The sequence below is a fragment of the Halosimplex litoreum genome (assembly GCF_016065055.1).
In the GTDB taxonomy this organism is placed as follows: domain Archaea; phylum Halobacteriota; class Halobacteria; order Halobacteriales; family Haloarculaceae; genus Halosimplex; species Halosimplex litoreum.
On sequence record NZ_CP065856.1, the window covers coordinates 2,629,774 to 2,683,392 of the forward strand.

60 protein-coding genes, 2 tRNA genes and 1 other RNA gene (1 of these 63 only partly in view) are annotated in these 53,619 nt (G+C 69.3%); 27 read left to right on the forward strand and 36 right to left on the reverse strand.

Annotated elements, in window-relative coordinates; translation table 11 throughout:
* Nucleotides 1–2 precede the first annotated feature (2 nt).
* Nucleotides 3–1,055 (reverse strand): hypothetical protein, encoded by a 1,053-nt coding sequence (locus I7X12_RS12920; protein ID WP_198060484.1) that lies wholly within the window; start codon nt 1,053–1,055, stop codon nt 3–5.
* Nucleotides 1,056–1,152: 97 nt separating this feature from the next.
* Entirely contained in the window at nt 1,153–1,851 is a 699-nt protein-coding gene (locus tag I7X12_RS12925) for an RNA 2'-phosphotransferase (protein ID WP_198060485.1), read from the reverse strand.
* A 158-nt stretch (nt 1,852–2,009) separates the two neighbouring features.
* Here I7X12_RS12925 and I7X12_RS12930 point away from each other — a divergent pair, with 158 nt between their 5' ends.
* Nucleotides 2,010–2,180, forward strand: coding sequence for a DUF5786 family protein (locus tag I7X12_RS12930; protein WP_006883006.1), 171 nt, complete (start codon nt 2,010–2,012; stop codon nt 2,178–2,180).
* A gap of 60 nt (nt 2,181–2,240) precedes the next feature.
* Here I7X12_RS12930 and I7X12_RS12935 read toward each other — a convergent pair whose 3' ends face one another.
* Complete coding sequence (locus I7X12_RS12935; protein WP_198060486.1) at nt 2,241–2,579, reverse strand: DMT family transporter; 339 nt, start codon at nt 2,577–2,579, stop codon at nt 2,241–2,243.
* A gap of 101 nt (nt 2,580–2,680) precedes the next feature.
* Here I7X12_RS12935 and I7X12_RS12940 point away from each other — a divergent pair, with 101 nt between their 5' ends.
* Nucleotides 2,681–3,499 carry a TrmB family transcriptional regulator gene (locus I7X12_RS12940; RefSeq protein ID WP_198060487.1) on the forward strand — a complete coding sequence of 273 codons (819 nt, stop codon included), beginning with the start codon at nt 2,681–2,683 and terminating at the stop codon, nt 3,497–3,499.
* Between the two features lie 26 nt (nt 3,500–3,525).
* On the opposite strand, the gene I7X12_RS12945 is transcribed toward I7X12_RS12940, so the two are convergent.
* From I7X12_RS12945 to I7X12_RS12965, 5 genes are all read right to left on the reverse strand, one after another.
* Complete coding sequence (locus tag I7X12_RS12945) at nt 3,526–3,978, reverse strand: hypothetical protein (RefSeq protein ID WP_198060488.1); 453 nt, start codon at nt 3,976–3,978, stop codon at nt 3,526–3,528.
* Nucleotides 3,979–4,062: 84 nt separating this feature from the next.
* The gene (gene nadC, locus I7X12_RS12950) at nt 4,063–4,899 is read right to left on the reverse strand and encodes a carboxylating nicotinate-nucleotide diphosphorylase (protein WP_198060489.1); all 837 of its coding nucleotides are present in this window, start codon (nt 4,897–4,899) and stop codon (nt 4,063–4,065) included.
* Between the two features lie 20 nt (nt 4,900–4,919).
* On the reverse strand, nt 4,920–6,482 hold the full coding sequence (locus I7X12_RS12955) for an L-aspartate oxidase (RefSeq protein WP_198060490.1): 1,563 nt from the start codon (nt 6,480–6,482) through the stop codon (nt 4,920–4,922).
* Between the two features lie 3 nt (nt 6,483–6,485).
* Nucleotides 6,486–7,610 (reverse strand): quinolinate synthase NadA, encoded by a 1,125-nt coding sequence (gene nadA / locus I7X12_RS12960; protein WP_198060491.1) that lies wholly within the window; start codon nt 7,608–7,610, stop codon nt 6,486–6,488.
* A gap of 223 nt (nt 7,611–7,833) precedes the next feature.
* Nucleotides 7,834–8,076, reverse strand: coding sequence for a ferredoxin (locus tag I7X12_RS12965; RefSeq protein ID WP_198060492.1), 243 nt, complete (start codon nt 8,074–8,076; stop codon nt 7,834–7,836).
* Between the two features lie 108 nt (nt 8,077–8,184).
* Here I7X12_RS12965 and I7X12_RS12970 point away from each other — a divergent pair, with 108 nt between their 5' ends.
* Nucleotides 8,185–9,114, forward strand: a complete 930-nt coding sequence (locus I7X12_RS12970; protein ID WP_198060493.1) for a phosphotransferase family protein — start codon at nt 8,185–8,187, stop codon at nt 9,112–9,114.
* A 207-nt stretch (nt 9,115–9,321) separates the two neighbouring features.
* Nucleotides 9,322–10,389, forward strand: coding sequence for an ArsA family ATPase (locus tag I7X12_RS12975; protein WP_198060494.1), 1,068 nt, complete (start codon nt 9,322–9,324; stop codon nt 10,387–10,389).
* 10 nt (nt 10,390–10,399) lie between these two features.
* Here the strand turns inward: I7X12_RS12975 and I7X12_RS12980 are convergent, their stop codons facing one another.
* Both I7X12_RS12980 and I7X12_RS12985 read right to left on the reverse strand, forming a co-directional pair.
* Nucleotides 10,400–11,017, reverse strand: a complete 618-nt coding sequence (locus I7X12_RS12980) for a DJ-1/PfpI family protein (protein ID WP_198060495.1) — start codon at nt 11,015–11,017, stop codon at nt 10,400–10,402.
* A gap of 90 nt (nt 11,018–11,107) precedes the next feature.
* Nucleotides 11,108–11,932 (reverse strand): SDR family oxidoreductase, encoded by an 825-nt coding sequence (locus I7X12_RS12985; RefSeq protein ID WP_198060496.1) that lies wholly within the window; start codon nt 11,930–11,932, stop codon nt 11,108–11,110.
* 660 nt (nt 11,933–12,592) lie between these two features.
* On the opposite strand from I7X12_RS12985, the gene I7X12_RS20605 reads away from it, so the two are divergent.
* Nucleotides 12,593–13,201, forward strand: a complete 609-nt coding sequence (locus I7X12_RS20605) for a Rieske (2Fe-2S) protein (protein ID WP_232342838.1) — start codon at nt 12,593–12,595, stop codon at nt 13,199–13,201.
* A gap of 34 nt (nt 13,202–13,235) precedes the next feature.
* On the opposite strand, the gene I7X12_RS12995 is transcribed toward I7X12_RS20605, so the two are convergent.
* Complete coding sequence (locus I7X12_RS12995) at nt 13,236–13,526, reverse strand: transcriptional regulator (protein WP_198060497.1); 291 nt, start codon at nt 13,524–13,526, stop codon at nt 13,236–13,238.
* Nucleotides 13,527–13,661: 135 nt separating this feature from the next.
* On the opposite strand from I7X12_RS12995, the gene I7X12_RS13000 reads away from it, so the two are divergent.
* Nucleotides 13,662–14,630, forward strand: coding sequence for a sugar phosphate nucleotidyltransferase (locus tag I7X12_RS13000; protein ID WP_198060498.1), 969 nt, complete (start codon nt 13,662–13,664; stop codon nt 14,628–14,630).
* 58 nt (nt 14,631–14,688) lie between these two features.
* On the opposite strand, the gene rnpB is transcribed toward I7X12_RS13000, so the two are convergent.
* Nucleotides 14,689–15,047, reverse strand: an RNA gene (gene rnpB / locus I7X12_RS13005) — RNase P RNA component.
* A 105-nt stretch (nt 15,048–15,152) separates the two neighbouring features.
* On the opposite strand from rnpB, the gene I7X12_RS13010 reads away from it, so the two are divergent.
* The 3 genes from I7X12_RS13010 to I7X12_RS13020 all read left to right on the forward strand — a co-directional run bounded on the left by I7X12_RS13010 (nt 15,153) and on the right by I7X12_RS13020 (nt 19,611).
* Nucleotides 15,153–16,982: an Hvo_1808 family surface protein gene (locus tag I7X12_RS13010; protein ID WP_198060499.1), complete on the forward strand. Its 1,830-nt coding sequence runs from the start codon at nt 15,153–15,155 to the stop codon at nt 16,980–16,982.
* 9 nt (nt 16,983–16,991) lie between these two features.
* Nucleotides 16,992–18,341: an Hvo_1808 family surface protein gene (locus I7X12_RS13015; RefSeq protein ID WP_198060500.1), complete on the forward strand. Its 1,350-nt coding sequence runs from the start codon at nt 16,992–16,994 to the stop codon at nt 18,339–18,341.
* A gap of 76 nt (nt 18,342–18,417) precedes the next feature.
* On the forward strand, nt 18,418–19,611 hold the full coding sequence (locus tag I7X12_RS13020) for a nicotinate phosphoribosyltransferase (RefSeq protein ID WP_198060501.1): 1,194 nt from the start codon (nt 18,418–18,420) through the stop codon (nt 19,609–19,611).
* Between the two features lie 75 nt (nt 19,612–19,686).
* Here the strand turns inward: I7X12_RS13020 and I7X12_RS13025 are convergent, their stop codons facing one another.
* Complete coding sequence (locus tag I7X12_RS13025) at nt 19,687–20,295, reverse strand: hypothetical protein (protein ID WP_198060502.1); 609 nt, start codon at nt 20,293–20,295, stop codon at nt 19,687–19,689.
* A gap of 58 nt (nt 20,296–20,353) precedes the next feature.
* The gene (locus I7X12_RS13030; RefSeq protein ID WP_198060503.1) at nt 20,354–20,959 is read right to left on the reverse strand and encodes a DUF7504 family protein; all 606 of its coding nucleotides are present in this window, start codon (nt 20,957–20,959) and stop codon (nt 20,354–20,356) included.
* A gap of 248 nt (nt 20,960–21,207) precedes the next feature.
* On the opposite strand from I7X12_RS13030, the gene I7X12_RS13035 reads away from it, so the two are divergent.
* Nucleotides 21,208–21,348 (forward strand): DUF7503 family protein, encoded by a 141-nt coding sequence (locus I7X12_RS13035; protein WP_198060504.1) that lies wholly within the window; start codon nt 21,208–21,210, stop codon nt 21,346–21,348.
* 2 nt (nt 21,349–21,350) lie between these two features.
* Here the strand turns inward: I7X12_RS13035 and I7X12_RS13040 are convergent, their stop codons facing one another.
* The 4 genes from I7X12_RS13040 to I7X12_RS13055 all read right to left on the reverse strand — a co-directional run bounded on the left by I7X12_RS13040 (nt 21,351) and on the right by I7X12_RS13055 (nt 27,136).
* Entirely contained in the window at nt 21,351–23,471 is a 2,121-nt protein-coding gene (locus tag I7X12_RS13040) for a hypothetical protein (protein WP_198060505.1), read from the reverse strand.
* Between the two features lie 120 nt (nt 23,472–23,591).
* Entirely contained in the window at nt 23,592–24,803 is a 1,212-nt protein-coding gene (gene metX, locus I7X12_RS13045) for a homoserine O-acetyltransferase MetX (protein WP_198060506.1), read from the reverse strand.
* Nucleotides 24,804–26,129 (reverse strand): O-acetylhomoserine aminocarboxypropyltransferase/cysteine synthase family protein, encoded by a 1,326-nt coding sequence (locus I7X12_RS13050; RefSeq protein WP_198060507.1) that lies wholly within the window; start codon nt 26,127–26,129, stop codon nt 24,804–24,806. It abuts the gene before it with no gap.
* Nucleotides 26,130–26,236: 107 nt separating this feature from the next.
* Nucleotides 26,237–27,136 (reverse strand): helix-turn-helix transcriptional regulator, encoded by a 900-nt coding sequence (locus tag I7X12_RS13055; protein ID WP_198060508.1) that lies wholly within the window; start codon nt 27,134–27,136, stop codon nt 26,237–26,239.
* A gap of 126 nt (nt 27,137–27,262) precedes the next feature.
* Here I7X12_RS13055 and I7X12_RS13060 point away from each other — a divergent pair, with 126 nt between their 5' ends.
* Complete coding sequence (locus I7X12_RS13060) at nt 27,263–27,460, forward strand: hypothetical protein (protein WP_198060509.1); 198 nt, start codon at nt 27,263–27,265, stop codon at nt 27,458–27,460.
* Between the two features lie 59 nt (nt 27,461–27,519).
* On the opposite strand, the gene I7X12_RS13065 is transcribed toward I7X12_RS13060, so the two are convergent.
* Nucleotides 27,520–27,622 (reverse strand) — tRNA-Asn (locus tag I7X12_RS13065).
* A gap of 136 nt (nt 27,623–27,758) precedes the next feature.
* Between I7X12_RS13065 and I7X12_RS13070 the strand changes: the two genes are divergently transcribed.
* Complete coding sequence (locus I7X12_RS13070; RefSeq protein ID WP_198060510.1) at nt 27,759–28,379, forward strand: alpha/beta hydrolase; 621 nt, start codon at nt 27,759–27,761, stop codon at nt 28,377–28,379.
* 62 nt (nt 28,380–28,441) lie between these two features.
* Nucleotides 28,442–29,821: a CCA tRNA nucleotidyltransferase gene (gene cca / locus I7X12_RS13075; protein ID WP_198060511.1), complete on the forward strand. Its 1,380-nt coding sequence runs from the start codon at nt 28,442–28,444 to the stop codon at nt 29,819–29,821.
* A gap of 70 nt (nt 29,822–29,891) precedes the next feature.
* On the opposite strand, the gene I7X12_RS13080 is transcribed toward cca, so the two are convergent.
* The 5 genes from I7X12_RS13080 to I7X12_RS13100 all read right to left on the reverse strand — a co-directional run bounded on the left by I7X12_RS13080 (nt 29,892) and on the right by I7X12_RS13100 (nt 34,370).
* On the reverse strand, nt 29,892–30,071 hold the full coding sequence (locus tag I7X12_RS13080; RefSeq protein WP_006883039.1) for a MarR family transcriptional regulator: 180 nt from the start codon (nt 30,069–30,071) through the stop codon (nt 29,892–29,894).
* A 279-nt stretch (nt 30,072–30,350) separates the two neighbouring features.
* Nucleotides 30,351–31,367: a histone deacetylase family protein gene (locus I7X12_RS13085; RefSeq protein WP_198060512.1), complete on the reverse strand. Its 1,017-nt coding sequence runs from the start codon at nt 31,365–31,367 to the stop codon at nt 30,351–30,353.
* 4 nt (nt 31,368–31,371) lie between these two features.
* Entirely contained in the window at nt 31,372–31,809 is a 438-nt protein-coding gene (locus I7X12_RS13090) for a histone (RefSeq protein ID WP_198060513.1), read from the reverse strand.
* Between the two features lie 152 nt (nt 31,810–31,961).
* Complete coding sequence (locus I7X12_RS13095; RefSeq protein WP_198060514.1) at nt 31,962–33,449, reverse strand: single-stranded DNA binding protein; 1,488 nt, start codon at nt 33,447–33,449, stop codon at nt 31,962–31,964.
* A gap of 264 nt (nt 33,450–33,713) precedes the next feature.
* The gene (locus tag I7X12_RS13100; RefSeq protein ID WP_198060515.1) at nt 33,714–34,370 is read right to left on the reverse strand and encodes a RodZ family helix-turn-helix domain-containing protein; all 657 of its coding nucleotides are present in this window, start codon (nt 34,368–34,370) and stop codon (nt 33,714–33,716) included.
* Nucleotides 34,371–34,483: 113 nt separating this feature from the next.
* Between I7X12_RS13100 and I7X12_RS13105 the strand changes: the two genes are divergently transcribed.
* A tRNA-Arg gene (locus tag I7X12_RS13105) sits at nt 34,484–34,556 on the forward strand.
* Between the two features lie 524 nt (nt 34,557–35,080).
* On the opposite strand, the gene I7X12_RS13110 is transcribed toward I7X12_RS13105, so the two are convergent.
* From I7X12_RS13110 to I7X12_RS13120, 3 genes are all read right to left on the reverse strand, one after another.
* Entirely contained in the window at nt 35,081–35,800 is a 720-nt protein-coding gene (locus I7X12_RS13110; protein ID WP_198060516.1) for a DUF5518 domain-containing protein, read from the reverse strand.
* A gap of 114 nt (nt 35,801–35,914) precedes the next feature.
* The gene (locus I7X12_RS13115; protein WP_198060517.1) at nt 35,915–36,748 is read right to left on the reverse strand and encodes an ABC transporter permease; all 834 of its coding nucleotides are present in this window, start codon (nt 36,746–36,748) and stop codon (nt 35,915–35,917) included.
* Nucleotides 36,745–37,830, reverse strand: a complete 1,086-nt coding sequence (locus I7X12_RS13120; RefSeq protein ID WP_198060518.1) for an ABC transporter ATP-binding protein — start codon at nt 37,828–37,830, stop codon at nt 36,745–36,747. The genes I7X12_RS13115 and I7X12_RS13120 overlap by 4 nt, the downstream gene beginning before the upstream one ends.
* A gap of 107 nt (nt 37,831–37,937) precedes the next feature.
* On the opposite strand from I7X12_RS13120, the gene I7X12_RS13125 reads away from it, so the two are divergent.
* Nucleotides 37,938–38,285 carry a cupin domain-containing protein gene (locus tag I7X12_RS13125; RefSeq protein WP_198060519.1) on the forward strand — a complete coding sequence of 116 codons (348 nt, stop codon included), beginning with the start codon at nt 37,938–37,940 and terminating at the stop codon, nt 38,283–38,285.
* Nucleotides 38,286–38,312: 27 nt separating this feature from the next.
* Here the strand turns inward: I7X12_RS13125 and I7X12_RS13130 are convergent, their stop codons facing one another.
* Both I7X12_RS13130 and I7X12_RS13135 read right to left on the reverse strand, forming a co-directional pair.
* Complete coding sequence (locus tag I7X12_RS13130; protein ID WP_232342840.1) at nt 38,313–39,728, reverse strand: FAD-dependent oxidoreductase; 1,416 nt, start codon at nt 39,726–39,728, stop codon at nt 38,313–38,315.
* A 243-nt stretch (nt 39,729–39,971) separates the two neighbouring features.
* Nucleotides 39,972–40,907 (reverse strand): winged helix-turn-helix domain-containing protein, encoded by a 936-nt coding sequence (locus I7X12_RS13135; protein WP_198060520.1) that lies wholly within the window; start codon nt 40,905–40,907, stop codon nt 39,972–39,974.
* A gap of 97 nt (nt 40,908–41,004) precedes the next feature.
* Here I7X12_RS13135 and I7X12_RS13140 point away from each other — a divergent pair, with 97 nt between their 5' ends.
* From I7X12_RS13140 to I7X12_RS13155, 4 genes are all read left to right on the forward strand, one after another.
* The gene (locus I7X12_RS13140; protein ID WP_198060521.1) at nt 41,005–41,379 is read left to right on the forward strand and encodes a VOC family protein; all 375 of its coding nucleotides are present in this window, start codon (nt 41,005–41,007) and stop codon (nt 41,377–41,379) included.
* Between the two features lie 32 nt (nt 41,380–41,411).
* A complete protein-coding gene (locus I7X12_RS13145) occupies nt 41,412–41,882 on the forward strand; it encodes a DUF6653 family protein (protein ID WP_198060522.1) in 471 nt (156 codons plus the stop codon).
* A gap of 112 nt (nt 41,883–41,994) precedes the next feature.
* The gene (locus tag I7X12_RS13150; RefSeq protein ID WP_198060523.1) at nt 41,995–42,504 is read left to right on the forward strand and encodes a DUF6653 family protein; all 510 of its coding nucleotides are present in this window, start codon (nt 41,995–41,997) and stop codon (nt 42,502–42,504) included.
* A gap of 32 nt (nt 42,505–42,536) precedes the next feature.
* Nucleotides 42,537–43,157, forward strand: coding sequence for a DUF309 domain-containing protein (locus I7X12_RS13155; RefSeq protein WP_198060524.1), 621 nt, complete (start codon nt 42,537–42,539; stop codon nt 43,155–43,157).
* 36 nt (nt 43,158–43,193) lie between these two features.
* Here the strand turns inward: I7X12_RS13155 and I7X12_RS13160 are convergent, their stop codons facing one another.
* On the reverse strand, nt 43,194–43,697 hold the full coding sequence (locus I7X12_RS13160) for a LabA-like NYN domain-containing protein (RefSeq protein WP_198060525.1): 504 nt from the start codon (nt 43,695–43,697) through the stop codon (nt 43,194–43,196).
* A gap of 87 nt (nt 43,698–43,784) precedes the next feature.
* On the opposite strand from I7X12_RS13160, the gene I7X12_RS13165 reads away from it, so the two are divergent.
* Together I7X12_RS13165 and I7X12_RS13170 are read left to right on the forward strand one after the other, a co-directional pair.
* Nucleotides 43,785–43,988, forward strand: coding sequence for a YgaP-like transmembrane domain (locus I7X12_RS13165; protein WP_198060526.1), 204 nt, complete (start codon nt 43,785–43,787; stop codon nt 43,986–43,988).
* A 41-nt stretch (nt 43,989–44,029) separates the two neighbouring features.
* Nucleotides 44,030–44,176, forward strand: a complete 147-nt coding sequence (locus tag I7X12_RS13170; RefSeq protein ID WP_167837492.1) for a DUF7563 family protein — start codon at nt 44,030–44,032, stop codon at nt 44,174–44,176.
* A 97-nt stretch (nt 44,177–44,273) separates the two neighbouring features.
* Here the strand turns inward: I7X12_RS13170 and azf are convergent, their stop codons facing one another.
* Together azf and I7X12_RS13180 are read right to left on the reverse strand one after the other, a co-directional pair.
* The gene (gene azf / locus I7X12_RS13175; RefSeq protein ID WP_198060527.1) at nt 44,274–45,053 is read right to left on the reverse strand and encodes an NAD-dependent glucose-6-phosphate dehydrogenase Azf; all 780 of its coding nucleotides are present in this window, start codon (nt 45,051–45,053) and stop codon (nt 44,274–44,276) included.
* A 316-nt stretch (nt 45,054–45,369) separates the two neighbouring features.
* Complete coding sequence (locus I7X12_RS13180; RefSeq protein WP_198060528.1) at nt 45,370–46,017, reverse strand: hypothetical protein; 648 nt, start codon at nt 46,015–46,017, stop codon at nt 45,370–45,372.
* Between the two features lie 164 nt (nt 46,018–46,181).
* On the opposite strand from I7X12_RS13180, the gene I7X12_RS13185 reads away from it, so the two are divergent.
* The 3 genes from I7X12_RS13185 (at nt 46,182) to I7X12_RS13195 (ending at nt 48,452) form a co-directional block, all read left to right on the forward strand.
* Entirely contained in the window at nt 46,182–46,535 is a 354-nt protein-coding gene (locus I7X12_RS13185) for a dihydroneopterin aldolase family protein (RefSeq protein ID WP_198060529.1), read from the forward strand.
* 91 nt (nt 46,536–46,626) lie between these two features.
* On the forward strand, nt 46,627–47,838 hold the full coding sequence (locus I7X12_RS13190; protein ID WP_198060530.1) for a DUF7544 domain-containing protein: 1,212 nt from the start codon (nt 46,627–46,629) through the stop codon (nt 47,836–47,838).
* Between the two features lie 146 nt (nt 47,839–47,984).
* Nucleotides 47,985–48,452 carry a DUF5790 family protein gene (locus tag I7X12_RS13195; protein ID WP_198060531.1) on the forward strand — a complete coding sequence of 156 codons (468 nt, stop codon included), beginning with the start codon at nt 47,985–47,987 and terminating at the stop codon, nt 48,450–48,452.
* 33 nt (nt 48,453–48,485) lie between these two features.
* Here the strand turns inward: I7X12_RS13195 and I7X12_RS13200 are convergent, their stop codons facing one another.
* Complete coding sequence (locus tag I7X12_RS13200) at nt 48,486–49,268, reverse strand: creatininase family protein (RefSeq protein ID WP_198060532.1); 783 nt, start codon at nt 49,266–49,268, stop codon at nt 48,486–48,488.
* Between the two features lie 123 nt (nt 49,269–49,391).
* Here I7X12_RS13200 and I7X12_RS13205 point away from each other — a divergent pair, with 123 nt between their 5' ends.
* On the forward strand, nt 49,392–50,561 hold the full coding sequence (locus tag I7X12_RS13205) for an MBL fold metallo-hydrolase (RefSeq protein WP_198060533.1): 1,170 nt from the start codon (nt 49,392–49,394) through the stop codon (nt 50,559–50,561).
* A 36-nt stretch (nt 50,562–50,597) separates the two neighbouring features.
* On the opposite strand, the gene I7X12_RS13210 is transcribed toward I7X12_RS13205, so the two are convergent.
* Nucleotides 50,598–50,888, reverse strand: coding sequence for a DUF6432 family protein (locus I7X12_RS13210; RefSeq protein ID WP_198060534.1), 291 nt, complete (start codon nt 50,886–50,888; stop codon nt 50,598–50,600).
* A gap of 145 nt (nt 50,889–51,033) precedes the next feature.
* On the opposite strand from I7X12_RS13210, the gene I7X12_RS13215 reads away from it, so the two are divergent.
* Both I7X12_RS13215 and I7X12_RS13220 read left to right on the forward strand, forming a co-directional pair.
* Nucleotides 51,034–52,197 (forward strand): DUF7093 family protein, encoded by a 1,164-nt coding sequence (locus I7X12_RS13215; protein ID WP_198060535.1) that lies wholly within the window; start codon nt 51,034–51,036, stop codon nt 52,195–52,197.
* A gap of 60 nt (nt 52,198–52,257) precedes the next feature.
* Nucleotides 52,258–52,650, forward strand: a complete 393-nt coding sequence (locus I7X12_RS13220; protein WP_179919993.1) for a DUF5611 family protein — start codon at nt 52,258–52,260, stop codon at nt 52,648–52,650.
* A gap of 248 nt (nt 52,651–52,898) precedes the next feature.
* Here the strand turns inward: I7X12_RS13220 and I7X12_RS13225 are convergent, their stop codons facing one another.
* Both I7X12_RS13225 and I7X12_RS13230 read right to left on the reverse strand, forming a co-directional pair.
* A complete protein-coding gene (locus tag I7X12_RS13225) occupies nt 52,899–53,258 on the reverse strand; it encodes a cell division protein SepF (RefSeq protein WP_179909775.1) in 360 nt (119 codons plus the stop codon).
* A gap of 90 nt (nt 53,259–53,348) precedes the next feature.
* Nucleotides 53,349–53,619, reverse strand: the 3' portion of a protein-coding gene (locus I7X12_RS13230) for an ATP-binding protein (RefSeq protein ID WP_198060536.1). It continues 821 nt past the right edge of the window; only the last 271 of its 1,092 coding nucleotides appear in the window; its start codon lies beyond the right edge, outside the window; the stop codon is at nt 53,349–53,351.

The window sequence follows — 53,619 nt, forward strand, 5'->3', positions numbered from 1 at the left end:
CCTCAGGAGCCGTCAGTCGGTGGCGCGTCCGCCGGTCCGGTGACGCCGTCCAGATACGCGAAGAAGGCCTTCTTGCGGGCGGTGTTTTCGTCCCAGCGGACGGGCGGCGACTGGTAGCCGTGCCAGTAGTCGTTCTCGCCGGGGTCGAAGTAGCCCCACGAGGCGCCTGCCTCGATCGCCGCGTCGAGATTCGATTCCGAGCCGAACGCGAAGTGGTCGTCCTCGTTGAAGACGATCGGCATCGGCTCGTAAGAGGAGCGCTCGCGTACCTGGGCGACCATCTCGCGGATCCGGTCGGGATCGTCGACGCCGTTGCCGTGCAACAGCGCGAAGTCGGAAGCGGCGACCACGTCGTCGGGCGGGACGACGCCGCCGCTGCAGCTCACGCCGACGGGGTAGCCGAAGCCGTCGCGCTCGATCCCCCGCACGCGCTCGATCAGCTCCGTCACCCTGTCAGCGCCGATGATATCGTGGTCGTAGTTGATGTCGCACTCGTTGGCCACCTCGACGAGGACGTTCGTGTACTCCCGATCGAGCAGCCACTCGACGGCCTCGTCGACGGCGCGTTTCACCGCGGCCTCGTCTTCGAGGACCGCGTCCTGGCCGAAGTAGAACAGGCCGAGGATCACGACCAGCCCCAGCTCGTCGGCCCGGTCGAGGACACGCTCGACGCGTCCCATCCAGTCGGGTTTGAGCGAGCCGTCCGGGCGAAAGGCCGAGACGGTCCAGGGCTGCGTTTCGGAGTACCCTTCGGGGCTGCCACACTGGAGGTTCGCGGCGATCGCGCGCAGACCGGACTCGCGATAGGCGGGCAGCGCCGCGCAGAACTCGGCGACGTTGCGCTCGGCGTCCCACGCTCCGGTGTCTGGGTAGGCCCAGTTGTCCCGGGTCTCGGGGTTGTCGTCGTCGAACCACGCGTGGACGAGACGGGCGTTGAACAGTCGCCCCTCGATCGAGGTCCCCTCGTGGCTCCGTCCCTCGTAGGTCGGGCGGCCGTCGATCGTGAACCGCTCGCCGTCGATGCCGACACGGGTCGACCGGTCGCTACCGAACATGTCCTCAGTGGCACGACCCGCCGCAAAACCGTTTCTGATGGGGGCCGATTCCGCCCCGACCGCGGCGAACCGTCCGGGCGAGCCGGCCCCGTCCGATTCACTCGCCGTCGAGCGTCGAGAGGAACCGAGGCGGAACCCGCTCGGTGGTGTACGTCGCCCGGCCGCGGCGGGTGATCGCGTGGCCATCGGCGGTCATCCGGGCGGCGTCGACTTCGAACACGACCGGCTCGGTCGCGTGGCGGGCGCCGACGCGCCGGGCCTCCCCGACGGTGCCCGAGAGGTGCACCAACTGGCGCGCCATCGGTCGGAGCCCGTCCTCGCGGATCGCGTCGGCGTTCCCGGGCGCAGTGCCGTGGTAGAGGGTGTCCGGCACCGGACCGTCGCCCGAGTCGAGGTCCACGGCGACGGAGTGGCCGTAGGCCGCGCGGACACGGTCCTCGGAGGCGGCCGCGTCCGGATCGTCCGCTCGGTCACCACTCGGTGCGGCGCCCGTCCGGGAGCCCCCGGTGCGCTCGAAGCGACCGTTCGGGTCGGTCGCGACGACGGCGGCGACGGTCTCGCGGTCCGCCCAGCCGTACTGCCGTTCGGCCGCGGCGACCAGGCCGTCGAAGGCGGTCCAGCCCGCGTCGTCCAGCGTCAGCCCAGCGTCCGCCGGGAAGTGCCGAAGCGCGCCCGACAGGAACTTCGAGAGCCGGCGGCGGCGCTCGCCGTCGAGGACCGACCGGCCGCCGCCGCAGACGGGACAGCGGCCGCTCTCGAAGTAGCCGTGATCGTCACAGACGAGAACGTCGCTCATCGGACACCGGTTCGTCGCCGGGGCGGAAAACGCGTTCGGGACCGTGAGCCGGAGCCGGCGAGCGGGTGGTCTCGCATACGCGTGACGAGCGGTGACACGCCCCGGAGCGGGTCGCGACCGCACCGTTTTTCACTCCGATCCCGTTAGGTAGCGTCGCTATGGGCTTCGGGAGCTACGACGAATCCGAACAGGAGAACCAGAGCGGGGACGCCGACTACGACGAGGACGACGCCGTCAACGTCCACGAACACGACCACGAGGGGGAGGTCTCCGTCGAGGGCGCCGACGAAGCCGACGAGCTCGTCGACCGGCTGCAAGACATGAAGTGAGGCGGCGGGTCACCCCCGTCCGCACGGAGCCGCGGACCGACCGCGCCTCAACCGCGCCGGTCAGTGTGCGGGCGCGTAGGCGTCCGAAAAGTGGTTCAACACGACGACGCCGGCGAAGACGAGGGCCATTCCGGCGACCCCGGCCACATCGAGATTTTCTTCGAAGGCGACGACACCGACCAGCGCCGTCGCCACGATACCGGCGCCGGCCCACGTCGCGTACACCAGCCCGACGGGCAGTTCTTCGAGCGTCAGTCCCAGCAAGTAGAACGACCCCACGTAGCCGACGACGACGACGGCGGTCGGGAGGGGGTTCGAGAACCCCTCGCTGGCTTTCAGCGCGGTCGTCCCCGTTACTTCGGCGGCGATAGCGAGCGCGAGCGTCAGGTACGGATACATAGGTGAGGCGACCGCCGCGGCCGACAAGTGGCTTGTCGAACCCGCCACCACTTCCTGTACGTTTCCGAGTACTTTAGTCGCGCCCGGGTCCACCGCCGGGTATGTCGGATCTGGGAGAGCTGGGGCTGTCGAGCTACGAGGAGAAGGGCTACCGGACGCTGCTATCGCTCGGGTCGGCGACCGCTCAGGAGGTCTCCGAGGCCAGCGGCGTCCCGATGGGCCGGATCTACGACGTGTTGAACGGGCTCGACGCCCGCGACATCGTCCGCAGCCAGTCGACCGAGCCGACGCGCTACGCGGCGGTCGACCCGGAGACGGCCGTCGACCGGCTGCTGGCCGAGCGTCGGCGGGAACTGGACGCCCGCGAGGCGCGCTACGAGGAGATCGCCGGGGGGATCGGACCGGAACTCGCGGCGACGACGCCGGCCGAGAGCCGGTTCTGGACGGCGCCGCTGGGCAGCGACGCCGCCGTCTCGCTGGAGCGGGACCTGTTCGCGACGGCGGGGGAGACGGTGCGGTCGGCGATGAGCTACCCGTACGCCGCGGCGCCGTGGGGCCGATACGCAGCGGAGGTCGACCCGTTCTACGAGACGGTCGACGGCGGGGTCGACGTGCGACTGCTCGGCCACGTCGCGATGCTCGACGACGCCCCGCCGGAAGCCGCCGAGCGGGTGGCCGACGCGCCGGCGAACGTCTCCGTGCGCGTCACGACCGACCTGGAGACGACCTTCGATATCGTCGACGGGAACGAACTGACGCTCCACGTCCCCCACCCGACCGAGAGTGGCGAACGCCTCGGCGTGATCCACGTCCGCGACGAGTCGATGGCCGGCCGGCTGGTCGCGGTGTTCGACCGCGCGTGGGAGGCGGCGACGCCGCTGTCGACCGTCGTCGAGGGCGAGTCACCGGTCGGTGAGTGAGCGCCCGGGGCGCGGTCGACCGCCGCTCACTCGTCCCACTCGTCGCTCGACCACGCGTCCGCGCCGTCCTCGACGGCGGACTGGCCCGCTCGCGGGAGGACGCGCGAGAGGACCACGTACTCCGCCATCGCCAGCGCGAGCGCGGCCGCGACCGGGAGGAGCACGCTCTCGAAGACGAACAGCAGCGCCAGCACGACGATCCCGCTCCCCGACAGCGCGTAACCCGCGGCGCCGGGGTGGAAGCTCCGCGCGAGGTTCTGGTGGGCGTCGCGGACGTAGCCCTCGTCGGCCCGGCGGATCGTGTAGGGAACGGTGTAGAAGATACCGACGCCCGAGAGCGCGCCGACGAGGACGCCCACGGCGATCCGGTCGAACAGGAGGACGGTTACGGAGGCGAGCACGCCGAAGGTGACGACGCCGGCGGCGCCGCCGACCAGCCCGGGCGATACCGGGATCTCGTCCATCGTCGCGTCTGACATGTGCGGCTCGTCGTGGCCCTCGGCGATAAACGGTGGGGACGCGAACGGAGAGGGACGGTCGACGACCGAGCGGTCGGCTCCCTCTCACCCCGTCCGGAAGGAGTAATCGAGCGTCGGCGCCGAGTGGGTCAGACTTCCCATCGAGATCACGTCGACGCCGGTCGCGGCGTAGCCCGGCACCGTCTCGACGGTGATCCCCCCGGAGGCTTCGGCGAGCACCTCGCGGCCGATTTCGGCGGTCGTCTCTCGGAGCCGCTCGACTGCCTCCGCCGTCGTCTCGGGGTCCATGTTGTCCAGCAGGACGATGTCGGCGCCGGCCGCGGCGGCCCGTGGGGCTTGCTCGACCGTCTCGACTTCGACCTCGATCTTCGTCGCGAACGAGGCGCGGTCGCGGAACTGTTCGACCGCGGCTTCGAGGCCCATCTCGGCGACGTGGTTGTCCTTGACCATCACCATGTGCGACAGATCGAGGCGGTGGGTGTCGCCGCCGCCGGCCACCACGGCGCGCTTCTCGACGCCGCGCAGCCCGGGCGTGGTCTTTCGGGTCCCGGCGACGCGCACGTCGTGGCCGTCCGGGGCGCCCTCGGCTGCAGCATCGACGGCCCGCCGCGTCTTCGTCGCGATGCCCGAGGCGTGGCCCGCGACGTTGACCGCGACGCGCTCGCCGCGCAACACGTCGCGAGCGGAGCCCTCGACTTCGAGAGCGGCGTCGCCGGGGTCGATGCGGTCGCCGGCCGCGGCGCTGTCGAGGACCTCGACGCCGAGGTAGTCGAAGACGGCCCGAGCCGCCGCCAGGCCGGCGACGACGCCGGATTCCTTGGCGACGAGTCGGCCGGCCGTCTCGCCGGGGACCTGGTTGGTCACGTCGTGGTGGCCCACGTCCTCGCGGAGCCACGTCTCGATCTTCGAATCGGGGATCATGTCGGGTCGAACGCCCCCGCTCAGTCGGCCTGCGTGGTCGCAGGCTCCTCGACGAGGTTGTGCGTGCCCACCGATTCACCGTTCTCGGCGGCCGCTCGCGTCACGAGCAGCGCCGTCACGGAGGCGTGGCGGAGTTCGTACAGCGACCGCGCCGTCCGGGTTCGGACGTAGGCGTCGACTTCGCCCTTCAGCCGCCGGAGGACGGCCTGTGCGCGGCTCAGGTCGTCGGGACTCCGGCGGAGGCCGACGTACTCGTCCATCGTGCGGCGCAGGCGGTGGAACTTCTCGCGGGCGAAGTTGTCGGGCAGCGCGGGGTCGCGATCCAGCAGCTCGGGCGCCTCGACGACTTCGGGGTCGAACGCGGCCGCGTCGCCGCCAGCGCGGAGGCCCCAGACGAGCCCCTCCAGCAGTGAGGTCGAGGCGAGACGGTTGGCGCCGTGGACGCCGGTCCGGGAACACTCGCCGACGGCGTACAGGCGATCGAGCGACGCCCGGCCGCGGGTGTCGACGTCGACGCCGCCACAGAGGAAGTGCTCGGCGGGGCCGACGGGGATACCCGACTCCCAGTCGACGCCGCGGTGCTCGCACTTCTCGACGAGGTCGGGGAACTCGCCCGCGAAATCGAGCGGACTCACGTCGAGGACGACCTCGCCGGTGGCGTCGATCTCCTCCTGGACGGCGCGGGCGACCACGTCGCGCGGTGCGAGTTCGGCGTCCTCGTGGTAGTCGGGCATGAACCGTTCGCCCTCGGCGTTGACGAGTCGGGCGCCCTCGCCGCGGACGGCCTCGCTGACGAGGAAGGGGCCGTCGCCCTCGGCGTCGCTGCCGGGGTAGACGGTCGGGTGGAACTGGACGTACTCCATGTCGTCCACGTCGGCGCCCGCGAGCGCGGCCATCGCGATACCGTCGCCGGTCGAGCCGTCGGGGTTGGTCGACCGGGAGTACAGGTCGCCGATGCCGCCGGTCGCTAGCACCGTCGCGCCGGCGAAGGTGGGCGTGACGTCCCCTTCGTGTTCGAGCAGCGCGCCGTGGACCCGGCCTTCGTGGGAGACGAGTTCGAGCGCCGCGGTGTCGTCGCGGACGGTCACGTCGTCGTGGTCGTCGAGGTAGTTGAGGAACGGCACGTGGATCGCCTTGCCCGTCGAGGCGTCGACGTGGAGGATACGCGGCTCGTCGTGGGCGGCCTCGCGACCGAAGTCCCAGTCGTCGGTGTCGGCGGCGCCCGCCTCGCCCTCGTCGTTCGTGTCGAACTCGACGCCGAGCGTGTCGACGAGCACCTCCGAGACTGCGTCGTTGGCCTCGTCGACGAGCACGTCGACGGCTTCGGGGTCGGCGGTGTCGGCGCTGGCGGTCAGGATGTCGTCTTTGAACTGACCGGGGTCGTCACGGGAGACGGCGATGCCGCCCTGGGCCCACCACGAGGAGGCGCCCTCCGGCCGGGTGGCCTTCGTCGCGACGGTCACGTCGGCGCCCTCGCGGGCCGCCCCGAGCGCCGCCGCGAGCCCGGCGATGCCCGAGCCGACCACGAGCACGTCCGTCGTCCGGTAGTCGTCGTAGTCTTCGAGTTCTCGCGTCTCGGACATCGGTTAGATCTCCAGCATGCGGTCGAGCGCGACCTGTGCGAGTTCCTTCTCCTCCGGGGCGACCTCGATGACGTTGCGCTCGCGGCCCTCGACCAGCTCCTCGAGCACCCACGTCAGATAGTTGGGGTCGATCTGGCGCATCGCGTTGCAGTCCATGCAGGCGTCGCCACACAGCGGCAGCACCTCCACCTCGGGGTGCCACCGATCGAGGTGCTTGGCGAGGTGGATCTCCGTGCCGATGGCCCACGCGTCGCCGGGGTCGGCGTTCTCGACGGTCTCGCAGATGGTCGACGTGGAACCGACCACGTCCGCGGCCTCGACCACTTCGCGGCGACACTCGGGGTGGACCACGACGTTCGCGTCGGGGCGCCGTTCCCGGAGGTCCTCGATGTGGCTCTCGCGGAAGCGCTCGTGGACCTGGCAGTAGCCGTCCCAGAGGACGATGTCGTTCTCGACGACCTCGCTGGCGTCCTTGCCCTCGGGGTCCCAGGGGTCCCACTCGGCGATCTCGTCTTCCATCCCGAGCCGATAGGCGGTGTTCTCCCCGAGGTGCTTGTCGGGGAGAAAGAGGACCTTGTCGCCCTTCTCGAAGGCGTACTCGAAGGCCTTGTGCGCGTTCGAGGAGGTACACACGAGCCCGCCCTGTTCGGCGCAGAAGGCCTTGAGGTCGGCGTAGCTGTTCATGTAGGTGATCGGGATGATCTCCTCGTCCGGTGCGGCTCCCGTAATTTCGGCCCACGCGGCGTCGACCTGCAGCGCCTCGGCCATCCCAGCCATCGGACAGGAGGCCTCCATGCTCGGGAGGATGACGCTCTGAGAGTCGTCGGTGATGATGTCCGCCGACTCGGCCATGAAGGTGACGCCGCCGAAGACGACGTAGTCGGCGTCGGCGTTCGCCGCCTCCTTGCTCAACTGGTAGGAGTCACCGACGAAGTCGGCGTGTTCGACGATCTCCCGGCGCTGGTAGTTGTGGCCGAGGATGACCACGTCGTCGCCGAGTTCGGCGAGCGCGGCCTCGATGCGCTCGGTGCGTTCGGCCTCCTCCAGGTCGCGATAGGCCGGCGGCAGCTGTTCTAAGTTGTCGTACTTGAAGAGACTCAAATCGGTCTCGAACTGCGCTGTTTCCATTTCCGGCACGGGTGGTCACTCGGGTTGCCGATTCTATGGACTACCGTATTGAAAAGGTTTTGTCTTCAATACTCCGGACCGGTGACTCACTCGATTGGGACGGGGCGTTCGACGGGCGTATCGGAGACGATTGCCTGGATTGTCGATTCGAGGTGTGCGTTACCACGGGACAATATCGGTGGAGAATGGGCGGGGCGGGGACCGGGCGGAGCGTCTGTCGGTATCAGACGATCTGTTCGCCGTCGTCGTCGTAGACTTCGATGGCGTCGACTGGACACGAGCGGGCGGCGAACTTCGCGTCCAGTTCGGCGTCTTCGGGTACCTCCCGGACGAAGACGTCCTCGTCGGTCTCCTCGCCGTCGACGAGGACCGCCTTGCCGGCGTCGCTGTCGCGTTCGAAGCCGTCCCACTCGGCGACACATTGGAACATCCCGATGCAGGTGTCGCGGTCGTACTCGATGCGCATAGCCGGAGTTGGCGGGCGACCGGCATAGTGATGGCGGGACGCCGGGGCCAGTCGTCGGTCCGAGCGCCGTCCGTGCCGTTTTCTATCCGGCCGCCCACGTCACGGTCGATGCCCGACGGGTCCCTCACCGAACGCGACGCTCGCCGCGCTGTCGCCGACGCGGTCCCCGACCAGCGAGTCGTCTCGGCGGAGCGCGTCGACGGCGGGACGAACCTCCTCTATCGCGTCGAAACCGACGCGAGCGAGTACGTAGTCAAGTTCAACACGTTCGTCGGCCGGGAGATCGCCGCTGCCGAGGTCGAAGCGTATCGCCTGCTCGCCGAGAGCGACGTGCCCGTTCCACGGGTCGTCGACGACGTCCACGACCCCGCCGAGGGCTCGGCGTACTTCGTCACGACGGCCGTGCCCGGCGCGCCACCGACGGACGTGTCGCCGGCGCTCGCGCGGGAGATGGGACGGACCCTTCGTGGGTTCTCGACTGTCCCGGGCGTCGACGCTATCGACGGGTACGGCCGCTTGCGGCGCGCGCCCGGGGCGACGCCACCGCTCGTCGGTTCGGCCGACACTTGGCGTGCGTACGTCGAGTGGGCCGCCGAGATGCTGCTGTCGAAACCGAGCGACGAGGTCGCCGATCTGGCCGACCCCGTCCGCGGCGTCGTCGACGAGACGCTCGACGCGGTCCCGCGACGGCCCGACCCCGCGGTCGTCCCCGACGACTACCGGCCGGCGAATCTCCACGTCGTCGACGGCGAGATCGCGGGCGTGGTGGACCTCGAACGCGCTGCTCGTGGGGACCTGCGACTCGCGCTGGTCAAGAGCGGGTACCTCTTGACCCGTGTGCGTCCCGCCGGAGGCGGTGACCGTCTCCGGGCGGCGCTGTCGGAGGGGTTCGGTTCCGACGTGTCCGACGAACGCCGGCGGTGCTACCGGGCGGTGGCCGTCGCCAGCGAGATCCGCGGGTTCGACATCTGGTGGGACGACGCCGCCGACGAAGCGGCTGCGACCCTCCGCGGAATCGTCGACGAACTGCGCTCTTGATCCGGGGTCGGCGGCGTTCTGTTCGGCTCGAGGATCGAGCCAGTGTCTCTCCGAACCGGTGCGAAACGAACCGCCGAAACCGTGGCCGCAGGGGACAACACACGACGAACGCCCTCGCCGCGCTCGCGTGTCGGACGGGTTGCTGGCGGGCTCCCCTGGGAACCCGGGTCCGACGGATACATCCGCCCGCCGGGCACACACGAACGTATGAGCGAGATCGACGTGGAGGCGGTCGAGGACATCGACGACGATGCGGTCCCGTCGGGAGTCGACGCGCCGGAGTACGTCCTCTACGGGGGGAAAGGCGGCGTGGGGAAGACGACCATGGCCGCGGCGACGGCGCTGGCGAGCGCCCGCGACGGTACCGAGACGCTCGTCGTCTCTACCGACCCGGCCCACTCGCTCTCGGACACGCTCGAAACGGAGATTCCGGCCGAGCCCGCGCGGATCCGCGAGGACGTGCCCCTCTACGCCGCGGAGATCGATCCCGAGGCCGCGCTGGAGGACGGCCCGTTCGCCGAGGACGGCGGTCTCGGCGGCGCTGGCGGCGCGATGGGCGGACTGGGCGAGATGCTCGGCGGCGCGGGCGAGGGGATGGTCGATCCCCTCGGCGGGTCGATGCCCGGCGCCGACGAGGCCGCCGCTATCCGGCTGCTCATCCGCTACATGGACGACCCGCGGTTCGACCGCGTCGTCGTCGACACCGCGCCGACGGGTCACACCCTGCGGCTGCTCGAACTCCCGGACGTGATGGACTCGATGCTCGGGAAGGTGCTCGCGATGCGCGAGCGGATGGGCGGCATGATGGAGAACCTCGGCGGGATGTTCGGCGGCGACGACGAGGACGTCGACCCCGAAGAGGGACTGGACGACCTGCGGGTGCTCAGCGATCGCATCGAGCAACTACGGGACGTGCTGCAGGACCCGACGCAGACGGACTTCCGCGTGGTGATGGTCCCCGAAGAGCTGTCTGTGCTGGAATCGGAGCGACTGCTCGATCGGCTCGACGAGTTCGACGTGCCCGTCGGGACCGTCGTCGTCAACCGGGTGATGCAGGACCTGACCGACGTGGCCGATACCGACGCCGACTGGTTCGTCTCGCCGGATCTGGACGACTGCGAGTTCTGTCAGCGGCGCTGGGACGTACAACGTGACGCGCTCTCGCGCTCGCAGGAGGTCTTCCGCGGCCACGACGTGCGCCGCGTCCCGCTGTTCGCCGAGGAGGTCCACGGCGAGCGGACGCTCCGGATCGTCGCCGCGTGTCTCGAAGAGTGACCGCGCGGCGCTAGGCTCGATACACGTCCGCGCTCCGTTCGTACTCCGTCGTCTCGGCGACGGCGGTCGCGACTCCCGCGCCCCACTCGCGTTCGACCAGCCACAGCGCGGCGTCGATGCCGGCGGTGATGCCGCCCGCGGTCACGATATCGCTGTCGTCGACGACGCGCGCGTCGACCACCTCCGCGTCGGTCCCGCGGAGTTCGTCGAGCGCGCTCCGGTGGGTGACCGCGGGTCGACCGTCGAGCAGCCCGGCGGCCGACAGGACCATCGCGCCGGTGCAGACCGAGAGGAGCGTCGTGCCCTCGGCGTGGAGCGCCCGGATCGCGTCGAGGATCGTCTCGTCGCGAGCGACCGCCCGGGCGCCCGTCTCCCCGTCGCCGTCGTTCCAGCCGCCGCCGGGGACGACGAGATAGTCGAGGTCGGCGTCGGCCGACAGGACACCGTCCGGTTCGACGCGGAGGTCGTACGCCGCCGAGACGCGGTCAGTTTCCGCCGTGGCGAGCAACTCGACCGTCCAGTCCGCGCCGGCGGACCGCGCCCCCTGGAACACCTCGTAGGGGCCGATGGCGTCGAGTTCCTCGAACCCCTCGAAGGCGAGGATCGCGAGCGAGTCGGTGTCGGTCATCACCGACGCTACCCGCGAACGGGTCGAAAAGCTACCGACCGGCGCGAACGTCGTCGGTCACCCGAGGTTCGAGCCCCGTCCGTCCTGCCGTCAGGACAGCACCCACCGCACCAGCCGGTAGCCGGCGTCGCGAAGACTATCGGGGAGGTGCCGGGTCGCGACCAACGCGGTCGCGAGTGTCCCCACCGGGTAGCGGGCCTCGGGATCGGAGGCGCAGGCCGCGTCGGCGATCACCGCCGCCACCTCGGAGGGGTGGACGCCGAAGTCGTTCCCGCTGGCGAGGACGTCCGTGTCCTCAAAGAGGTCGTAGAGGTCGCCGTAGCCCGCCGAGCGGTCGAGGCGGTCGATCTGAGCGTCGGCGCGGTCGCCGAACTGCGTCGCGACCGGACCGGGCTCGACCAGCACGACGTCGATCCCGAACTCCTCGACCTCGACGCGCAGGGCGTCGCTCATCGCCTCCAGGGCGAACTTCGACCCACTGTAGGCGCCCGAGCCGGCGGTGGCGATCCGCCCCTGGACGCTGGAGACGTTGACGACCGTCCCCGTCCCGCGCTCGCGCATGTTCGGGAGGACCGCCCGCGTGAGCCGGTGGGGACCGTAGACGTTCACGTCGAACTGGTCGTGGAGGGCGTCGATAGGCACGTCTTCTACCGGGCCGTACTGGGCGTAGCCCGCGTTGTTGACCAGGCAGTCGATGCGGCCCGTCTCCGAGAGGACTCGGTCGACGACTCGCTCGACGTCGGCGTCGCTCGTCACGTCGAGTTCGGCCGTCTCGCAGCCGGCCTCGGCCAGGTCGGCCACGTCGTCGGTGTCCCGGGCCGTCGCGTACACCGTCCACTCCCGCCGCAGGAAGTCGACGGCCGTCGCCCGCCCGATGCCCGACGAGCAACCCGTGATAAGCGCCGTCTTCGTCATATCCCCGACGACGAACGCCCCCCAGTTAAGTCTCCGCGCTCCGACTCGACGGGGACGGTGCAGACGACGCGGTAGATTGCAGCGTGGCAGGCGCGTGCTGGAGCGCGCTCTCGTGCGCGCGACGACACCGCGCGGGGGATGAGGGAGTGAGCGGAGCGAACGAGCGAATCGGCTGGGGAGGTTCGTGGCCGTCTGCGGTCGCTGTGCGGGACGATACTGTCCCTGGCGGACTGAAAGGGCGAGGCGCGCTCGCGCGCAGTTTCGTCGCCTGAGCGACCCCTATCCGCGCGGTGCGAGGCGCGCAGCGCCTCGAAGCGAACGGCCCTGCCGTGAGCGGGCCGTGCGGAGAGCGCGGATATCCCGCTCAGCGACCGCGAGAGCGAGGTCGACCGCAGGGAGACCTCGTCAACGCGAACGGGGAGCGAAGCGACCCGTGAGCGAGCGGGCCGAGGGCTTTCACGAGCCGTCGTCGATCGCGTTCGAGTCGGTTCAGAGCGAGCGGGCCGGGGGCGTTCACGAGCCGTCGTCGATCGCGTTCGAGTCGGTTCAGAGCGAGCGGGCCGAGGGCGTTCACCGCCTGCCGACGAGTGCAGGCTCAACTCACACACGCAGAACTACCCCAACCGGTGCGTTCAAGCGACGAGAGTCCCACCCGGAGGTATGGACGGGACGCGGATCGCAGACGTGAGCGATCTCTCGACGGACGATACCTTCCTCTTTCGCGTGCGCTCGGTGGACGACAATGCCGTCGCGAGCGGCGACGCCGCGCTCCGCTCGGACGAGCGGACGGCCGACGCCGCCGACCAGCCGGACGGGGACGCCGAGCCCGACGGCGGCGAGCCGGTCGGAGACGACGCGACGAGTGCCACCAACGACGACGGGATCGCGATGCCCGACGACATGCAAGACGACGATGACGGCGTACGCGAGGCGATCCTCCTGAAGCTGGGTGGCGAGGACGACGACGCCGAGGCGGTCGTCTGCTGGCTCAACTACTGCCAGCACATGACCCACATCAAACTCGACAAGGGCTCTGGGGCGCCGATCCGCGACGGCGAGGTGATCTGCGTCAACCACGGCGCGTTGTTCGCCGCCGACTCCGGGGAGTGCACCTACGGCCCCTGCGAGGGCGCGTTCCTGAACGAACTCGACGTGGCGGTGGCCGACGGCGGCGTCTACCTCGCCGACGAGGAGTTCGAGTACGTCGGCGAGGGCCCGGTCGAGAGCGACGACGACGACCTGTCTTCCTCGTCGAACGTGATCCTGTAGCCGACCGGGACGCCGCCGGGGAGGCGCCCCGGCGCTACTCGATGACGAACGACGGTTCGGCGACGGCCTCGCTCTTGCACTCGGGGCACCGGGCCGGGCGGTTGACCAGGTCGTCGAACTCGTCGAAGCCGCACTCCTCGCAGGTCGGCGGCGCGACGAGCAGCGTCTCGTCGGTCGGTTCGAGCGACTGGGAGATGTGTTCGACGTGGTCGAGGGCGGTGGCGGTGCGGACCTCGAACTCGTTGGCGAGCGTCCCCGCGGCCATCGGCTGCTCACGCAGTTTGTCCGCGATCCGCTGGCGGGTCGTCCGATTCGCCTCGCGCATACCCGGATTTAGTGAACCGACCACAAATCATTTCCGCCGCCAGGGGCGAAACGGGTCGGCGCGGGTCGGCCCGATACCTCCGTGGGTCGTTGTCACAATGAAAAAGGCCTTCAGGCGAGCCCGAGGAGGGCCTGTATGGACGCTGTCGTACTCGCAGGTGGTTACGCAACGCGGCTCTGGCCGATCACGCGCCATCGGCCGAAGATGATGCTACCGGTCGGCGACACGACCGTCATCGACCGGGTGCTCTCGGAGCTGGAGTCCGACGGCCGGGTCGACGACGTGTACGTCAGCACGAACGAGCGCTTCGCCGCGGACTTCGAGGCGTTCCTCGACGACCGGGACTACGAGAAGCCCCGCCTGTCGATCGAGGACACGACCGGTGAAGACGAGAAGTTCGGCGTCGTCGGCGCGCTGGGCCAGCTCGTCGACCGCGAGGGGATCGACGACGACCTGTTCGTCATCGCTGGGGACAACCTCATCAGCTTCGACGTGAGCGACTTCATCGACGCCTACGAGGACAACGGCGGGACGACGCTTGCGGCCTACGACGTGGGATCGCGGGAGAAGGCCAAGTCCTACGGGCTCGTGACGCTGGACGGCGAGCGGGTGGTCGACTTCCAGGAGAAGCCCGCGGACCCGGCGAGCACGCTCGTCTCCATCGCCTGTTACGTCTTCCCGGCCGACCAGGTCCGCTTCGAGGAGTACCTCGAAGACGGCAACAACCCCGACGAGCCGGGCTGGTTCATCCAGTGGCTCGTCGACAACGACGAGGTCTACGCCTACACCTTCGACGAGGCGTGGTTCGACATCGGGACGCCCGAGAGCTACCTGACCGCCGTCGCGTACCACCTCGACGGCGCGAACCGCGTCGCCGACAGCGCCACCGTCGACGGCACCACGCTCGGCGAGAACGTCCACGTGCTGGACGGCGCCGAGGTCGTCGACTCCACGCTCGACGACGCCATCGTCTTCCCCGAAGCGACGATCCGCGACTGCGACATCCGCGAGTCGATCATCGACCGCGAGACCACCCTCGAGGACCTCGACCTGGCCGGCGCGCTCATCGGTGCCCACACGACGATCACCAACGGCGACGACTGAGGCCGGCGTTCACGGTTTCGGGTCGGCGAAACGGCGCCGCCGCTCGGCGAGTCGAGACGGCTGAGGGGAGTAAGCCCCCTTCTGTTCGGCCCGGCATTCGGCTGAGCGTCCGCGCTCGCGTCCGGGCTACCTTGCCGCGCGGACTTGCACCGGTGAGGATTCGCCGTTCCATCCGTTCTCCGCCGTCGACCCTCGGTGGGTTAGCTCCCCGTCGCTTCCCGGCGTTGCCGGTCGCTTCGGGTTCGCACACCTCATCGGTCGGACGGAGCGGTCTCGTTTCTGTTCCAGCGCCAGCGGTCGCCCGCTCCGGGTTTGCACCCGGTCACCTGCCCGGACGGTGGGGGGACTTTCCTCATGCCCGTAGCGCGCCGACGGAGTCGACGCGGACCGGAGCACGGAGGCCGGGCTCCCTCTGCCGGTCGAAGGTAGCGCACACCGACGATTAAGCCCGTCGGTCCGCACGCTGGCGTCGGCCGACAGTGCGGCGATTTTTATGTCCGCCATCCCTTGGTCCCGGTAGTCATGCGTTCCGCCCTCTCCGCAGTCGTCGCCGGGCTCGTCGTGCTGTCCGCGGTGGCCGCCCTCCCCGCCGCGGCCGCCGGCGACCCGGTCGATGCCCCGACGACGGACCGGTCCTCGAACACTGTGGGCGCCTCGGCCGCCGAGGCCCTCCAAAGCGACGACGCCTGCGCGGCCGCGCCGGTCGCCAACGGGAGTTCGCCCGAGAACCCCGACGGTGACCCGCTGGGCTGGGAGAACGGCTGCTGGTACAACGAGTCGATCGACGTGGACCGCTCCGACGGCCTCAACGACACGGAACTCGACGCGGTGGTCGCCCGAGGGATGGCTCGCGTCGAACAGATCCGCGAGCTGGAGTTCGACGAGACGGTTCCGGTCGAAGTCGTCTCCCGGGAACAGTTCCGCGCGAACACCAGCTACGACGCGACGACCAACGGGAGCCTCCACCAGAACGTCAAGTGGGAGGCGATGCTGATGGTCGGCGAGGACACGGACGCCATCTCCGTCCAGGAGTCGAACACCGGCGCGAGCGTCGGCGGCTACTACAGCCCCACGGAGGAGCGGATCGTCATCGTCTCCGAGAACACCACCTCGCCGAAGATGAACGAGATCACGCTCTCACAGGAGCTGTTCCACGCGTTGCAGGACCAGCGGTACAACATCTCGTCGTACGACCAGTACACCGAGGAGCTCCACAACGCCAGAGACGGTATCATCGAGGGCGACGGGAACTTCGTCGACCAGCTCTACAGCCAGCGCTGTGCCGCCGGCTGGGACTGCCTGATGCCCCAGACCCAGCCCGGCGGTGGCGGCGGGAGCGCCTCGGTCCACCAGGGGCTGTTGCTGGTGACTTACCAGCCCTACAGCGACGGGCCGGCGTTCGTCCGCGGCATCTACGAGTCGGAGGGCTGGGAGGGCGTCAACGCGGTCTACGAGAACCCGCCGGCGAGCACGGAGCAGACGATCCACCCCGAGAAGTACGGCGAGGACCAGCCGACCAACGTGAGCTTCGCGGACACCTCCGGGGCCGACTGGACGGTCCCGACCCTGGAGAACGGCACCGTCGACTACGCGCAGTTCGGCGAGGCCGGGCTGGCGACGATGCTGTTCTACCCCTTCTACGACTCGGGCGGACAGGCCGCGCCGGTCGTCGACCCGCGGTCGTTCATCACCGGCGGCTCGCCGGACCCGCTCAACTACTCGACGCAGTACACGGACGGCTGGGACGGTGACCGACTGTATCCCTACGTCACCGACGACTCCGCCGAGACCAACGAGACCGGCTACGTCTGGAAGACCGTCTGGGACTCCGAAGGCGACGCTACCGACTTCGTCGAGGGGTACTCGATGCTGCTCGACTACTACGGCGCCCAGCCCGTCGACGACAGCGCGAACACCTACCGGATCGCCGACGGCCCCTACGGCGACGCCTTCTACGTCAACCATACCGGGACGACCGTGACGCTCGTCAACGCACCCTCCGTCGAGGGGCTGAGCGAGGTCCGCGCCGGCGCCGCGCCGGCCGACGGGTCGACCGACGGGACCGACACCGCGACCGATTCCGGCGGCGACGACGAGACGGCCACCGACGCCGAAGAGACGGCCACCGACACCGCGACCGCGACCGACGCACCCGAGACCGATTCGGACACCGCGACCGCGACCGAGGAGCCGATGGCGAACGACGGCGGTGCGGGCGACGGCGGTGACGGCGCCGACGAGGCGACCGACGAACCCGCCGAGACCACCGCGTCCGGGGGTCCGGGCTTCGGGCTCGCCGTCGCGCTCGTCGCGCTCGCGCTCGCCGGCCTCCTCGCCGGCCGGAGGGAGTGAACCCGGTCGATGGCAGGGTTCGGATCCGAGTCGCGTCTGCGCCTCGCTCTCGCGGCGGTCGCCGTCCTCGCGCTGCTCGCGGGCTGTACCGCCTTCGAGTCACTGGGCGGCGGGCATCCGGAGGGCGACCCGGCAAGCGACCGGATCGGCTGGGAGAACGGCTACTGGTACGACGACCCGGTGAACGTGACGGCCGGTGACGGCTACAACGCCACCGAGCGCGAGGCCGTCGTCGCGCGCACGATGGCCCGCGTCGAACGGATCCGGGACCTCGAGTTCAACTCGACGGTGCCGGTCGACGTGCTCAGCCGCGAGCAGTACCTCGAAAACCGGAGCGGCGGCGGTGGGAACGCGACGTACTCGCGGTGGAACGACCAGGTGTGGGAGTCGCTGTTCATCGTCGGGGAGTCCTCGTCGTACTCGAACAGCTCCGACGAGACGCTGGGTCAGTCCGTGCAGGGCTACTACTCGCCCGGCGAGGACGCTATCGTCCTCGTGTCGGACTCGCCGACGCCGACCATCGACCGGACGACGCTGGCCCACGAACTCGTCCACGCCCTGCAGGACCAGCAGTTCGGCTTCGGCGCCGACGGCGAGACCCAGGACCGGCAACTCGCCAACCGCGGCGTCACCGAGGGCGACGCCCGCTACGTCGACGTCCTCTACGAGAACCGCTGCGGGAGCGAGTGGGCCTGTATCCCCGAGCCCGACGCCGGCGGGGGCGGCGGCTCGGCGAGCAGCGACTACAACCGCGGCCTGTTCCTGACCATCTACACGCCCTACGCCGCGGGCTCGCAGTTCGTCGACCAGGTGCGCGCCCAGAGCGGCTGGGACGGCGTCAACCAGCTCTACGACGCCCGCCCGGAGAGCACCGAACAGCTCATCCATCCGCAGCTGTACCCCGACGAAGACCCAGTGAACGTGACCGTCGCCGACCGCTCGTCGGGCGAGTGGCGCCGCTTCGACGTCGACCCCGTCGCCGACACCGTCGGCGAGGCCTCGATCTACGCGATGCTCGTCCACAACGACGCCGTCGACCCGGAGAACCGCTACGGCTACGACGCCGAACCCTCCGCCGGCTGGGGCGGCGACAGCGTCGTCCCCTACACGAACGGGGAGGCCGGCGCCTACGTCTGGGAGACCACCTGGGACTCCGAGGGCGACGCCGAGGAGTTCCACACCGCGTATCTCGACGTACTGGAGTCTCACGACGCCCGCAATCCCCGCGGGAACGTCTACGTCGTCCCCGACGGCGAGTTCGCCGACGCGTTCCGCGTCGTTCGGACCGGCGAGACGGTCCGGGTCGTCAACGCACCGACCGCGGACGCGCTGAGCGCCGTTCACTCGCGGTCGGGATAGGGACCCGGCGTCTCGGGACCCCGTCGCGACGCATCGAACGCGGACCGTTTTTGCCCGTCGCCCCGGAAGACGACTTATGACCGACGAGTCGGGCTTCGATATCGTCCCGCCGGAAGCCATCGCCGACGGACGGGCCACCGACGCCTACTTCGACCGGACGGTCGAGACGCTGGAGCACGCCGACCGCAACCCCCACGTCGTCGCCGAGGTGACCGCCGACCAGTTCGCCACCGGCGAGTGGGAACTGCTCGCGGGCGTGAAAGACGCCGCCCGCCTGTTCGAGGGCCGTGACGTGGACGTGGACGCCATCCGCGAGGGCCGGCTGTTCGACGGCGGGCCAGTCATGCGCATCGAAGGGCCGTATCTGGAGTTCTGTCGCCTCGAAACCGCGCTGCTCGGGTTCCTCTCGCACGCGACGGGCGTCGCGACCGCCGCGCTCGAAGCTCGCCGCGCCGCTCCGGACTCGACCGTTCTCAGCTTCGGCTCGCGCCACGTCCACCCCTCGATCGGCGCGATGGTCGAGCGCTCGGCGCTTTTGGGCGGGCTCGACGGCTTCTCGAACGTCGCCGCCGGCGAGGTGCTCGGCCGCGAGGCCGGCGGGACGATGCCCCACGCGCTGCTCATCTGCTTCGGCCGCGGCGAGCAGGAAGCGGCCTGGCAGGCATTCGACGAGGCCGCCGGCTCGGACGTGCCGCGCGTCGCCCTCGTCGACACCTACAGCGACGAGGTCGACGAGGCCGTCCGGGCCGCCGAGGCCGTCGACGCCCTCGAATCGGTGCGGCTCGACACCACCGGGTCCCGGCGCGGCGATTTCGAGCACATCGTCCGGGAGGTACGCTGGACGCTCGACGCCGAAGGGTTCGACGACGTCGGCATCTTCGCCAGCGGCGGGCTCGGTCCCCGGCAGCTCCGGGAACTGCGCGAGCACGTCGCGGGCTTCGGCGTCGGCAGCCACGTCAGCAACGCCGAGCCGACGGACTTCTCGCTGGACATCGTCGAACTCGAGGGCGACCTCGCGGCCAAGCGCGGGAAGCTCACCGGGACGAAGGAAGTCTACCGCACCGACGACGGCGGCCACCACGTCGCGCTGGCCGACGGGAGCGCCACGGGCGGGCCGACCGCCCCACCCGCCGACGGCGAGCGGCTCCTCCAGCCGCTCGTCCGTGACGGCGAACTCGTCCGCGAGTTCGACCTCGACGCCGCGGTCGACCGCGCCGCCGAGGACGCCGACACCGTCGGCTTCGAGGCGCTCGCCGACGACGGAGACTGACCGGAACTGGCTCAGGCCCAACTATTGGACTCGCGACAGACGCCGGTCGTGACCGATCCGACGCGGACGGTCAACTCAGCGCTCGTCGCTTTCGGTGGGTTCGCTCGGGTCGCCACTACACCCTCCATTCCGGGCGTCGAGGCCCCGTTCGGCGGGTGCGAGCGCGGCGTCGAACGCCGAGACGTCGTCCAGCCCGTCGAACATCTCCCCGAGCTCGCGTCGCAACCGGTCGATCTGCCGGTCCAGTCGGTCGAGCGCGCCCTCGTCGTCGGTCAGCGCCGCTCGGCGTTCGGCGAGGTCGTAGAACTCCTCCAGCCGCGCCCGGTACCGTGCCCGGGCGGCGAGCCACTGGACCGTCTCGCGGACCGCCGTCGAATCCCGCTCGACGACCGCGTCGGCGGCCGCGTCGAACCCGTCGGCCGTTCGGTCCGGATCGGGCGTCGACACCCCGATCTGACAGTCGAACTCGCGCGTTCGAACGTCCGTCAGGAGCGGGTCGATCGGTCCGTCGACCAGGTCGACGTCGACGAGCACTACGTCGACCTCCGCATCGAGACTCTCGCGGAGGGCCTCGACGCTGTAGGCCGTCCGGACGGTGCCGTCGTCGCGAAGCGCGCTCGCCAGCGCGTCGGTAGCCGCGGGGTCGACACCGGCGACGACGACGAGGTGCCGTTCCGAGGCCATGTCCGCCGGAAGGGAGGGAAGGTATAAAGAGTCACCCCTTTCCCGTCCCTCGGTTTCGTCAGTGACCGGCCGCGGTCGAACGGCCGCGGTCGGTGTCGACGACCGCGTCGCAGACGATCCGGAAAGTCTCGACGGTGTCGTCGTCGTGGGCTCCGGGATCGAGGTGGAACACGACGATGCCGTCGACGCGGCGAGCCACTTCACCCAGCGTGTAGACGAACTTGAACGCGGTCGGCTCGTCGACGTGCTGGAGCACCCCAGTCAGCGAGTGGACCGCGACGCCGACGCGGTCGCCCGCGTCGGCGGTCCGCTGGAGGACGTCGCTGATTCGGCGACCGAGCGCCTCCAGGTCGGTCGGGTCGACGACCCGCTCGACCGGGACGGTGCTGTCGGCGGTGGCCGCCCCGGCGGCCGACCGCGTCGGCCGGTCCACGTCCACGCACGCGGCGAGCGGCGGTCCGGTGTCGGCTCCCCGCTCCCACTGCGAGAGCCACTCCGCCGCCGGCAAGGAGATCGTGACCGGGATCGCCCGGTCGATCCGGTCGCCGAGGCGGTCGAGCACGGTCACGCAGGCGTCGGTCGAGTGGTCGTACGCGTCGGGCGCCAGCAAGAGCACCGTCGTCGCGTCGCCGATATCCGCCGCTCCCCGGACACGCACGGTCACGACTCTCCCCTCTCGAACGGACGGATCCGTATCACTTCGTATCGATCTGGCGGGCCCACACGACTATGAGTGTTGTCGTTCCCTGACATCCCCGGGATATACAGGATACCCGACCTGACGGCGATAATGAAGGCACAACTGAAATATCGACTGCTAATCTCTCTCGAAGATACTGATAATACAAGGGTTAATTTATCCCGAACTTTTAGATAAATTCAATCACAGACGGGCTGAATAAACACTTGGCTATGAGCCAAGAATCAACGCGACTCCGCGAATTCCTCGAAGAGAACCCCAAATGGATCGGCGTCACGTTCAGCGCGCTGCTGCTGCTCTCGCAAGTCGGGAGCGTCGCGGCGGCGAATGGAAGTTCGATGACTGGTCCGTAGAGTTAGAGTTCAGTAACGTCCATACTCCACCGAAGCGAACCGCCGATTTCTACCGGAGTGTCCTGTTTGTGAAGGAATTCGATAGCGGCTGGTTGATCTAGTGTGTACGTCCCCATCAGTCCAGAGTTGAGACAAAACGACTGAATCCCGTCGATTTGCGGGATGAACATAGTCCCCATAGGCGTCGACAGGGTCGGATAGCCGTACAGATCCAGCTCGTAGGTCCCCGGTTCAGTCTCTTCGACCACTGCTTTGTTCGGAGTTCCCGACCGGTTCTCGACGATCGAGGCGCTGGCGTCGCCGACGACGAGGTAGTGGTGGCCGATCTGTTCGTACTCTTTGATGATCGAGACGGTCGCGGCCAGTGAGAACCCCTGATTGAGGAGTTTCGCGGCGGTCCGCCCGACGGAGGTGGCTGCCTCGTTGACGATATCCGTCACAGTGGCGATCCCGGCCATCGCACCCGAATCCACGAGGCCGCGGCCCTGCTCGTAGGAGTCACAGGCGTTGAGGAGGAACGCGCTGACGTTGACCTCCGAGAGGTGGCGAGTGTCGAGGTAGCCGTCGGTACAGCGGATCCCCTCGTCGTCGACGTGGCCGATGTAGTGGAGGAAGTCGATGTCCGATCGAAGGAGTTCCCGCATCTCCATCGCGGTCAGTTGCTCGTGGGCTTCGATCCCGAACTCGATCCAGTCGCGGGTCCCGTAGATGTCGGAGACGACGTTCTCGTCGGTCATCTCCTGGTCGTTGCAGACGACGGCGACCTGGATCTGCGGGTCCGTCGTCGGCTCGAAGTCGAGCCGTCGATAGTAGGCGTCGAGGGTCATCTTGCTCGCGCCGACCGGGAGCCCCTCGCCGACGTAGGCCTGTTCGATGCTGTCCGCAGGGTCCGGGCGGAAGATCTCGGGGCTCGCGGTCGACGGCGACGACTCCGAGCGAGTCTGTGTTCGGGTGCTCCGCCGGAGCGCGTCGGGGTTGTTCCTGAAGAACGATTCCACCTGGTCCGTGAGATCTTCCAGCGCCTCGTCGCGAGTCTCTCGGGAGTGGGGGCACCGGACGACGGCCAGTTCGTTCGCGAGGAAGGGGAGCGCGCTGACGTTCGTCGCGTCGGGTCGCACGTCGGCGGTGAGCTTCCACTTGGGGACCACGTCCGCCACGGTGTCGAACGGCACGTCCAGATACGTCCGCAACTGTTCCGACAGGGGCAGTTCGTAGACGTCCGCGAAATTCAGGTCGACCAGCGATTCGACCGTGGACCGCTCGTGGAGGTCGACCTGATAGTACCCTTCGGTGCGCGTGACACAGTCCATGAGGAACACGTGTTTCAACACGCGCTCGACTTCGGCCTCGAAGCCGTCGTCGCCGTCGAGCGGGTACGACCAGTCTTCGGCGGCGATCCGCGGCGACGGACCGGATTCGATCCGCGCACCCGTGTAGTACGCCAGCGGCACGATCGGGTAGATGTACTCCTCTATCGGCGGCACCTCGATGCCGACGCCCGTCTCGGGTGCGGTGATCGAGTTCGGGATGTCCAATCGGTCGCCGATCTCCACGAGCGGCGGATGGCCGCGCAGCGACGGGAACGACCGCTCACAGCTGGCCGTCTTCAACGCCGAACCGAGCGTCGAGAGCGCCTGCATCAGGTCCTCGGGCTGCTCGGTCGTCGTGACGGTCGCCGCCGGCCGTTCGTGGACCGAACGAGCCCCGACGTGGATCCGGTCGGTCTCGGTGAGTGCGACCCGGACGGCGTCCTCCATCGAGGTCACTTCGATCCCACCGTCGATGGCGAACTGGAGTTTCACCTGCGTCGTCGCCAGCTCGACGTTGTACCTCCCGGGTGGCACGCTGACCGACTCCCGGTCGGACACCTCCGCGACGGTACTCCCTGTCTCGTCGCGGATCCACAGCGAGACGAAGTAGGGCGTCTCGACGGCGGTAGTCCGCACCGTCGCACCGGCGTCGGCGGGGAAGTAGAAGCTGTCGGGGTCGCAGTCGTCGATATCGGGCTCGTCGGGCGTCAGCAGCGAGAACTGGGTCTCCTGGATCGGGTCGACCACCTGGATACCGTCGCGACTCGGATGTGGGCGTATCTGCGGCCGCGTGGCGTCCGAGTCGACGTTCATGTGTTGGGAGGGCTCCGTCGTCTCTCACGGTGTCACTGGGGGACCCACACCTGGTCCGTGCGAGCGAGTAGGCGTGAGAACGCAGTGGGGAGAAAAAAGCCTGTTGGCCTCGAAAACGTGTCAATCTGAGAATAAACTGGTGTGTACGGGCGCGAACGAGGGGTCGTCGTCCTCGGGCGGTTCGTCGGTGTCGGTGACGGCCGTCCCTTCGACCCCGTCGGCGAGGAAATCGGAGAGCGGCGGACCGACGCTCTCCGGTTCGACGAGGAACGCGTCGTGGCCGTGGTCGGATTCGACGAGGTGGTGGGCGGCGGCCACGTCGGCCCCGCGGAGCGCCTCGGCCAACTCCTCGGCCTGGCTGGCGGTGAAATGCCAGTCGGCGGTAAAGGACATCACGAGCGCCTCGCCGTCGAAGGCGGCCAGCGCGTCCTCGTCGGACTCGAAGCCCGCGGCGAGGTCGTAGTTGTCCATCGCGCGGGTGAGATACAGATACGAGTTGGCGTCGAACCGTTCGACGAAGCTCTCGGCGTTGTAGTCGAGATACGACTCCACGTCGCGGTAGGGAAAGAAGCCGGCGGCGGGGTCGGTCGGGAACGACCGGGCGGCGTCGCGGCCGGCCGCGCGGCGGCCGAACTTCTGTTCCATCGAGGCCTTCGAGAGATACATGACGTGGCCGATCTGGCGGGCGAGCGCGAGCCCGTCGGTCGGCTTCGGGCCGTCGCCGTAGTAGTCGCCGCGCTGCCAGTCGTCGTCGGTGGTGATGGCGCGGCGGGCGATGGCGTCCATAGCGAGACACTGCACGTCGAGGCGAGCGGCGGCGGCGATGGGTGCGATACGCTCGACGTGGTCGGGGTGCTGTTTCGCCCACTCGATGACGTTCATGCCGCCGACGCTGCCGCCGACGACGGCGTGGAGGTGGGGGATCCCGAGTTCGTCGAGCAGCCGGCGCTGGGCCTCGGTCCAGTCGGTGACGGTCACCGCGGGGAAGTCCGTGCCGTAGGGCTCGCCCGTCTCGGGATTGGTGCTCTCGGGGCCGGTCGTGCCGTAGCACGAGCCGGGGACGTTGGCACAGAGGACGTAGTACTCGCGGGTGTCGACGGCCTTGCCGGGGCCGACGATGTCGTCCCACCAGGCCCGGGCCTGGCCGTCGGTCTGGTCGTCGGGGTGACGACCGGCGACGTGGGCGCTCCCTGTCAGGGCGTGACACACGAGGACGGCGTTGTCGCCCGTGAACTCGCCGTAGGCCTCGTAGGCGACTTCGAGTTCGGGGATCGACCGGCCACACTCGAACTCGAACTCGCCCAGCGAGACGGTGTCGCGTTCGACCTCCATCTACGAGTCACCCGCGTTCGGTGTTCCGTCGCCCGCGCTCGTGTTGGCGCGGTCGATGGCGCCGTCGATGTCGGCGAGCACGTCGTCGGCGTCCTCGATGCCGACCGACAGCCGCACGAGGTCGGGCGTGACGCCGCTGGCGCGCTGTTCCTCGGGGGTAAGCTGGGCGTGCGTGGTGGACGCGGGGTGGATGACCAGCGTCTTCGCATCGCCGATGTTCGCGAGGAACTGCGCCAAGTCGGTCTCCTCGCAGAAACGCTTGCCGGCCTCGAAGCCGCCGGCGAGGCCGAAGGCGATCATCCCGCCGTAGCCCCCCTCCAGATACTCGCTGGCGTAGTCGTGGGTCTCGTGGGAATCGAGGCCGGGGTAGGTGACCCACTCGACGCCGTCGTGGTCGTCGAGGAAGTCGGCGACCGCGCTCGCGTTCTCGCAGTGACGTTCCATCCGGAGTTCGAGCGTCTCGGTCCCCTGGAGTGTGGCCCAGGCGTCGAAGGGCTTCTGCCCGTCGCCCAGCGAGCGGACGGCGCGCTGGCGAGCGGCCATCGCGAAGGCACGGTCGCCGAAGCGCTCGGCGAAGGTGACGCCGTCGAAGGCGTCGTTGGGCGCGCCCAGCTCGGGGAACTTCTCGGGGTACTCCGTCCAGGGAAAGGATCCCCCGTCGACGAGGACGCCGCCGACGGTGGTACCCGAGCCGTGGATCCACTTGGTCGTGGACTCCCAGACGATGTCGGCGCCGTGGTCTAACGGCTTGCACAGCGCCGGCGTCCCGAAGGTGTTGTCGACGAAGACGGGGACGCCGCGCTCGTGAGCGACCTCGGCGATGGCCTCCATCGGCGGCGTCACCAGCGAAGGGTTGCCGATGGTCTCGTAGTGGACGTAGGCGGTGCGCTCGTCGATGGCCGCGGCGTAGGCCTCCGGATCCAGGGTGTCGACGAAGCGGGTCTCGATCCCGCGACGGCCGCCCATGTTGGAGAGATAGGAGTGGGTGCCGCCGTAGATAGAAGCGGCGGTGACGACGTTGTCGCCGGCGCGGGCGAGGATCGAGGTCGCGGCGTCGAGGGCGGCCATCCCCGAGCCCGTGGCGACGGCCGCGGTCCCGTTCTCCAGGGCGGCCAGGCGGCGTTCGAGCGTCGAGACGGTCGGGTTGTCGAACCGCGAGTAGACGTTGCCCCCGTCGTCCAGCGCGTACCGGTCGGCCGCCGTGTCGGCGTCGTCGAAGACGTACGAGGTAGTCTGGTAGATCGGCGGCGCTCGCGCGCCTGTCGCCGGGTCCACGTCCTGCCCGGCGTGGACACAGCGCGTCCCGAAGGCGTACGGATCGGTCATGTGTGTCGTGCATATATCTACAAACATCTATAACCACGAGTTACGGCAAATATCTCAGTGTCTGGTATTCTCATGCGCGCCAGTGGGGTAATGTTCGGCGGTCGCGGTCATGCGCGCTCGACGCCGAGGACCGACAGCGAGCGGTCGACGGTCACGTCGACCCGCTCTTGGCCCGCTTCGATGGGAACGGTGACGCGGAGGGGGTCGCGCTCGGCGACGGTGATGTCGTCGGGGTCGCAGGCGTCGACCGCCCACAGCGGGTCGGTCAGCAGGTCGGGCGCGTTGGCGGCGACGAACGGCAGCACGTCGGAGTGATAGACCAGGATCTCCGGTAGATCGGTACAGAAGAAGTTCTTGCAGTACGAGCAGTGGTGGACGACCGCCGGACCGGGCATCGCCTGTTCGAGTTCGCTCGATTTCTCGTCGTCGGGGACCACGTCGTGGTACATCTCGCTCGCGCAGGTGGGACAGACGTCGCTGGCGACGGTCAGCAGGTCTCGGCGGGCGTAGACGCTTGCCGCCGACAGCACGGCGTCGGGGTCGTTCGACCGGATCGCGCCCGGCGGGAGGTGATACTTGAAGACGAGCGCGCCGCAGTCACCACAACGGACGACGAGCATGCTGTTTCGGTATGTCGCTTCGAGCCCCGCGTCGCACTCGGAACAGCCGGCGTCGACGGGGAACGGCTCGACGGTCGTCCGGTCGGTGAAGCTATCGGCCTTGATCGCCTGATAGAGGATGACGCCGGGGTACAGCAGGCCGTACCCGTCCGATTCCTCTCGCACGAACACGCCGAGTAACTCCTGGAGGTGGTAGTTGAATCGGCCGCTGTCGGAGACGTCACAGCGTCGGCGCAGCTCCTCGAACGGCAGCGGTCGGGGCTGGCTGCCCTCCTTGGCGTCGCCCAGTTCCAGCAGGATGGACACCCGGAGCTCGTTTCCCAGCAGCGAGAACGCCTCGGCGGGCGGGACCGACCGTCGCTCGGAGACCTGGAAAGCGTCGGTCATCGGCCCACACCTCGCGTGCCCAGCCATTTAGCCCTGTCTCTCGTCGGGGTCGTCGGCTCTCGGCGTCGCCGGCCGTCGTCCATCTCCGACCTGAAAGCACTTGCTTCGTCGCCAGGTTACTACTGTATGAGCCGCTTCGGCGACTTCGCCGCGATCTGGTTCGGGACACTCTTTACCCTGAACTTCGTCGTCCTGCCCGTTCTGGGGACGCCCCCGGGGATGTACTCCGGGACGTTCCTGTCCGCGCTCGTCGGTCTCGTCCTCGCGACCGTGCTGGTCTTCCACCGTGGCGTGTCCCTGCCGACGGTCGTCGGAGCGGAGTAGCGGTCCGCGACGAGGGAGCGCGTTCGCTGTGCGACTGAGAGAATCGAGGAACCGCAGGACGCCACCGCCAGGACTCGAACCTGGGACAACCTCGTGTCTGCGGCACGCAGGTCACCTGCGCACCCTAACAGCGAGGTGCTCTACCAACTGAGCTACGGCGGCACGCATGCATCCATAGCCGGAGTTGTTGTATAGGGATTTCGTTTTCCCTTCGCCACGACACGGAGTCACGTACGGCGATTCGACCGGAAACTGTCACGCACCCATCTTTTAGTCGGGGGTCGTCGAAACCCACGTCATGGCAGCCGAATCGGTGGCCCTCGACGTCGACGGCGACTCGTACCCCGGTCGCGTGAACGAACCCGACGAACCCGCCGACAGCGGCGTGCTCGTCCTCCCGGGGCTGAACCACGGCCCGTTCGGCGACGTGTTCGACGAATTCGCGCGAGCGGCGGCCGAGGACGGCCACCTCGTCGCGCGCTTCGAGACGTGGGCGGACCCGGACGACCTCGACGCCAAGAGCGAGGACGACATGGAACGCGAACTGGCGGCCGGCGTCGACTTCCTCCGCGACCGCGGCCGCTCGCCAGTCTCGGTCGTCGCCAAGAGCTTCGGCGGGCGGCTGGCGCTGACGCATCTCCCGAGGGAGCACGTCGACCGGCTCGTCCTCTGGGCGCCCGCAGTGTTCGTCGGCGAACACGACGAGCGGCCGTCGATCACCGCGGACGAACTGTCCGATATCGACCGTCCCACTCGGGTCCTCCAGGGCACCGCGGACGACATTCCCGTCGAGAACGCCCGGGAGATGGCCGACCACCTCCCGAACGGGGAGTCCGTCGTCCTTCCCGGGGAGGACCACTCGTTCCAGCGCGACCGCGAGCGGATCGTGGCGGAGACGCTCGACGCTATCCCCGAGTGAGCGCGGTCCGGCGGCGCGCACACATCGGACGGGTTTTCACCGCCCCCGAACAACGCCGAGCCATGAGCGACGAGTTCGACGCCGTCGTCGAGCGGGTCCGCGAGCGGGTGACGCCCGACGACGACGAGCGCGAGCGACTCGACGCGGTCGTCGGCGACCTCCGCGAGCGCACGCGCGACGGCGTCGCGGACCTGCCCGTCGACGCCGAGATCGTCCAGGTCGGCTCGACGGCCCGGGACACCTGGCTGGCGGGCGACCGCGATATCGACCTGTTCGTCTCCTTCCCGACGACCGTCGACCGCGAGGAACTGGAACGCTACGGTCTCGATATCGGTCACGCGGTGCTGCCCGACGGCCACGAGGAGTTCGCCGAACACCCCTACGTCAAGGGTGTCTACGAGGGATTCGACGTGGACCTGGTGCCCTGCTACGCGGTCGGGGACGCCACGGAGATCCAGTCGGCGGTCGACCGCACGCCCTTCCACACCGAGTACCTCGACGCGCGCATCGACGCCGATCTGGCGAGCGAGGTGCGGGTCGCAAAGCAGTTTCTCACCGGCATCGGCGTCTACGGCAGCGACCTCCGGACCCGGGGCTTCTCGGGGTTCCTGACCGAGTTGCTCGTCCACGAGTACGGCGGCTTCCGCCCGTTCGTCGAGGCTGCAGCCGAATGGCACCCGCCCGTCGCGTTCGACCCCGAAGCCCACGGGACGGAGACGTTCGAGGACCCCCTGGTCGTGATCGATCCGACCGACCCAGAGCGCAACGTCGCCGCGGTCTGCTCGTCGGAAGCGGTCGCCCGACTCCAGCACTACGCTCGGGACCTGCTCGCCGACCCGCGCGAGGACCTGTTCGTGCCCGACGAGCCCGCCCCCGTCGACGCCGAGACGGTCGTCGCGGCGTTCGAACGTCGCGGCACGACACCGGTCGCCGTTCGGTTCGACGCGCCCGACATCGTCGACGACCAGCTCTACCCGCAGCTCGACCGGTCGCTGGAGGGGCTCGTCGGCGAACTCGACCGCCGCGGCTTCGACGTGCTGCGGTCGGCCGCGTGGGCAGAGGAGACGGTCGTCCTGTTCGCCGAACTCGGGGTCGCCGAACGGCCGGCGATCGAGCGCCACGAGGGGCCGCCGGTCGGGGTCCGCGACCACGCCGAGGGTTTCTTCGAGGCCTACGCAGACGAGACCACCGCGCCGGACGACGGCACGGCCGGCACCTACGGGCCGTTCCTCGACGCCGACCGCTACGTCGTCGAGCGGCCCCGGGAGTTCGAGACGGCGATCGACCTGCTGGAGAGCGACGCCGTCTTCGACGTGGCGCTGGGCGCACAGGTCGAGACGGCCATGAACGAGGGGTACGCGGTCTCGACGGGGGCGGCAATCGGCGACCTCGCCGAGGAGTTCGGGGTCGAACTGGCGCGATATCTCGACCCGCGGCCGTGACCCGGACCGCGATCGCGGTCGCTACCGGCGTGCTCGGTCGAAAACACGCGACGCGGTCGGCCCGGTCGAGCTACTCGGTGTCGATAGCGTAGAGTCGCTGGCGGGCGTCCGCCGGATAGATCCGTTCTTCGACGATGTCGGCGTCGGTCAGGTCCGACAGCGCGCTGCGCACGCTACGCTGAGAGAGCCGCGTCTCCTCGGCGAGCGTCTTCTGTGTCAGTGGGCCTTCGTACTCGAGGACCGTGTACACGAACTTGGCGCTCGGTGTCAGATCGTCGAGTTGCGATTCCCAGTCACGATACGATTGTTCCGTACAACAGCACACGGGGAAAGGTCACCAACAGCACGGTTTCACACGCTCCCATGTATAGATTTCCGCGGTGCGTTGATGTGTATCCCAGTACCCATCAGATCACAGACTGATACTCGAACGGTACCCGGCCCTCGAAACACCGCGACGCCTCTCGTCGTCGCAACAGTTCGGGATCGGCGCTCGGGGCAGTCGGTGAGTTCGGTACCGAGCGGACGGTCACTCGTCGGCGAGGTCGAACCCCTGGGTCCGCACGTCGTCGATGACCTCGCGCGCGGCGCTCTGGACGTCCTCGTCGGGTTCGGCGGGGGCGTAGCCATCGAACACTTCGTGAACGGTTCGGACGCTCTCGGTCAGCGTATCGAGGCCGTAGCCACCCTCCAGAACGAATCCGAGGCCGGCGTCGATGCGGTCGGCGAAGGCGTCGACGCGCTGTGCGAGCAGGCCGTACCCCTCGGTGGAGACCCGCATGCGCGAGATGGGGTCGTGTTCGTGGGCGTCGAAGCCCGCGGAGACCAACAGGAGGTCCGGGTCGAACGCCTCGAATGCGGGAACGATCAGGTCTTCGACGGCGGCGAGGTAGCCGCTGGTGGTCGTTCCCGGTGGGAACGGGACGTTCATCGTCGTCCCCTGGGCGTCGCCGGTCCCGATCTCCGTCGCGTCGCCGGTCCCGGGATAGATGCCGTCCTCGTGGATCGAGACGAAGAAGACGTCCTCGCGGTCGGCGAAGATGTCCTGAGTGCCGTTGCCGTGGTGGACGTCCCAGTCGAGGATGGCGACGCGGTCGGCGCCGCCGTCGTCGATGGCGTGCTGGGCGGCGACGGCGACGTGGTTGAAGAAACAGAAGCCCATGGCGTCGTCGTAGACGGCGTGGTGACCCGGCGGACGTCCGAGCGCGAAGGCCGTGTCGCGACCGTCGACCCCGTCGAGCGCTTCGTCGGCGACCCAGTTGGCCATGCCCGACGCGGCCAGCGCGGCGTCCCAGGTGGCCTCGACGGCGACGGTGTCGGCGTCCCAGTCGCCGCCGCCGTCGGCGCAGAAGTCCTCGACGGACTGGACGTAGTCGGCGTCGTGGACGGCGGCGACCTGTTCGACGGTCGCGTTCGCTGGGGCGACGTACTCGACGCCGTGACACTCCGAGAGGCCCTGGCGGATGGCGCGCAGGCGGTCGGGGCTCTCGGGGTGGCGCTTGCCGGTGTCGTGGTCGAGACAGGCCTCCCGGTAGCCGAAGTTCATACGGTCACTCGTAGTACTGGCTCAGTCGAAAGTAGGCCTCGACGTCCTCGGCTTTGACGGTCCGCCGGTCGGCGTGGCGCGCCAGATCCGCGGCGGCCGCGGCCACGCGGTCGGCGTACGCCTCCAGGTCGGACGCCAGCGCGAGGCGTGCGTCCATGGAGACGCGGTAGTCGTCGATGTCGAGGCGAGCGATGCGGTCGACCGGCGCGATCGGCAGTTCCAGCTCGTCTTTGTCCCCGCTCGGTTCGGTCCCGAAATCCGACGCCATCAGCGTCTTCCGCCCGTCCCCGGTCGCCACGTCGGCCGCGTCGACCGCCCGCTCGGCACCGCGCTCCTGGATGCGGCGGGCGAGTTCCTCGGCGGCCTCGGCGCTGACGCGCAAACTCCCGGCGTTGCGCCGGATGATGGTGTCGACCGGCGCGAACGGTAGCTCGACGCTCATAGCACACAAGCGGGCCGTTCCGGCCTTAAGCGTTTCCGAAAGTCGCTCTCGGCCCTCGACGGCCGCTCCGAGGTCGCGATCCGCCGTCGCCACGCGATCGCTTCGACCGCAGCCGGAAGTCCGATATCGACCGTTCTCGGTCGTCTGTCCCGTCAGAACACGTCGTCGGCGTCGAGTCGGTCGTCGGCCATCGCGCCGCGGACGGTCACTTCCTGCCCGAGCGTCAGCGCCGCGTCGGTGTCGACCTGCATCGTCTCCTGACCGTCGTCCAGGATGACCGGATCGCCAGTCTGAACGACCGTCCCCGTGAACTCCACCTCTTCCGCCGCGGCCGCCGCGGCCCCACCGTCGGCGCCCCCACCGGCCGACGCCGCCCCCTCGGACCCGCCGTCGCCGCTCGTGCCGGAGTCGGCGCCGTCACCGTCACCGGTGAACGCGCCGAGCCCGGCGTCCGACCCGCTCGAACCCCCACTCCCGCCGCTCGCACCCGACCCGGACCCGCCCGGCGAGGGTGCGGCCGAGCCCGCACCGGTGTCCTCGTCGAGGACGACCACCGTCGACTGCCAGCCCGCCGACGCCTCGAGGTCGTCCTGCCAGCCGTCCTGGATCTCGGCGTCGGCGACGAACACCTCGTCGCCCGGCGCGATCTCCTTGTCGGCTTTCTCGCCCCACAGCGCCACCCGGATGTCGCCCGTGTCGTCCTGCACGCGGATGTTCCGGACCTGCCCCTCCGAGCCGTCGTCGCGGTCGAAGGTACGCTTTGGGTCGGCCGAACGGACGACGCCGGCCAGATCGACCACCTCGTCCATCTCCACGGCGCCGACGGCGTCGGCCTCCGGCGTGAACTCGACGGTCTCGTCGATCTCGTCGATCGCCCCGTGGTCGCCGACGTGCAGCTCCAGATCGCCCTCCCGCTCGCGGACGTAGCCGTCGACCACCTCGACGGCCGTGCCGGGTTCGAGCTCCGTCGCGCGGTCGGCGCGGTCGTCCCACATCGTCACGCGCACGCGGCCGGTCTCGTCGCCCAGTAGCAGGTTCGACACCTTCCCCTCCGACCCGTCGTCGCGGTCGAACGTGCGGATCGAGTCCGTCTCCAGGACGATCCCCCGGACGTTCACGTCCGATTGGCCCATCGTCAGTGCGTCGACGGTCGACCCGTCGCCCAGTTCCACGTCGATCTCGGCGTCGTCGTCCGGTTCGGCCTTGTCGACGGAGACTTCGAGGCCGTTGTAACCGTCTTTCGGGCGGCCGGCGATCCGGAGGACCTGCCCCTCCTCCAGTTCGCCCTCGACCACGGACTCGGCCTGCTGGTCCCAGAAGGCCAGCCGGACGGTACCGGTCTCGTCGGCCGCTTCGACGTTGGCGACGCGCCCGTCCTCGTCCTCGCCGTCGCGTTCGAACGTGCGCAACTCACCGATCGAGACCACCTTCGCGAGGAACTTCACCTCCTCCATGCCCGGTTCGATGTCCGCGACGGTGTCGACTTCCCCTTCGTTGAGCTCGTGGGCGAGCAGCATCGCCGCCGTCTCCTCGTCCGCGAGCCCGCCCATCTGCTCGACTTTCTCTTCGACGGCCTCGCGGAACTCCTCCTCGGAGACGTCCGTATCCAGATCCGCGTAGACCTCCTCGATCGCTCCCATTAGTATAGCCGTTGGCATGGTTGCGCTCCGCTTAAGCGTTGTCGTTGGCCCGCTACCCCGCCCTCGTCGCTCGATCTCGTCGCGCCTTCGAACGCCGATAACGCCGGCGTGTCGACGGTCCGCCTCGCCCCTCTCGCGTTCATGATCCGGGTTGGTCCGGGCTTCGGTGATAAAGTCGAGGGTGGTCGGCGGGTTCGCGCGGGCGCCGGTCGGGTCGCAGGCGCTCGACGGCCCCCGACGAGCGCAACCGTGCGCGGCCGGACGCTATCGGGACTCCGAGGTGACGCGCGTGTCCTCGCCGTCGTGGCCGTGGACGACGACGACCTCGCGGGGGAGCGCGCTGTCGAGCGCCACTGTCGCCTCGTAGTCGATCTCGGTGAGACACTCGGCGCACATCGTGTCGGTGTCGGCGTCGGATTCGGCACCGACGACGACGGTGAGCGTCCCACCGTCGAGGCGAACGTCCGACAGGACGGCCGTGTAGCAGGCGTCCGACCCCCAGGTCGTCCCCGTCACGGTGACCGTGCCGGCGTTTCCGTCGAAGCCGACCGAGGCGTCGTCGGTCTGACCGCCGCAGCCGCTGTCGGTCACTTCCAGCGACGAATCCGTGACCCCGCTGGGCGTCGCCGACGGCTCGCCGTCGGGCGTCTCGCTCACGGTATCCTCGGGCGAGTCGCTCGGCGTGGCGCTCGGGTCGTCGGTTCCGTCGGGGTGTGGCTCGGTCACGGTATCGCCGTCTCGGTCGGGCGTCACCGCCGGGTCGGTGGTCGCGGGGTCGTCGGACGGCGTAGCGGCCGGTTCGTCGGTGTCGGCCGGTTCGTCGGTATCGGTCGGTTGGCCGCCGGGTCCGTCGGACAGACAGCCGGTCAGGGCGAGCGTGCCCGCGGCGCCGAGGCCGCGGAGGAGGGTGCGTCGCTTCACGACGTGACAGACGAGCGGTCGGATAAAGGGCCTTGTCGACGTTCAAGCGATCCTTTGACACTGCCCGGACGGATCGTAACCCCTTTACAATCAACCGCGGTACGTAGAAGTGAGTCCGGGTAGGGTAGTGGACTATCCTCTTGGCTTGCGGAGCCAGGGACCGGAGTTCGAATCTCCGCTCGGACGTTTCTGCCGACCGCAACACGACGAGCGTAGCGAGGAGTCTGCGGTCGGCGAAACTCCACGCGGAGATTGGAGCAGACCAGTGGCAGCCCGCGCAGGGAGCGTAGCGACCGAGCAGGAACCTCTGGGCAAGTTCGAATCTCCGCTCGGACGTTCACTTCGTTCACGACCGACGAGCCCAGCGCTCGCACCGCTCGCGCTGGACTCCGCTCGGACGTTCCTTCGCGAACTACGCCGCGAGCGACTGTTCTGTCGCTCGCATCCGTGAGCAAGCGACCGTCCCGAGGAGATTCGAGCAGGGAAGTCGCACGCCCGGGAAGCGACCGCAGGGAGCGACCCGGAACGTCTTCACGAGTTCGAATCTCCGCTCGGACGTTCACTTCGTTCACGACCGACGAGCCCAGCGCTCGCACCGCTCGCGCTGGACTCCGCTCGGGCGGTTCCGTTCGGTCGTCACTCGCCGAGCGTCGCGTCTATCCCGAAGAGGAGAGGTTCGGACGGCCGGCGACGGCGAGCGAACGTCCCGCTCAGGCGAACCTGTCGATCAGGTAGCCGCCGACGGCGCCGAGCCCGGCGTTGATCGCCAGCGCGACCAGTTCGGCGACGACGATGACGCCGACCAGGACGGCGCCGCCCGCGAGCTGACCGATCGCGTCGGCACCGGCGAGGAACCCGCCCGCGACGGCCACGAGCAGCGGGACCGTCAGCACCCAGCCGACCAGTCCGGCCACGGCGCCGATACGCAGGCCGGACCCGCTCTCGCCGTACAGGTACGCCGCGGCCCCGCCGCCCGCGACCGCCGCCCCGGGGATGAACGAGACCAGCGCCGTCACCGCGGCGCCGTAGACGGCGCAGGCGCGGAACGTCGCGGTCGTTCCGCCCTCGCGGGTGACCCGGCGACGGGTACGCCGGCGAGCGACGACGAACGCCGCGGCGACGGCGACCAACAGCAGTCCGGTCACGGCGAGCCCGGCCGCGAACCAGTCGACGAACGGGACCCCGGCATCGATCGCTTCCGCGGGCGTCAGTCCGTTTACCTCGACCTCCTCGCTGGTGACGAAGTCGGCGATCAGCGCCCGGTCGACGCGAGCGTACATCGCGGCGCCGACCGCCGTCAGCGCGAGTCCGATCAGTCCGGTCACGATACCCAGCAGCCAGTCGACCGCCGCCGGCACCGGGTCGCGCCCGTCCGTCGGTTCGTCGGCCGCGGGTCGACCAGCGTCGTGTACGGTATCTACGTCCGTCATATCTACCGATAGACACCCCGAGTAATTATACCTGCAAGCCGCGCTTCTCGGCCGGAAGAGCGGCGAGTGATTTAAGTACCCTCACAGAACGAGCCGCAGATTCGGGGGTTGGAGTCAGTAGTCACCCAGGACGCCGAGCCGTCGAGCGCGGCGGGTCGCCAGTTCGAAGACGACGTAACCGAGACCGAGGTAGACGGCGGCGACACCGACGAGGACGGCGAGGTCGAGGGGGGCGAACTCCCAGAGACGAGTCCCGTCGATCATCGCCCGCTGGAGGAGTGCGCTGCCGTGGGCCAGCGGGAGCAGTCGCGTCCAGCCCAGGTCGAACGCGGGCGCGGAGATCAGCACGACGAACCCGAACTGGAGGAGGTTCAGCCAGTTACCGATCTGCTTGTAGAGGACGGTGATCCCGCCGGCGGCGAAGCCCAGTCCCAGGACGGAGACGACGCTGAGTCCAGCGACGACGACCACGGTGAGGACGGGCACCCCGAGTCCGGTATCGGTGATCGCGAGCATCACCGCCAGGATGACCGCCGAGGTGAGGAACGTGCGGACGAGCTTGGCCACGCCTTTCAGCAGCGCGACGGGTGCGAAGCCGAACGGCGTCATGACGTGGCGTTCGAGCGTGCCCCACTGGACCTCGCTGCCGATGTCGTTGGAGATCGAGGAGTACGCGCCGACCGAGAGCGTCCAGAGGAAGTAGCCGACGACGATCCCCGCCAGCGAGTCGGTGAGCGCCCGTCCGGCGACCATCTCCCCGCCGTAGAACAACAGGCCGAAGAAAAACAGCGAGACGACGATCCCCCCGATAGCGTTGGCCGGGTAGCGGACGAAGATCAGATACTCGCGGTAGAGCACCTGTTTCGCGAGTTCGGCGTAGGTCGCCCGCTGGGGGGTGACGCCCGCGTCGAGGCTCGTCTCGCTCGCGTCGAGGCCCGCGTCGCTCATCGGCGCTCCCCCGAGCCCGTGATGTCGACGAAGACGTCCTCCAGGTCCGGTTCGACGGTCCGGACCCGGTCGAGGGTCACGTCGTGGGCCCGGAGCGTCGCCATCAGGTCGTAGAGCCCGTCGCTGTCGACGGTCGCCGCAACGTGTGCGCCGCGGTCGCGGCGGTCGACGACGGCGAGAGCGAACCGCTCGCGCAGCGTCGCGAGCAGGCCGTCGTCGAAGTCCGCGCTGGTGACGTGTATCTCGTGGGTGTCACTTCCACCGAGTAGCGCCTCGACCGTGTCGTCGGCGATGACCCGCCCCTCGGACATGATGACGACGCGGTCACAGACCGTCTCGACCACGTCCATGTTGTGACTGGAGAGGACGACCGTCAGCCCCTCGTCGGCCGCTAACCGGCGCAGTTCCGTCTGGAGGGTTCGGGCGCTCTCGACGTCGAGCCCGAGCGTCGGCTCGTCGAGGAAGACCACGTCCGCACCGCCGGCGAGGACGCTCGCCAGCGACACCTTCTGTTTCATCCCCCGCGAGAGGTCTCGGACCGCCACGTCGGCGTGGGCCGCGAGGTCGAGCCGTTCGAGCAGGCGGTCGTGGCGGGCCTGCACCGAGTCGGGGTCGACGCCGCTGACGGTGGCGAAGTAGCGCAGGTTCTCCCGGACGGTCAGCCGCCAGTAGTCGTTGCGCGCGCCCTCCAGCAGCGCGTCGACCCGGGAGTAGGCGGCTCGCGGGCGCTCGCGGGCGTCGATACCGTCGATGTGGACCGACCCCTCGTCGGGCAGGACCATCCCGAGGATCGACTTGACCAGCGTCGTCTTGCCGGCGCCGTTGGGGCCGAGCAGGCCGACGATGGCCCCGCGGTCGATCGAGAGCGACACGTCGTCGACCGCGACGGTGGCGTCGGGACCGCTCCCGAACCGCTTGCCGAGCCCTTCGACGGCGACGACGGTGTCGGCCGGCTCGGCGAGCGCCGTGGCATCGTCGTCCGCGGCCTCCTCGTGGTCCGCCGACCGCCCGGCGGCCGTCGCCTGTGACCCGGTCTCGGCCCGCCGGTGGGCAGTCGATTCCGGGTCCGTTCTGCCAGTCATCGCCGGTCGTAGGGGCCCGATCGGCAAAAGGGACGCGCGGTCGTCGAGGGTGAGGGCACCGGGAACGCAGCCCACAGGGATTTGTCCAGAGCGGCCCGGTGTCCGGTATGGAGCGAGTCAGTTTCGACGACGCCGAGACGTACGAACCGGACGAAGGGTGGCGCCGCGTCGCACTGGCGGGCGACGACGACGTGAGCCTCGAGTACTTCGAGAAGCCGCCGGGCCACTCCTCGCCGATGCACGACCACGAGAACGGCCAGGTGTGTCTCGTCCTCGACGGCGAGCTGACCGTCCACACCGGCGAGGAAAGCGAGCGCCTCGAACGGCACGACTCGGTGTGGCTCGACCCCTGGGAGGCCCACCGCGTCGAGAACGAGAGCGAGGAGCCGGCCGTCGGCCTCGACATCTTCGTCCCCGGACGCTCGTTCGACTTCTGGACCGACCGCGAGGAGTGAACGGCGAACGGGTCGGTGGGTCGGCGTTCAGCTCGACGACCGACGGTCCTCTCGGTGGTCGCCGACGCGGTCTGCGGTTCGCGGTGGGCCCCGGATCGACGGGGCGAGCACGCGGCGGGCGATCCCCGGTGCGAACAGCGTCGACGGCGCGTCGGTCATCGAGAGGACGCGGACGAACGCGTCGGTGAGGCGCCCGTCGGTGTGGGCTCGCCGGAGGAGTCGCCCGAGATACCAGTCGACGAGGCCGGTCCCACGCGGCTTCGGCCCATCGGTTTCGGGGTAGCCGAAGTCGGAGCCGACCGCCAGCGACCACGCGATATCGACGACCGGCGACACGCGGTCGAAGAGTCGCGGCCCGAGCGCGTGGGTGCCGGCGGCCAGCACGTGGTGGAGCGCGAGCGCCTCCAGCGCCGCGACCGACATCCCCTGGGCGTAGACGGGGTTGAAGCTCGCGACGGCGTCACCGACGACGACCAAGGTCTCGGGGAACCGGTCGAGCGCCTCGTAGCGGTTCCGACGGTTCGCGGGGAAGCGGTAGGCGTGGACGTCGTCGGCCCACGCGTGCTCGTCGAGGATGCGCTTCACGTCGGGCGTCGGGAGCGTGTCGGCGAAGGCCGCGAAGCCGGCGCGGTCGGTCGGCGGCGTCTCGCCGTGGACGCCGTGGACGTTGACGACCCAGCGGTCGCCGTCGACGGGTGCGGCCATGCCGCCGCGACTGCGGGGCGCCGAGGCGGGTAGCAGGAACGTCCGCCGGTCGTCGTGGGGCCGTTCGACGGTGGTCGTGCTGTAGGCCACGTCGATGGTCACCTCGTCGACCGGAGGCGCCGCAAAGCCGTTGGCGTCGAGCCACTGGGGTGTCCGACTCGCGCGACCGGTGGCGTCGACGACCAGGTCGGCGTCGAGTTCGCGCGCATCCCCGTCCGCGCGGACGAGGAGGCCGCCGACCGCGGTTCCCGTCGGATCGAGGCGGTACTCGATGCACTGGGTGTTCGGGCGAACGGTGACGCGGTCGTGGGCGGTGGCGTGTTCGCGGACGACGTGCTCGAACAGGGGACGGCTGGCCGAGACGGTCTCGCGGCGCGTCGGCCCCGGCGCGAGATACGCTCCCTCGGCGTAGAAACGGACCTCGCCGGCGAAGTCGGTTATGACGCCGCCGCCCGCGATGACGTCCTCGCTGGTTCCGGGGAGCAGGTCCTCGACGGTCGCCCGGCCGCCCGCCAGCAGCGCGTGGGGGTGGTGTCCCTGCGGGACGCCACCGCGCGTGACCGGTTCGTCGGGCAGGTCGTCGCTGTCGAGCACCGTCACCTCGTCGTAGCCGTCGGCCAGCACGCGTGCGGCGAGCAGCCCCGCCACGCTCGCACCGACGACGACGGCGCGCTCGCCGGCGTCGGCGACGGCGTCCGGGTCGTAGCGGGGGAGCCCCGCGACGGTCACGTCACCCACCGCCCGGGTCCGAGCGCGCGCAGGTCGGCCGACGATTCGGTATCGGATCGAGTCTGGTTGCTGTGTGGTAGCATCACTCGAACGGTGGCGCTCGACGGCAATAACTGTACTCAGCACGACAGTACTGTCCGAGAACTGACCGGCCGTGTGGCCGTCGTCTCCGGTGGTTTCGGGTGTATCGGTCCGATCCGGGACAGGACCGGGAGCGCACCGGAAGTGCGGTCGGTGTGGTCGGTGGGGTGGTCAGTCGGTGACTGCGACGACGGTGCCGGTCGCGTCGAGTCGGAAGCGACGGCGGTCGCCGCTCTCGGACACCACGACCCAGAGCGAGGGCGGCTCGGTCGAGTGGACTTGTTCGCTCCAGCGGAGGCCGCGCCGGACCGCCGCCCACGTGGCCGGGACGTGTTCGGTCCCGTGGTCGTCGTAGAAGGCGGCGAGCGCGGGGTGGTGACTCACCGGCGCGTAGGCGGGGCTGCGCCAGTCGAACTTGCAGGCTCCACAGTCGAACGTGACCACCCCGCGGAACGCCGACCCGCAGGCGTCGCAAACACCGCCCGCATCGTGGTCGGTACAGACGTCGAGGGCGCCCTCGACGCTGCCGCCGCACTCCGGACAGACGCCGCGACAGACGGCCGCGAAGCGGTGGATTGAGTATGTGATCGTCGCGTCGAGGACCGCGTCGGCGTCGCGGTCGCGCAGGCCCCGCGGCGGGAGCCCGAATCCGAAGATCGCGCCCTCCCGACCGGACCAGTACCCCTCGCAGTCCGTACACCGCGCCCACGTCGTGCCGTCCTCGTGGATGATCGCCACCTGCCCGCCACAGCGCGCGCAGGTCGCGTCGACGGGCGTCTCCGGGACCGATGGGTCCCCCGTGACACTGCCCGCGACGACCGCGCGGACGACCCTGAACCCCGGGGCTGCGAGTTCGTAGCCCGCGTCGGTCCGGCGGACGAAGTGGCCGGTGAGCCTGCCGAGGTGGTAATTGAAGTTACCGGTGTCGTCGGCGCCGACGAGGTCGAACAGCCGCCGGAACGACACGGCCGAGTCGGGGTCGCGCGGGTCGTACTCCCCCCACAGCGCCCGGAGGATCCCCATGCGCGTCTCGTCGGCCAGCAGCTCGAACGCGGCGTCGGGCGCGAGCGCGGACTCGTCGCCCTCGTCGTCGCTCGTCACACCCATGCGATCGAGTAGCACACGAACGGATATAATCTCGCGGTCGGGAGTCCGCGAACCGTCACCGCGGAGCTTAACTCGGGACCCGTCGACAGATCGGTCGATGACACTCCGACACACGTCGATCCGCGTCGCGGACGTCGAGGCGACCGTCGAGTTCTACGCCGATCTCGTGGGCTACGAGGTCCTGCGTGAGTTCGAGACCGACGACGGCACGCGCAACGTCTTCGTCGGCGACCCCGCCGACGAGGACACCGACGACCCCGCCGCGCTCCAGCTCGTCGCGGCCGACGACCCCGTCGACACCGGCGATTTCGAACACGTCGCGGTCACGGTCGACGACGTGGACGCCGCGCTCGATTCGCTCGACGACGACCGGATCGACGACGGCCCGATCACGATGGAGGAGTTCTCCTCCCGCGTGGCGTTCATCACGGCGCCGGAGGGCTGGGGCGTCGAGCTGGTCGAAGACCTGTAAGGGCTTTTGACGGTCCCCGCCAACGGGGACCTATGGACGAGTCGATACGAGCGCGAGCGAAGCGGGCGTTCTGGGAGCGCCACGCCAACCCGGCGAGTGGCTGGTCGCGGACGCTGACGCTACCGGCGCTGCTGTACGCGGTGTATCACCGCCGGTGGCGGCTGCTCGTCGCGACGGTCGCGTTCACGCTGCTCAACCCGGTCCTGTTCTCCCCGCCCGACGACGCCGACGCCTGGATGACGAAGGTGGTCCTCGCCGAGCGACAGTGGCGCGAAAGCGGGGACCGACTGGGCGCGCTCCAGGCCCTCAACGTCGGGAACGGCCTGGCGACGCTGTACGCCGTCTACGCCGCCTATCGCCGCGACGTGGGTGGCGCCACCGTCGCGGGGGCGGTCGCGATGACGCTGAAGCTCGCGTTCGTCGACGCGCTGGTGCGGCGCTACGGCGACGAGGTCGAGTGGCCGGCCGCGCCGCCGTATTCGTCGGACCGGGTCACCGAGTGAGCGCGACCCGGTGGCGGAGTGAGCGCGACCCGGTGGCGGAGCGAGCGCGACTCGGGCGCCATCCGCCGGATCGGACCCCACGCTTATTGTGTCGTGCTACCAATCCGCTCGTGTGTCGACCACAGTGCCATCGGAACGACTCGCGGAGTTCCTCTGGGAACGACACGCCAACCCCTGGAGCGGGTGGACGCGCGTCTTCGCGTTCCCGGTGCTGGTGTACGCCGTCCTGACCCGGCGCAAGCGACTGCTGGTCGCGGCGGTCGCGGCCATCGCGGTCAACCCGGTCGTGCTCCCCCAGCCCGACGACGCTCGGGCCTGGACCAGCGAGGTGATCCAGGCCGAGCGCTACTGGGCCGACCACGGGAACCAGGGCGCACTCCTCCGGTCGCTCGACGCAGCGACGCTGCCGGTGACCGTCGCCGCCCTGTACGCCGCCTACCGACGGAAGCCGAAGTCGACGGCGGTCCTGACGGCGGCCTCGATGGCGCTGAAGTTCGCGTTCGTCAACGCGCTCGTTCGCCACTACGAGTCCGCGACCGAGGGCGACACGCCGACGGCGGCCACGGACGCCGCCGCGACGGATAGCGCACGGACCGACGCCTCCGAGGACGGCCCCCCGTAGGTGTTTTCGCCCCGGGGCCCTCACTCGTCGCCATGGACGCACAGCTCCGTGCGGGCGTCGCCGTCTACAACGCCGGCTACCACCACGCCGCCCACGACGCCTGGGAACAGCGCTGGCTCGACCTCGACGAGGGCGACGACGAGCGCTTTCTCCACGGACTCATCCAGTTCACCGCCGCCGTCCACCACGCGCGGCATCGCAACTGGTCGGGGGCGACCGGCCTCGCCGACAGCGCCGGCGACTACCTCGCCGACCTCCCCGCCGACTACCGCGGCGTGAACGTCGGTGAGGTCCGCGCGTACCTCGGCGCGCTCGAACGGGACCCCGAACGTGTCGAGCGAGCGCCAGCGCCGTCGCTCACCTACGAGGGCGCGGCGCTCGCGCTCGCGGATCTCGACTTCGAGTCGAGCACCGTCGCCGCCGAGGTACTCGCCGAGGGACTGGGCTACGACGAGGCCACCATCGAGCGGGGGGTCGAGTACGCCCGCACCGACCTCGAATCGGGCGAGGAGGGCAGCCAGTTCGTCACGTTCGTCCTCGATTTCGTCCGCGACCCCGACAGCCGACCGATCGTCGCCCAGCGACTCTCCGAACACGTCGACCGCCGTGAACGTCGGGAATCGGACGTGAACGGACTGTTCGACGAGCGGTGAGCCGGTCCCGTCCGCGCGTTCCCCCGTGTCCCCCCGTCATCGACGGATCACGTGCGCGATGTCGTCGAGAGCCGTGTACTCGTCGGCGGTTCGCTCCAGTACCTCGGACGTCGAGTCCTCGAAGGCGGCGACGTGAACGATCTTCCCCTGGTTCTGGACGTATCGGATCGCTTTGAGGAAGTCCCGGTCGCCGCTGACCACCGTCGCCACGTCGTAGGAATCGACCACTCCCTGAGCGATCAGCTCGACCGTGAGCCGGATGTCGGCCTCCTTCTCGTCGAGTCCGTCCTCGGTGCGTTTCAGGTCCGTGGACTCGACGCGGAACCCGTTTCGTTCGAGGAACGCGTAGAACCCCTCCTTGTCCCCCCGATTGCCGGGCTCGTGCGAGTCGAACCAGTACCCCCGTACCAGGTCGCGCTCGCCGACGAGTTCCCCAACCAGTTTGTCGATATCGTAGTCGAAACTCCCCCCTCCGAAACGTCTGGCACCGCCGACGAGATTTTGCGCGTCGACGAACAGCATCGTTCGCTTCACTGCCATGTATAGCGGGTCGACCTGTTAGTTGATAAATTACCGGTACCGTCCAGCGCCGTCAGATTCGAGTCGACGCGGTCCTTCGCTACTCACGTGGAACCCAACGTCGGCGGACGCGACCGTCTCGCACGTGGCATCGTCGCGGTACTACTGACCGTCGTCGCGGTGAAGGCGCTCGTCAGCGGCAAGCGCTCCCGGGGCCTCCTCCTGGGCGTCGCCGCGCTCGGGTTGGGATTCAACGCGACGACCTGTTTCTGCGGGCTGAACCGGGCGCTGGGGATCGACACGACCGAGTGAGCGAAAACAAGCGTTATCCGTCTGTTCGCATACGTACTGGTGTGCCCACTTGCCGGAACTGCGACGCCGTCGTGACGAAATCGTACGTGCGAGTGTTCGCGCCGAACGGGATGGACCAGCCCCGCGTCTGCCCGAACTGCGAGGACAAGACTCGCGACAAAGGCGACGTGCGAACCAAACGCAACTGAACTGAACTGAACGCCGACTCCGCGGTCGCCGACCGCGGCCCGGCCTCGGGACCCCCTCGGTCCGAAGAGCCTGCGGTCTTCCGCTCGTAGACCGTCGCTACACGTCGCGCTCGTAGTCGGCGACGTGCTCGTCGGCGTCCCACTCGGCGGAGTTGTCCTGCGGGTCGTAGCCCAGCGCCTCCCTGGCGCGCTCCAGCGAGTAGTACTTCCTGTCGTTGTCGGAGATGCCGTAGACGATCTCGAAGTCGTAGTCGGCTTCCAGGGCGCAGCGGTGGATACGGGCGCAGTCGGGATAGGAGAGCCACATCGCCTGGCCGCGCTCGTAGTCGATCGGTGGGTGACCCCGAGTGAGGTTACCGATGCGAACGTTGCACACCGAGATGCCGTGTTCGTCGTGGTAGTAGCGACCGAGCACCTCGCCGGCGGCCTTCGAGACGCCGTAGTGGTTGCCGGGACGGGGGAACTCGGTACCGTCGAGGCGGTAGTCGTCGCTCTCGCGGTACATTTCGGGGGTCCGCTCGTCGGTCTCGTAGGCGCCGACGGCGTGGTTCGAGGAGGCGAAGACGAACTTCTCGACGCCGGCGTCGACGGCGGCCTCGTACATCTTCTCGGTGCCGTCGATGTTGTTCGACAGCACGGAGGGCCACGGCGCGCTCGGTCGCGGGTCGCCGGCGAGGTGGATGACGGCCCCCACGCCGTCCATCGCCTCGGCGACGGCCTCCTCGTCGGTCACGTCGCCGATGCGATACTCGTGGTCGGGCTCGTCGTCCGGCGGGCTGTGGAGGAGCAACTGCCACTCGTACTCGTCGGCGAGCCCCTCCAGCACGGCCTGCCCGACGCGACCTCCTGCACCTGTGAGTAAGACCGGCTCGTCCATTCAGGTGAACCCTTGCGACCGCCCAGTAAGTAAGATGCGGTTCCGCTCCCATCTTTTTCGCCGGGGGGGTTTCCTCGCTCGCTTCGCTCGCTGCGGGAACCCCCCGGGCAAAAACATGGGTGAAAAAGCCGACTGCTCGGCTTCGCCTCGCAGTCGGTGAACCGGCGCCTCCGGCGCCGGATGCTCAGTACAGGTGAGATACCTACCACTCGATGTTATCTACTTACTGGGCATTTGGTAGTCCAAACACAGTGCAAGAGGAAGTAAACGCGTCTGGTGACGTTTACCCGACGCTATTGTATGAGTCGCCTGGGCTCTACTTGTTCGTTCCCTGCATTACTACTCGTGCCGTCGCACGGTCCTGTTCTGAGGTTCTGAGGAATCCTTTCGTGAAGCCCGCACCGAACGTCGCGTCGACGAGACCATCGCCTGTCTCGGGCGTCCCCTCACAGTCCACGACAGTGGCGAAGCGAACGGTGGAGGAGTTTCCCGTTGCGCTGTCAAACGTCAGATTCCACCGGTATCCCCTCGTCAACTGGTCAGTATCCAAGTAGAGGTTCGAGTCCGTGTCGTCATCGTCGGCCGGAACAACGTCTCCGGAGTGTGAGACGATCGAACCCGACTGCCAGTCGTGTTCGACTGTCAGCGAGGCAGTTTTCCACCCACTGCTCGCTCGGTAGTTTGACCCTGGAATGAGTCGGTATCTGGTGACGAGGGCGTACCGATCGGTCGGTTCGAGGTCGAGGACCGACGCGTCTTGCAGAACTGTACCGTACGTCTCGCTCCCCGCCGTCGTCGTGTCAGAGACCACGACGGGGCTATTCCGTTTCCCCGCCGGAGGTACCGGCTCCTCGGCATACGTTGCTGGTGGAGCGGAAGGCTGGTCAGCGACCCGCGCTGTGGCCCCGAGGGCGCCGACGACCCCAGCGGTGCCGGCCAGTCCGAGAAGCGTGCGACGCTGCATTAGTTCGGAGGAATGTATTCTAGACGAAATATCTGTTGATAAACCTGAAGATAAATGCCTGCAGAACAATTGGCCCGGAAGATACGACGCGCTCAATACGCAGACGGTACAGCCCGTCCACCCGCGGCCGACACTGATTACTCCCGGGCGGCCCAGCGGCCGGTATGGACGCCACCGAGGCCCAGACGGCCTGCTTCGAAGCGGGCATCAAGTTCGGGACGCTGTACCACCAGTTCGCGGGCACGCCGGTCAGCCCGGCGAGCGCCGATAGTCTCGCCCGCGCGATGGAGGAGGCCATCGAGAACCAACCGCACTGCGAGTCGGTGACCGTCGACGTGCTGGTCGAGGAACTCGAAGCCGAGCTGGCCGATTCGGCCGCGGACTACACGGAGCTGACCGGCCGGTTCGTCGAAGTCGAGATGACGATCGACTACGAAGGTCACCAGATCCGAACCCGGATGGACGTGCAAGACGGCTACCCGCTGATGCGGGTCGAAGACGTGTCACCCGACGCCTGACCGTCGGCGACCCCCGAGAAGGGATTACAAGCGGCTGGGAGCTGTCGGCCGACCACGGGAGATATGTGACTGGGCGGACAACCGACCCGGTATGTCTCTCGCCGCCCTGAACGATATCACGGACGCCGTCCGGGCGACCAAGCGGTTCCTCACGCCGGTCGACCGCGTGCGGTGGTTCCGGCTCGCGGTCGTGCTGTTCTTCGTCGGCGGTGCCGGCCTCTCGTTCCAGGGCGCGCCGACTGCGGGCTTCGGCGGCGGTACCGACGCGCCCGACCCGGCCCCCGGCGCTCCTCCCGGGCCGGACATCACACCCCAGGTGACGCCGGAGCTGGTGGTGTTGATACTGGGAGTCGTCGCCGTCGGACTCGCGGCGTTCTTGCTGTACTCGGTCGTCGGCGCGACGATGGAGTTCGCCTTCGTCGCCGCCCTGCGCGACGAGGAGGTCCGTCTGCGCCGATCGGTCCGGCGGTACTGGCGGCGCGGCCTCCGGCTGTTCGCCTTCCGACTGGTGGTCTGGGTGGTCACCGTCACAGCCATCGCGGCGGTGCTGCTCGGGACGGGCGCGGCGCTGGGCGGGTGGCCGCCGACGGTCTGGAGCGACGGGACGATCATCGCCGTCGTCCTCCTCGCGATCCCCGTGTTCGTCCTCACGGTGTTGGTCGTCGGGACGCTGCTAGGCTTCACGACGATGTTCGTCGTGCCGGTGATGCTCGCCGAGGACCGGGGCGTCCTCTCGGCCTGGCGCCGGTTCTGGGGGACGCTGACCGCCGAGCCCCTGGAGTTTCTCGCGTACCTCGTCCTCTCGGTCCTCCTCGGCATCGGCGTCTCGGTGGCCGTCGGCTTCCTGCTCGTGTTGCTGCTGATCGCCCTGGCCGTCCCGTTCCTGATCGTGGGTGCGCCGCTCGGGTTCGCCCTCGCGATGGCCGGTGGGGGAACCGCGGTCGGGGCGTCGTTGCTCGTGCTCGCGCTGCTGTACGGCCTGCTCGTGTTCGTCGGTGCGCTGCTGATCCAGGTCCCCTTCGGGACCTTCCTGCGCTACTATGCGCTGTTCGTCCTCGGCGACGCCGAGCCCGAGTTCGACGTGATCCCCGACGCCCGTGCGGCCGTCCGCACCGACGGCGGCGACGACGGTGACGGCCACGACGGAGACGGGGCCGCCGGTACCGCGACGGGCGAGGACCCCGGCGGGTCGACACCCGGCGGGAGCGCGAGGCCCGACGACGGCGAGACCGAGGCCGATGTCGGCTGGAACGTCGACCGCGAGGATCGCGGCCGCGGCGACGACGATACGGACCGACGGTAGCACCGCCCGCTTCGCCGCGATCGATACCGGCGGACCGTAACTGATCGGCCGGGTCGGCGTGCTGGGGTCGTTCGTCAGCTGTGACAGCGATTTTCACTTTCAGTTCCAGGCGTGTTTTTAAAACGGACGGGGCCGAAGGAGAGGACATGAGTCAAGCGACCTTCGACGACGACGACCTGTTCGAGGACGCGGCCAGCGAGATGCGCGAAGACGTGGAGGCGAGCCTCGCCGAGGCCCGCGCGGCGCTCCCCGAGGCCGACGCGATCTGGGACGTCGAGGCCGACAACACGCTGGGCGTGCTGAACGCGCTCCGGTCGGCGCTGGACGTCGAAGACGCCGAAGACCACCTCGTCGACGCCAAGAAGTGGTACACGATGGGCGAGCGCGCCGACGCCTTCGAGGACGCCGAGGATCTGGCCGAAGAGATCGAGACGGTCGAGGAACTGATCGACGACGTGACCGCGGCCCACGAGGAGGTCAGCGACCTGGCGAGCACCGTCCCGCAACTGCGCAGCGCGCTGGAGGAGTTCGAGGCCGACGACGAGACCGAGGAGGGCGAGGAGGATGACGCCGAGGCAGAGGCCGACGCCGACGCCGAGGAAGCCGAGGCCTGAGGACGGCCGCGTCGCCGGGCGGGATTCCGCCGGTCAGCGCCGCTCGGGTCGGGACACGTCTCGCGTCGCCAGTTCGTCCAGTAGCGTCGACAGCCGTTCGGCCGCACGCTCGCGCAGCCACTCGCCGAGCGCCTCGCTCCCGTCGCGGGGGTCGCCCACCGTTCCGTTCTCCGAGAACTCCGCCGAGTCGTAGGCGAGGTTCGTCCCGCTCACCCACTCGCCCCAGCCGTCGGCAGCGCCCGCCGCGGCGTCGTCGACGCGGTCCTCGCGGATCAGGTCGGGGGCCACCGCGCGCACGAGAGCGGTCTCGACGGGGCCACCGTGACCCATCCGGACCGCGTCGAGGTCGACCGGTGGCGCGTCCGGGTCGCCGGTCCAGTCGCGGTCGAGGTCGACGGCGTCGAACCAGGTGAACGCGGCGGCGTACGCGTCGTCGTGGCGCGCGATCCGGCCGCAGACCTCCCGGAGGGCCGCGACGTTGCCGCCGTGGCCGTTGACGACGACGACGCGGTCCCAGCCGTGGTGGGCCAGACTGGCGACCGTCTCGCGGACGTAGTCGCGGAAGGTGTCCTCGCTCACCCAGAGCGTCCCCGCGAACTGGCGGTGTTCCTCGGCGACCCCGACCGGGACCGTCGGCGCGACGACGACCTCGCCGTCGTAGGCTTCGACACCGGCCTCGGCGACAGTCTCGGCGGTCAGCGCGTCCGTCCCCAGCGGCGCGTGCGGGCCGTGCTGTTCGGTACTGCCGACCGGCAGGACGGCGAGACCCGTCTCGACGGCGTCGGCCTCGGACCACGTCGATGTCGAGAGGTGCATACCGGTCGCTCGCGGGGCCGACGGTTAAGCGATACGGCCGCGTGGGGTCCGCGCGGTCGGACGGTCGCGACCGCGTCGGCGGACGTCCGCGGGCTTATTTCGCCGGCGCCCGTATCCGACGCCATGACCGACGACACGGACGAGATCGACCCGTCGAGCCTCCAGACGCGGATCGACGCCGGAGAGTCCGTTCGCGTCCTCGACGTTCGCGACCGCGACGAGGTCGAACAATGGCGCCTCTCCGGGCCGGGTGTCGCCCTCACGCAGAAGCCGTACAACCGCTTCTTGCAGGCCAACGTGACTGGAACTCTCGAGGAATTCGTCGCCGACGTCGAGGGCGAGGGACCGATCACCGTCGTCTGCGCGCGAGGCGAGGCCAGCGGCGAGGTCGCGCGCGACCTGACCGACGCCGGCTTCGACGCGCGGAACCTCGCCGGTGGGATGGAAGCCTGGGCACGGCTGTTGCTCGCCGGCGAAGTCCAGGGGGCGCTCCCCGACGCGCCCGGAGCGACGCTCGTCCAGTACCGACGCCCCTCGAGTGGCTGTCTGGGGTATCTGCTCGTCGCCGACGGCGAGGCGGCGGTCGTCGACCCGCTCCGGGCGTTCACCGATCGGTACGTCGCCGACGCCGCCGAACGGGACGCGGAGATTACGACCGTCGTCGACACGCACGTCCACGCCGACCACGTCAGTGGCCTGCGAGCGCTGGCCGACGCGACCGGGGCGACGCCCGTGATGCCCGCGCCGGCCGTCGAGCGCGGCGTGACCTACGACGTGGATACGGTCGAGGATGGGGAGACCATCGCGGTCGGCGAGTCGTCCCTGACGGCGGTCCACGCGCCCGGCCACACCACCGGTATGACCGCTTTCGCGGTCGGCGACGCGCTGCTGACCGGTGACAGCCTGTTCACCGACGGCGTCGCTCGGCCGGACCTGGAGGAGGGGGCCGACGAGGCACCCGCGTTCGCGCGCGAGCTCCACCGAACGCTCACCGAGCGCTTCGCCCGCTTCCCGGACGAGACGGTCGTCGCGCCGGGCCACCACAGCGGGGACGCCGTCCCCGGCGCCGACGAGGCCGTCACAGCGCGGCTGGGGAAGTGTCGGGAATCGCCGGTCTTCGACCTCGACGAGGGCGAATTCGTCGAGCGGATAACCGGGCGGACGCCGCCACGGCCGGCCAACCACACCGAGATAATCGCCGCCAACCTCGGCCGGGAGTCCGTCACCGACGACGTGGCGTTCGAGCTGGAACTCGGGCCGAACAACTGCGCGGCCGCGCCGGCCGACGACTGAGGCGGCGCTGGGGTGTCGGCGAAGGCGGCGGACGACTCAGAACGGCAGTTTATCGCGGATCTGACCGAGGAGAGAGCCCTCGTCGGGGTCGATGGGACCGACGACGCCGTCTTCGGGGACGATGACCGTCCGGTGGTCCTCCTGGTGGGCCTCGATGAGGCCGTCCGATTTCAGGTCGGCCAGCGCCGATTCCAGCGTGTCGATGTCGACGTCGACCCGCGACCGGAGCTCGAAGACGGTCATTCCCTCTTCGCGCCGGTCGGCCAGCGCGTCCAGGACCGCGACCTCGACCTCGTCGCGGTCGCGGTACTCCGGTTTCGCCTGCATACTACTCCCTTCGGTTGGCCGGGTCTTACGTGTATCCCCCGAGATGCCGGTCGCGACGCCCCCGACCGAGGGTGTCGGACCGCACGACTGCTCGGCGTTCGGACAAACAGCACGCTTATGGTTCGGACGGGTCGAACACGTGGTAATGAGTATCAAGTGTTCGCTCCTGGGACACAGCTTCGGCGAGACGACCGTCGAGCGGGAGCGCGAGGAACAGGGGACGGAAGTCGTCATCACCATCACCGAGATGGAGACCTGTTCCCGCTGCGGCGAGACCCGCGTGGTCTCGGAGAACAAGGAAGTGACGACCCTCGAGACGCCAGAGGGCGGTGCCGACGAGTTCGAGGCCACGCCGGGCGAGGGGGCCGACGACACCGCCGACGTGGTCGACGCGGGGGAGTCGGCCGACGCGGGGGAGTCGGACGCGAGCGGTGACGACGGTGGCGCTGGCGACGAAGGAGTCGGCGGGAGCGACGCCACGGACGCCGTCATCCTCGACGACGACAGCGGCGCGGAGTCGTCGGCCCAGGCGGAGGCCCGCGGCGCCGAGACGACCATCCCCGACGCCGAGGACGGCGCGACCGCCGAGGCCGAGGTCGACAGCGACGAGGACGACGCGGTCATCATCGGCGACGACGAGGGGGACGACCGCGCCCCCGGCGAGTGGCCCGACGAAGAGGCCGAACCCGAGGGTGACCACTCACCCGACGACGAGGGGGACACCGACGACGACGATGACGCGACCGCCGACGAGCGGGCGCCGGACGCCGAGGGCGACGACCGCGACCCCGGCGAGTGGCCCGACGAGCCGTCGGACCCGGCCGAGCGCGCCGGCGAGACCGCGGAGGTCGAGATCCTCGGTGGCGGCGACCAGGACGGCGACGCCGAGACGGGCGGTGACGGATCGGCCTCGGAGGACGGGGTCGGCGGCCCCGACCTCGCCGACGCGCCCGCCGCGGACTCGCCAGACGCCGACGCCGGCGGGGGCGACGGAGCGAACGGTGACGCGGCGAGCGACGACGTCGCCGGTGCCTGGCCGGAGGAGGAAGACCCCTCGACCGGCGCCGAGTCGATGGGCGAGTGGCCAGAGGAGACCAAGCGTGACCAACCGACCGACCCCGGTGCCGCTGGGCCGTCACTCGACGGCGAGGAGACGCCGTCGGTCACCGTCCCCGAAGGGACGTTCAAGTGCTCGGAGTGCGACTTCTCCACGGAGGCCGACGCCACGTCGCTGCGCGCCGGCGACTTCTGCCCCGAGTGCCGACGCGGGACGCTCCTCGAACACGCGGACACCGTCGCCGAGGAGTGATCGGGGCGCCCACTCGACGCGCTCGAAAAAGGTAAGAATGGTGCTCGCAAAGGGTCGGCCATGCGGGAGTACAAGATGCGCCGGGGAGAGCACCTCGAAGAGCGTATCGAAGACATGGAGGCGACGATCGAGGACTACTTCGGAACCATCTCGACCACCGAGGAATTCAAGGGGAGTGACCTGCACGTGGTCGAGGATCCCGACAATCCGGTGTTCGAGCGCATCACGGCAGGGACGGTCGAGTACAGCGGCAAGAAAGACAAGCTCGCGGTCGACTTCGAGGAGCGGCCCGCCGAAGAGGTCATCGCGGCGGGCGAGGCCGACGCCGCGGCCGACGCCGTCGACGCCAAAAACGACTTTCTCCTCGAAGCCACCGGCCGCGACGCCAAGAGCCGCCGCGACTCGATGAAACGCTCCGTCGAAGACAGCCCCGACGAGGCCGACGAGGTCTGACTCGTTTCCGCCGTCGCGACCGCGCACGGCAGGCCCCCCCCACTACGGTGTGACACACTACTGCCCAGTGGTAGCTCCGCTCGGAATCGAGGCGTTCAGGGACACACTATCCGTCCCCGGCGAGCATCGTGAGAGACGTTTCCGTCGACCGGCGGGCCGTCCCCAGCGACCCGTCGGTCGCGAAGCGATAGCCGGCAGGGCTCGGGTTCCGCGGGAGCCGAGCGGTCGACGACTCCGGCGGTGGTGCGTTACTGCCCGAGCGGGTCGCGGTTGATGGCGACGCCGTGGGGCGTGATGATGAGCTGGTCGTCGCCCTTCTGGGCGATGTCGCCGCCGACCTCGTTGGCGACCTGCTTGAGCTCGTCGGTGATGTGCTCCATCGTCCGGTCCTGGGTCGTGTGGCGCGTGATGTCGGCGATGACCACGTCGCCGTCGTAGACGGCGTCCTTGATGTCGATGACGTCCTGTTTGTCGCCGATCTTCGCGATCCGAACCTGACGGGAGGCCGCCGTCGCCCCCGCGTCGACCCCGTCGCTCTCGATCTCGACGTAGTCCTCTTTCTGCCGGCTACCCCCGGATTCCCCGAGGATTTTGCTCATTAGTCCCATACACTCTCTCCCGGTCGCTGTCCGTTTGTATTTTACGTCAGACATCCCTCGTCGACCGGACACTCGTCGGACGCGGCTCGGGACGACGGGTCAATCGTCGACGCCACTCCCGGTCCGGTCTTCGTCGCTCTCGACGTCGCTCGCGCTGGGACTGTCCCCGCCGTGGGGGGTCTCTCGCCGGCGGACGGTCGCCGAGTGGACCGTCTCGGTCGCGTCGTCGACGACGACCACATCGCCTGGGCTCGTGGGCAGCCGCTCGGTCAGCGAACTCGACATGTACGTCGGCCGGGCGGCCTCCAACGCTGCCAGGTCCGCCTCGGAGGTGAGCCGGTGAGAGACCACGATGTCCGACTGGGAGACC

Coding starts and splice junctions, on each gene's coding strand:
- I7X12_RS12920 (WP_198060484.1), bottom strand. CDS start 1,055: ATGTTCGGTAGCGACCGGTCGACCCGTGTCGGCATCGACGGCGAGCGG.
- I7X12_RS12925 (WP_198060485.1), bottom strand. CDS start 1,851: ATGAGCGACGTTCTCGTCTGTGACGATCACGGCTACTTCGAGAGCGGC.
- I7X12_RS12930 (WP_006883006.1), top strand. CDS start 2,010: ATGGGCTTCGGGAGCTACGACGAATCCGAACAGGAGAACCAGAGCGGG.
- I7X12_RS12935 (WP_198060486.1), bottom strand. CDS start 2,579: ATGTATCCGTACCTGACGCTCGCGCTCGCTATCGCCGCCGAAGTAACG.
- I7X12_RS12940 (WP_198060487.1), top strand. CDS start 2,681: ATGTCGGATCTGGGAGAGCTGGGGCTGTCGAGCTACGAGGAGAAGGGC.
- I7X12_RS12945 (WP_198060488.1), bottom strand. CDS start 3,978: ATGTCAGACGCGACGATGGACGAGATCCCGGTATCGCCCGGGCTGGTC.
- nadC (WP_198060489.1), bottom strand. CDS start 4,899: ATGATCCCCGATTCGAAGATCGAGACGTGGCTCCGCGAGGACGTGGGC.
- I7X12_RS12955 (WP_198060490.1), bottom strand. CDS start 6,482: ATGTCCGAGACGCGAGAACTCGAAGACTACGACGACTACCGGACGACG.
- nadA (WP_198060491.1), bottom strand. CDS start 7,610: ATGGAAACAGCGCAGTTCGAGACCGATTTGAGTCTCTTCAAGTACGAC.
- I7X12_RS12965 (WP_198060492.1), bottom strand. CDS start 8,076: ATGCGCATCGAGTACGACCGCGACACCTGCATCGGGATGTTCCAATGT.
- I7X12_RS12970 (WP_198060493.1), top strand. CDS start 8,185: ATGCCCGACGGGTCCCTCACCGAACGCGACGCTCGCCGCGCTGTCGCC.
- I7X12_RS12975 (WP_198060494.1), top strand. CDS start 9,322: ATGAGCGAGATCGACGTGGAGGCGGTCGAGGACATCGACGACGATGCG.
- I7X12_RS12980 (WP_198060495.1), bottom strand. CDS start 11,017: ATGACCGACACCGACTCGCTCGCGATCCTCGCCTTCGAGGGGTTCGAG.
- I7X12_RS12985 (WP_198060496.1), bottom strand. CDS start 11,932: ATGACGAAGACGGCGCTTATCACGGGTTGCTCGTCGGGCATCGGGCGG.
- I7X12_RS20605 (WP_232342838.1), top strand. CDS start 12,593: ATGGACGGGACGCGGATCGCAGACGTGAGCGATCTCTCGACGGACGAT.
- I7X12_RS12995 (WP_198060497.1), bottom strand. CDS start 13,526: ATGCGCGAGGCGAATCGGACGACCCGCCAGCGGATCGCGGACAAACTG.
- I7X12_RS13000 (WP_198060498.1), top strand. CDS start 13,662: ATGGACGCTGTCGTACTCGCAGGTGGTTACGCAACGCGGCTCTGGCCG.
- I7X12_RS13010 (WP_198060499.1), top strand. CDS start 15,153: ATGCGTTCCGCCCTCTCCGCAGTCGTCGCCGGGCTCGTCGTGCTGTCC.
- I7X12_RS13015 (WP_198060500.1), top strand. CDS start 16,992: ATGGCAGGGTTCGGATCCGAGTCGCGTCTGCGCCTCGCTCTCGCGGCG.
- I7X12_RS13020 (WP_198060501.1), top strand. CDS start 18,418: ATGACCGACGAGTCGGGCTTCGATATCGTCCCGCCGGAAGCCATCGCC.
- I7X12_RS13025 (WP_198060502.1), bottom strand. CDS start 20,295: ATGGCCTCGGAACGGCACCTCGTCGTCGTCGCCGGTGTCGACCCCGCG.
- I7X12_RS13035 (WP_198060504.1), top strand. CDS start 21,208: ATGAGCCAAGAATCAACGCGACTCCGCGAATTCCTCGAAGAGAACCCC.
- I7X12_RS13040 (WP_198060505.1), bottom strand. CDS start 23,471: ATGAACGTCGACTCGGACGCCACGCGGCCGCAGATACGCCCACATCCG.
- metX (WP_198060506.1), bottom strand. CDS start 24,803: ATGGAGGTCGAACGCGACACCGTCTCGCTGGGCGAGTTCGAGTTCGAG.
- I7X12_RS13050 (WP_198060507.1), bottom strand. CDS start 26,129: ATGACCGATCCGTACGCCTTCGGGACGCGCTGTGTCCACGCCGGGCAG.
- I7X12_RS13055 (WP_198060508.1), bottom strand. CDS start 27,136: ATGACCGACGCTTTCCAGGTCTCCGAGCGACGGTCGGTCCCGCCCGCC.
- I7X12_RS13060 (WP_198060509.1), top strand. CDS start 27,263: ATGAGCCGCTTCGGCGACTTCGCCGCGATCTGGTTCGGGACACTCTTT.
- I7X12_RS13070 (WP_198060510.1), top strand. CDS start 27,759: ATGGCAGCCGAATCGGTGGCCCTCGACGTCGACGGCGACTCGTACCCC.
- cca (WP_198060511.1), top strand. CDS start 28,442: ATGAGCGACGAGTTCGACGCCGTCGTCGAGCGGGTCCGCGAGCGGGTG.
- I7X12_RS13085 (WP_198060512.1), bottom strand. CDS start 31,367: ATGAACTTCGGCTACCGGGAGGCCTGTCTCGACCACGACACCGGCAAG.
- I7X12_RS13090 (WP_198060513.1), bottom strand. CDS start 31,809: ATGAGCGTCGAGCTACCGTTCGCGCCGGTCGACACCATCATCCGGCGC.
- I7X12_RS13095 (WP_198060514.1), bottom strand. CDS start 33,449: ATGGGAGCGATCGAGGAGGTCTACGCGGATCTGGATACGGACGTCTCC.
- I7X12_RS13110 (WP_198060516.1), bottom strand. CDS start 35,800: ATGACGGACGTAGATACCGTACACGACGCTGGTCGACCCGCGGCCGAC.
- I7X12_RS13115 (WP_198060517.1), bottom strand. CDS start 36,748: ATGAGCGACGCGGGCCTCGACGCGAGCGAGACGAGCCTCGACGCGGGC.
- I7X12_RS13120 (WP_198060518.1), bottom strand. CDS start 37,830: ATGACTGGCAGAACGGACCCGGAATCGACTGCCCACCGGCGGGCCGAG.
- I7X12_RS13125 (WP_198060519.1), top strand. CDS start 37,938: ATGGAGCGAGTCAGTTTCGACGACGCCGAGACGTACGAACCGGACGAA.
- I7X12_RS13135 (WP_198060520.1), bottom strand. CDS start 40,907: ATGGGTGTGACGAGCGACGACGAGGGCGACGAGTCCGCGCTCGCGCCC.
- I7X12_RS13140 (WP_198060521.1), top strand. CDS start 41,005: ATGACACTCCGACACACGTCGATCCGCGTCGCGGACGTCGAGGCGACC.
- I7X12_RS13145 (WP_198060522.1), top strand. CDS start 41,412: ATGGACGAGTCGATACGAGCGCGAGCGAAGCGGGCGTTCTGGGAGCGC.
- I7X12_RS13155 (WP_198060524.1), top strand. CDS start 42,537: ATGGACGCACAGCTCCGTGCGGGCGTCGCCGTCTACAACGCCGGCTAC.
- I7X12_RS13160 (WP_198060525.1), bottom strand. CDS start 43,697: ATGGCAGTGAAGCGAACGATGCTGTTCGTCGACGCGCAAAATCTCGTC.
- azf (WP_198060527.1), bottom strand. CDS start 45,053: ATGGACGAGCCGGTCTTACTCACAGGTGCAGGAGGTCGCGTCGGGCAG.
- I7X12_RS13180 (WP_198060528.1), bottom strand. CDS start 46,017: ATGCAGCGTCGCACGCTTCTCGGACTGGCCGGCACCGCTGGGGTCGTC.
- I7X12_RS13185 (WP_198060529.1), top strand. CDS start 46,182: ATGGACGCCACCGAGGCCCAGACGGCCTGCTTCGAAGCGGGCATCAAG.
- I7X12_RS13190 (WP_198060530.1), top strand. CDS start 46,627: ATGTCTCTCGCCGCCCTGAACGATATCACGGACGCCGTCCGGGCGACC.
- I7X12_RS13195 (WP_198060531.1), top strand. CDS start 47,985: ATGAGTCAAGCGACCTTCGACGACGACGACCTGTTCGAGGACGCGGCC.
- I7X12_RS13200 (WP_198060532.1), bottom strand. CDS start 49,268: ATGCACCTCTCGACATCGACGTGGTCCGAGGCCGACGCCGTCGAGACG.
- I7X12_RS13205 (WP_198060533.1), top strand. CDS start 49,392: ATGACCGACGACACGGACGAGATCGACCCGTCGAGCCTCCAGACGCGG.
- I7X12_RS13210 (WP_198060534.1), bottom strand. CDS start 50,888: ATGCAGGCGAAACCGGAGTACCGCGACCGCGACGAGGTCGAGGTCGCG.
- I7X12_RS13215 (WP_198060535.1), top strand. CDS start 51,034: ATGAGTATCAAGTGTTCGCTCCTGGGACACAGCTTCGGCGAGACGACC.
- I7X12_RS13220 (WP_179919993.1), top strand. CDS start 52,258: ATGCGGGAGTACAAGATGCGCCGGGGAGAGCACCTCGAAGAGCGTATC.
- I7X12_RS13225 (WP_179909775.1), bottom strand. CDS start 53,258: ATGGGACTAATGAGCAAAATCCTCGGGGAATCCGGGGGTAGCCGGCAG.